General features: G+C 54.8%; 57 protein-coding genes (2 of these 57 running past the window's edge). 32 read left to right on the forward strand and 25 right to left on the reverse strand.

Annotation, left to right across the window (positions count from 1 at the left end; genetic code table 11):
- Positions 1-650 carry the 3' portion of an MFS transporter gene (locus J7395_RS10235; protein ID WP_209221385.1) on the forward strand. The gene continues 955 nt to the left of window position 1, outside the view, so 650 of the gene's 1,605 nt are visible here — the last part of the coding sequence; its start codon lies beyond the left edge, outside the window; it ends in the stop codon at positions 648-650.
- Between the two features lie 158 nt (positions 651-808).
- Complete coding sequence (locus J7395_RS10240) at positions 809-1,510, forward strand: transporter substrate-binding domain-containing protein (RefSeq protein WP_247742148.1); 702 nt, start codon at positions 809-811, stop codon at positions 1,508-1,510.
- Between the two features lie 27 nt (positions 1,511-1,537).
- On the opposite strand, the gene J7395_RS10245 is transcribed toward J7395_RS10240, so the two are convergent.
- The 3 genes from J7395_RS10245 to blaOXA all read right to left on the reverse strand — a co-directional run bounded on the left by J7395_RS10245 (position 1,538) and on the right by blaOXA (position 4,337).
- A complete protein-coding gene (locus tag J7395_RS10245; RefSeq protein WP_209221387.1) occupies positions 1,538-2,575 on the reverse strand; it encodes a sodium:calcium antiporter in 1,038 nt (345 codons plus the stop codon).
- 102 nt (positions 2,576-2,677) lie between these two features.
- Positions 2,678-3,451, reverse strand: a complete 774-nt coding sequence (locus J7395_RS10250) for a PH domain-containing protein (RefSeq protein ID WP_209221388.1) — start codon at positions 3,449-3,451, stop codon at positions 2,678-2,680.
- Between the two features lie 79 nt (positions 3,452-3,530).
- Positions 3,531-4,337 (reverse strand): class D beta-lactamase, encoded by an 807-nt coding sequence (gene blaOXA / locus J7395_RS10255; protein WP_209221389.1) that lies wholly within the window; start codon positions 4,335-4,337, stop codon positions 3,531-3,533.
- Positions 4,338-4,543: 206 nt separating this feature from the next.
- Here blaOXA and J7395_RS10260 point away from each other — a divergent pair, with 206 nt between their 5' ends.
- Complete coding sequence (locus J7395_RS10260) at positions 4,544-5,443, forward strand: DMT family transporter (RefSeq protein WP_097051004.1); 900 nt, start codon at positions 4,544-4,546, stop codon at positions 5,441-5,443.
- On the opposite strand, the gene J7395_RS10265 is transcribed toward J7395_RS10260, so the two are convergent.
- Together J7395_RS10265 and J7395_RS10270 are read right to left on the reverse strand one after the other, a co-directional pair.
- On the reverse strand, positions 5,429-5,959 hold the full coding sequence (locus tag J7395_RS10265) for a hypothetical protein (RefSeq protein WP_142994478.1): 531 nt from the start codon (positions 5,957-5,959) through the stop codon (positions 5,429-5,431). The genes J7395_RS10260 and J7395_RS10265 overlap by 15 nt on opposite strands.
- A gap of 9 nt (positions 5,960-5,968) precedes the next feature.
- A complete protein-coding gene (locus J7395_RS10270) occupies positions 5,969-6,757 on the reverse strand; it encodes a DUF4198 domain-containing protein (RefSeq protein ID WP_209221390.1) in 789 nt (262 codons plus the stop codon).
- 97 nt (positions 6,758-6,854) lie between these two features.
- Between J7395_RS10270 and nikR the strand changes: the two genes are divergently transcribed.
- From nikR to alaS, 7 genes are all read left to right on the forward strand, one after another.
- Positions 6,855-7,334: a nickel-responsive transcriptional regulator NikR gene (gene nikR, locus J7395_RS10275; protein ID WP_209221391.1), complete on the forward strand. Its 480-nt coding sequence runs from the start codon at positions 6,855-6,857 to the stop codon at positions 7,332-7,334.
- A gap of 281 nt (positions 7,335-7,615) precedes the next feature.
- On the forward strand, positions 7,616-8,695 hold the full coding sequence (recA, locus tag J7395_RS10280; RefSeq protein ID WP_062961010.1) for a recombinase RecA: 1,080 nt from the start codon (positions 7,616-7,618) through the stop codon (positions 8,693-8,695).
- A gap of 251 nt (positions 8,696-8,946) precedes the next feature.
- Complete coding sequence (locus J7395_RS10285; protein ID WP_209221392.1) at positions 8,947-9,090, forward strand: entericidin A/B family lipoprotein; 144 nt, start codon at positions 8,947-8,949, stop codon at positions 9,088-9,090.
- A gap of 90 nt (positions 9,091-9,180) precedes the next feature.
- Entirely contained in the window at positions 9,181-9,357 is a 177-nt protein-coding gene (locus J7395_RS10290; RefSeq protein WP_082824831.1) for a DUF1328 domain-containing protein, read from the forward strand.
- Between the two features lie 220 nt (positions 9,358-9,577).
- Positions 9,578-9,721: an entericidin gene (locus tag J7395_RS10295; protein ID WP_062952850.1), complete on the forward strand. Its 144-nt coding sequence runs from the start codon at positions 9,578-9,580 to the stop codon at positions 9,719-9,721.
- Between the two features lie 36 nt (positions 9,722-9,757).
- Positions 9,758-10,063, forward strand: a complete 306-nt coding sequence (locus J7395_RS10300) for an NIPSNAP family protein (RefSeq protein WP_209221393.1) — start codon at positions 9,758-9,760, stop codon at positions 10,061-10,063.
- 180 nt (positions 10,064-10,243) lie between these two features.
- The gene (gene alaS, locus J7395_RS10305) at positions 10,244-12,898 is read left to right on the forward strand and encodes an alanine--tRNA ligase (protein WP_209221394.1); all 2,655 of its coding nucleotides are present in this window, start codon (positions 10,244-10,246) and stop codon (positions 12,896-12,898) included.
- Between the two features lie 66 nt (positions 12,899-12,964).
- On the opposite strand, the gene J7395_RS10310 is transcribed toward alaS, so the two are convergent.
- Together J7395_RS10310 and J7395_RS10315 are read right to left on the reverse strand one after the other, a co-directional pair.
- Positions 12,965-13,369, reverse strand: coding sequence for a hypothetical protein (locus tag J7395_RS10310; RefSeq protein WP_209221395.1), 405 nt, complete (start codon positions 13,367-13,369; stop codon positions 12,965-12,967).
- Between the two features lie 51 nt (positions 13,370-13,420).
- The gene (locus J7395_RS10315) at positions 13,421-14,332 is read right to left on the reverse strand and encodes a DMT family transporter (RefSeq protein WP_209221396.1); all 912 of its coding nucleotides are present in this window, start codon (positions 14,330-14,332) and stop codon (positions 13,421-13,423) included.
- Between the two features lie 137 nt (positions 14,333-14,469).
- Between J7395_RS10315 and J7395_RS10320 the strand changes: the two genes are divergently transcribed.
- Positions 14,470-14,913 (forward strand): Lrp/AsnC family transcriptional regulator, encoded by a 444-nt coding sequence (locus J7395_RS10320; protein WP_114111733.1) that lies wholly within the window; start codon positions 14,470-14,472, stop codon positions 14,911-14,913.
- Positions 14,914-14,923: 10 nt separating this feature from the next.
- Here J7395_RS10320 and J7395_RS10325 read toward each other — a convergent pair whose 3' ends face one another.
- Positions 14,924-15,826, reverse strand: coding sequence for a LysR family transcriptional regulator (locus tag J7395_RS10325; protein ID WP_209221397.1), 903 nt, complete (start codon positions 15,824-15,826; stop codon positions 14,924-14,926).
- Positions 15,827-15,933: 107 nt separating this feature from the next.
- On the opposite strand from J7395_RS10325, the gene J7395_RS10330 reads away from it, so the two are divergent.
- A complete protein-coding gene (locus J7395_RS10330; RefSeq protein WP_062952845.1) occupies positions 15,934-16,179 on the forward strand; it encodes a DUF2798 domain-containing protein in 246 nt (81 codons plus the stop codon).
- On the opposite strand, the gene J7395_RS10335 is transcribed toward J7395_RS10330, so the two are convergent.
- Positions 16,164-17,516: a DUF2254 domain-containing protein gene (locus tag J7395_RS10335; RefSeq protein WP_209221398.1), complete on the reverse strand. Its 1,353-nt coding sequence runs from the start codon at positions 17,514-17,516 to the stop codon at positions 16,164-16,166. The two genes, J7395_RS10330 and J7395_RS10335, sit on opposite strands and share 16 nt — an antisense overlap.
- A 243-nt stretch (positions 17,517-17,759) precedes the next feature.
- On the opposite strand from J7395_RS10335, the gene J7395_RS10340 reads away from it, so the two are divergent.
- Positions 17,760-18,500 (forward strand): TetR/AcrR family transcriptional regulator, encoded by a 741-nt coding sequence (locus J7395_RS10340; protein ID WP_209221399.1) that lies wholly within the window; start codon positions 17,760-17,762, stop codon positions 18,498-18,500.
- A 60-nt stretch (positions 18,501-18,560) separates the two neighbouring features.
- Positions 18,561-19,811, forward strand: coding sequence for an MFS transporter (locus tag J7395_RS10345; protein WP_209221400.1), 1,251 nt, complete (start codon positions 18,561-18,563; stop codon positions 19,809-19,811).
- Between the two features lie 3 nt (positions 19,812-19,814).
- Here J7395_RS10345 and J7395_RS10350 read toward each other — a convergent pair whose 3' ends face one another.
- Both J7395_RS10350 and J7395_RS10355 read right to left on the reverse strand, forming a co-directional pair.
- Complete coding sequence (locus tag J7395_RS10350; RefSeq protein ID WP_209221401.1) at positions 19,815-20,657, reverse strand: tetratricopeptide repeat protein; 843 nt, start codon at positions 20,655-20,657, stop codon at positions 19,815-19,817.
- Positions 20,658-20,805: 148 nt separating this feature from the next.
- Positions 20,806-21,786 carry an AraC family transcriptional regulator gene (locus J7395_RS10355; protein WP_209221402.1) on the reverse strand — a complete coding sequence of 327 codons (981 nt, stop codon included), beginning with the start codon at positions 21,784-21,786 and terminating at the stop codon, positions 20,806-20,808.
- Between the two features lie 229 nt (positions 21,787-22,015).
- Between J7395_RS10355 and J7395_RS10360 the strand changes: the two genes are divergently transcribed.
- Both J7395_RS10360 and J7395_RS10365 read left to right on the forward strand, forming a co-directional pair.
- The gene (locus tag J7395_RS10360) at positions 22,016-22,861 is read left to right on the forward strand and encodes a MoxR family ATPase (RefSeq protein WP_209221403.1); all 846 of its coding nucleotides are present in this window, start codon (positions 22,016-22,018) and stop codon (positions 22,859-22,861) included.
- A gap of 6 nt (positions 22,862-22,867) precedes the next feature.
- Positions 22,868-24,055, forward strand: coding sequence for a VWA domain-containing protein (locus J7395_RS10365; protein WP_209221404.1), 1,188 nt, complete (start codon positions 22,868-22,870; stop codon positions 24,053-24,055).
- Positions 24,056-24,071: 16 nt separating this feature from the next.
- Here the strand turns inward: J7395_RS10365 and J7395_RS10370 are convergent, their stop codons facing one another.
- Positions 24,072-24,488: an Lrp/AsnC family transcriptional regulator gene (locus J7395_RS10370; protein WP_209221405.1), complete on the reverse strand. Its 417-nt coding sequence runs from the start codon at positions 24,486-24,488 to the stop codon at positions 24,072-24,074.
- A 137-nt stretch (positions 24,489-24,625) separates the two neighbouring features.
- Here J7395_RS10370 and J7395_RS10375 point away from each other — a divergent pair, with 137 nt between their 5' ends.
- The 5 genes from J7395_RS10375 to J7395_RS10395 all read left to right on the forward strand — a co-directional run bounded on the left by J7395_RS10375 (position 24,626) and on the right by J7395_RS10395 (position 30,251).
- Positions 24,626-26,299, forward strand: coding sequence for a M20/M25/M40 family metallo-hydrolase (locus J7395_RS10375; protein ID WP_209221406.1), 1,674 nt, complete (start codon positions 24,626-24,628; stop codon positions 26,297-26,299).
- Between the two features lie 144 nt (positions 26,300-26,443).
- A complete protein-coding gene (gene glpQ, locus J7395_RS10380; protein ID WP_209221407.1) occupies positions 26,444-27,496 on the forward strand; it encodes a glycerophosphodiester phosphodiesterase in 1,053 nt (350 codons plus the stop codon).
- A 162-nt stretch (positions 27,497-27,658) separates the two neighbouring features.
- Positions 27,659-28,261 (forward strand): NAD(P)H:quinone oxidoreductase, encoded by a 603-nt coding sequence (wrbA, locus tag J7395_RS10385; RefSeq protein ID WP_062953006.1) that lies wholly within the window; start codon positions 27,659-27,661, stop codon positions 28,259-28,261.
- A 195-nt stretch (positions 28,262-28,456) separates the two neighbouring features.
- Positions 28,457-29,323 (forward strand): pirin family protein, encoded by an 867-nt coding sequence (locus J7395_RS10390; protein WP_209221408.1) that lies wholly within the window; start codon positions 28,457-28,459, stop codon positions 29,321-29,323.
- Positions 29,324-29,501: 178 nt separating this feature from the next.
- Positions 29,502-30,251, forward strand: coding sequence for a transporter substrate-binding domain-containing protein (locus J7395_RS10395; RefSeq protein ID WP_209221409.1), 750 nt, complete (start codon positions 29,502-29,504; stop codon positions 30,249-30,251).
- Between the two features lie 31 nt (positions 30,252-30,282).
- On the opposite strand, the gene J7395_RS10400 is transcribed toward J7395_RS10395, so the two are convergent.
- The 3 genes from J7395_RS10400 to J7395_RS10410 form a co-directional block, all read right to left on the reverse strand.
- Positions 30,283-31,242 (reverse strand): hypothetical protein, encoded by a 960-nt coding sequence (locus J7395_RS10400; protein WP_209221410.1) that lies wholly within the window; start codon positions 31,240-31,242, stop codon positions 30,283-30,285.
- Positions 31,243-31,376: 134 nt separating this feature from the next.
- Entirely contained in the window at positions 31,377-32,144 is a 768-nt protein-coding gene (locus J7395_RS10405) for a hypothetical protein (protein ID WP_209221411.1), read from the reverse strand.
- Positions 32,141-32,641, reverse strand: a complete 501-nt coding sequence (locus J7395_RS10410; RefSeq protein WP_097051489.1) for a sigma-70 family RNA polymerase sigma factor — start codon at positions 32,639-32,641, stop codon at positions 32,141-32,143. Before J7395_RS10410 ends, J7395_RS10405 begins: the two co-directional genes overlap by 4 nt.
- Before the next feature lie 235 nt (positions 32,642-32,876).
- Between J7395_RS10410 and J7395_RS10415 the strand changes: the two genes are divergently transcribed.
- Positions 32,877-33,686, forward strand: coding sequence for a hypothetical protein (locus tag J7395_RS10415; protein ID WP_247742082.1), 810 nt, complete (start codon positions 32,877-32,879; stop codon positions 33,684-33,686).
- A 186-nt stretch (positions 33,687-33,872) separates the two neighbouring features.
- Here J7395_RS10415 and J7395_RS10420 read toward each other — a convergent pair whose 3' ends face one another.
- A complete protein-coding gene (locus J7395_RS10420) occupies positions 33,873-35,087 on the reverse strand; it encodes an NADP-dependent isocitrate dehydrogenase (RefSeq protein ID WP_062960996.1) in 1,215 nt (404 codons plus the stop codon).
- Positions 35,088-35,483: 396 nt separating this feature from the next.
- Between J7395_RS10420 and J7395_RS10425 the strand changes: the two genes are divergently transcribed.
- On the forward strand, positions 35,484-35,666 hold the full coding sequence (locus J7395_RS10425; RefSeq protein WP_062952832.1) for a hypothetical protein: 183 nt from the start codon (positions 35,484-35,486) through the stop codon (positions 35,664-35,666).
- Positions 35,667-35,692: 26 nt separating this feature from the next.
- On the opposite strand, the gene J7395_RS10430 is transcribed toward J7395_RS10425, so the two are convergent.
- A complete protein-coding gene (locus J7395_RS10430) occupies positions 35,693-36,352 on the reverse strand; it encodes a TetR/AcrR family transcriptional regulator (protein ID WP_209221413.1) in 660 nt (219 codons plus the stop codon).
- 94 nt (positions 36,353-36,446) lie between these two features.
- Here J7395_RS10430 and J7395_RS10435 point away from each other — a divergent pair, with 94 nt between their 5' ends.
- Together J7395_RS10435 and J7395_RS10440 are read left to right on the forward strand one after the other, a co-directional pair.
- Positions 36,447-37,550: an HlyD family secretion protein gene (locus J7395_RS10435; protein ID WP_231887038.1), complete on the forward strand. Its 1,104-nt coding sequence runs from the start codon at positions 36,447-36,449 to the stop codon at positions 37,548-37,550.
- Between the two features lies 1 nt (position 37,551).
- On the forward strand, positions 37,552-39,144 hold the full coding sequence (locus J7395_RS10440; protein ID WP_209221414.1) for a DHA2 family efflux MFS transporter permease subunit: 1,593 nt from the start codon (positions 37,552-37,554) through the stop codon (positions 39,142-39,144).
- A 112-nt stretch (positions 39,145-39,256) separates the two neighbouring features.
- Here J7395_RS10440 and J7395_RS10445 read toward each other — a convergent pair whose 3' ends face one another.
- From J7395_RS10445 to J7395_RS10455, 3 genes are all read right to left on the reverse strand, one after another.
- Positions 39,257-40,906 (reverse strand): alkaline phosphatase D family protein, encoded by a 1,650-nt coding sequence (locus J7395_RS10445; protein ID WP_209221415.1) that lies wholly within the window; start codon positions 40,904-40,906, stop codon positions 39,257-39,259.
- Between the two features lie 364 nt (positions 40,907-41,270).
- Positions 41,271-42,233, reverse strand: coding sequence for a DMT family transporter (locus J7395_RS10450; protein ID WP_114111686.1), 963 nt, complete (start codon positions 42,231-42,233; stop codon positions 41,271-41,273).
- 171 nt (positions 42,234-42,404) lie between these two features.
- Positions 42,405-43,394 carry an NAD(P)/FAD-dependent oxidoreductase gene (locus J7395_RS10455; protein WP_209221416.1) on the reverse strand — a complete coding sequence of 330 codons (990 nt, stop codon included), beginning with the start codon at positions 43,392-43,394 and terminating at the stop codon, positions 42,405-42,407.
- Between the two features lie 156 nt (positions 43,395-43,550).
- On the opposite strand from J7395_RS10455, the gene J7395_RS10460 reads away from it, so the two are divergent.
- Positions 43,551-44,045, forward strand: coding sequence for an Rrf2 family transcriptional regulator (locus J7395_RS10460; RefSeq protein ID WP_209221417.1), 495 nt, complete (start codon positions 43,551-43,553; stop codon positions 44,043-44,045).
- A gap of 100 nt (positions 44,046-44,145) precedes the next feature.
- The gene (locus J7395_RS10465) at positions 44,146-45,123 is read left to right on the forward strand and encodes a LysR family transcriptional regulator (RefSeq protein WP_209221418.1); all 978 of its coding nucleotides are present in this window, start codon (positions 44,146-44,148) and stop codon (positions 45,121-45,123) included.
- 105 nt (positions 45,124-45,228) lie between these two features.
- Here the strand turns inward: J7395_RS10465 and J7395_RS10470 are convergent, their stop codons facing one another.
- Positions 45,229-46,308 carry a cytochrome-c peroxidase gene (locus tag J7395_RS10470; RefSeq protein WP_209221419.1) on the reverse strand — a complete coding sequence of 360 codons (1,080 nt, stop codon included), beginning with the start codon at positions 46,306-46,308 and terminating at the stop codon, positions 45,229-45,231.
- A 179-nt stretch (positions 46,309-46,487) separates the two neighbouring features.
- Positions 46,488-47,072, reverse strand: coding sequence for a TIGR00730 family Rossman fold protein (locus J7395_RS10475; protein ID WP_114111682.1), 585 nt, complete (start codon positions 47,070-47,072; stop codon positions 46,488-46,490).
- Positions 47,073-47,435: 363 nt separating this feature from the next.
- Here J7395_RS10475 and J7395_RS10480 point away from each other — a divergent pair, with 363 nt between their 5' ends.
- The 4 genes from J7395_RS10480 to pssA all read left to right on the forward strand — a co-directional run bounded on the left by J7395_RS10480 (position 47,436) and on the right by pssA (position 51,519).
- Positions 47,436-48,422 carry a hypothetical protein gene (locus tag J7395_RS10480; RefSeq protein ID WP_209221420.1) on the forward strand — a complete coding sequence of 329 codons (987 nt, stop codon included), beginning with the start codon at positions 47,436-47,438 and terminating at the stop codon, positions 48,420-48,422.
- 223 nt (positions 48,423-48,645) lie between these two features.
- Positions 48,646-49,806, forward strand: a complete 1,161-nt coding sequence (locus tag J7395_RS10485) for an Ig-like domain-containing protein (protein ID WP_209221421.1) — start codon at positions 48,646-48,648, stop codon at positions 49,804-49,806.
- A gap of 88 nt (positions 49,807-49,894) precedes the next feature.
- Positions 49,895-50,662, forward strand: a complete 768-nt coding sequence (locus tag J7395_RS10490) for a phosphatidylserine decarboxylase (RefSeq protein ID WP_280634650.1) — start codon at positions 49,895-49,897, stop codon at positions 50,660-50,662.
- A complete protein-coding gene (gene pssA / locus J7395_RS10495; RefSeq protein ID WP_062952820.1) occupies positions 50,662-51,519 on the forward strand; it encodes a CDP-diacylglycerol--serine O-phosphatidyltransferase in 858 nt (285 codons plus the stop codon). The genes J7395_RS10490 and pssA overlap by 1 nt, the downstream gene beginning before the upstream one ends.
- 65 nt (positions 51,520-51,584) lie before the next feature.
- Here pssA and J7395_RS10500 read toward each other — a convergent pair whose 3' ends face one another.
- Entirely contained in the window at positions 51,585-52,484 is a 900-nt protein-coding gene (locus J7395_RS10500; RefSeq protein WP_209221422.1) for a hypothetical protein, read from the reverse strand.
- A gap of 298 nt (positions 52,485-52,782) precedes the next feature.
- Positions 52,783-53,706, reverse strand: coding sequence for a transporter substrate-binding domain-containing protein (locus tag J7395_RS10505; RefSeq protein ID WP_247742084.1), 924 nt, complete (start codon positions 53,704-53,706; stop codon positions 52,783-52,785).
- Positions 53,707-54,002: 296 nt separating this feature from the next.
- On the opposite strand from J7395_RS10505, the gene J7395_RS10510 reads away from it, so the two are divergent.
- Entirely contained in the window at positions 54,003-54,818 is an 816-nt protein-coding gene (locus J7395_RS10510) for a transporter substrate-binding domain-containing protein (protein WP_209221424.1), read from the forward strand.
- 153 nt (positions 54,819-54,971) lie between these two features.
- Here the strand turns inward: J7395_RS10510 and J7395_RS10515 are convergent, their stop codons facing one another.
- Positions 54,972-57,054: the 3' portion of an efflux RND transporter permease subunit gene (locus J7395_RS10515; protein ID WP_209221425.1), read on the reverse strand. The gene runs 1,118 nt beyond the window's last position; only the last 2,083 of its 3,201 coding nucleotides appear in the window; the start codon falls outside the window, past its right edge; its stop codon occupies positions 54,972-54,974.

The raw sequence follows: 57,054 nt of genomic DNA on the forward strand, positions 1-57,054 counted from the left end.
AGCCGGTTGTTGCGGTGATCGCATCCTTTATTGCCGGGGCATCGTGGATTGCCGTTCTGTCATCCTTCAATGTTTCCGCACAGACGGCATTGCCTGATTGGGTTCGGGCGCGTGGTTTGTCTGTCTTTCTGACGTTGTTTTTCGGTGCGATGTCGGGTGGCAGTATCCTTTGGGGCTGGGTTGCAGATCAGTTTTCGATTGAAACGGCGCTATTATGTGCGGCAGCCGGGGCGATTGTTCTGATGTTTGCCACCATGCGGTTTGCCCTTAATCAGGGGGCGGACCTTGATCTTGCACCATCGATGCATTGGCCCGAACCGATAATCGGTGAGGATGTCGAACATGATCGCGGCCCTGTCATGATCCGGATTTCCTATCGCATTGCCGATACGGACCGCGAGACTTTTGGTGATCTGATGAAAGCCATGCGCAAGGCGCGCCAGCGTCATGGTGCCTATCATTGGAACCTGTATCAGGACAGCAAGCAGGCTGATCTGTTTACCGAGGTCTGGTCTGAAGGCTCATGGATAGAACATCTGCGCCATCACAAACGGGTAACCGGCACCGATCGCGTCCTTCAGGAACAGGTCAACAAACTGCATCAGGGAGAAGACAAGCCGCTGGTCGAACATCTGATCGCCGCACGGTGAAACCAATGCGATTCGTGCTTGTTTTCGAAATCTTGAATTCCCCCATGCCCCGAATTTGAAGTAAGTATCATGATAACAGGCCGGGCCCTTATTGTTGGGTGCCCGGTCTGTTTGATTTGGACGCCGTTGGCGTCCCGGGGTGCTTTGGGAAAGTGGTGATGACGTTTTGCGGAAAGTTCAGGTCAGGTGCATCCGGCCTGACCATTTTGGTTTTGATTTCGATCCTGAGCTATTCGACATTAGCCGGCGCCACTGAAAAGTGCCTGATTATTGCCATGCCCGAAGTCCGGATGACCGGGGATAGGATCGAACCCTACCGCGATGCCATGCAAAAGGCGGGTGTATGCGTCAAACCGATACGTATGCCGCTCGCACGGGTTGGACAAGCCTTATCGCATGGTGAAATTGATGGTGCGTTCGCCGAACTTGAAGGATTTCAACAACGCGTTGATCGCCCGATCATAAGGGGAAATGTCCGCGTTGGACTGGTTGACGGAATGCTGGTGGTGCGGTCCGGAAAGATATCGGGGATAGACGATCTGACAGATGAGAGTGTTGGTGTCTGGCTTGGTTCCGACTGGTCTGATGTACTATTGGCTGATCATCCCAAAGTCGTGCGTGTTCCGCGCGGGCCCGAAATGATGCAGAAGATGCTGCGATACGGGCGATTGGACGCAATGCTGCTGGATAGCTATTCGTTGTCGGTCACTGGTGGCACCCCGGACGGATTCCAGGCAATTCCCGTTACGAGCCTTTCGGTCTACAGCTGGCTTGCCGTCGACCATGCTGATTTGCTTCCTGCCTTTGATGAAGGCACGTCATTGTTTTTGAAAATGATTATTGAGTGGCGCCAAAAGTAGGGGGATTTGCCCGGTGTTATCTGCGGCCTATCCCGAAAGATAAAATATCGACATGCCATAAAGGCACAGGATTGAAACGCTTTCCCAACCGATATTGGCAAGCCCCCTGCGTTCGCGGTTGAGCATCCCCAACAGAAGGATGCCTGTCATCAGGATGACAAGGGCGATGGTAAACAGGTGCTGCGGACTGAATGCGGCGTAAATCGATCCATCGCGATAGGCGAAGTCCGATGCGGCCAGAAACAGAACATCAAACGCATTGCCACCGATAATATCCCCAACTGCCAGATTGACCGCTCCCATGCGGACAGCTGCAATTGCCGAAACAAGTTCGGGCAGCGATGTCGCAATCGCGGTCAGGAAGGTGCCAACTGCTGTCTCGCTAATGCCGGTTTTATCGACGATGGCCAGTCCGCTTTCGCCAATAGTGTAACCGGCGACGGCTGTTATTGCGGCAAAGGCCAGAAACTCTGCCCACAGACGAAGCGTGCTTTCGGGATGGTAATCTGCGTCATCTTCCTTGGCATCCTCGTCGGTCAGGTCGGTTTTGCGCGGTCGCCACATTGGCTGATGCCTGATTTCGGCGAGCAGTGACAGGCCAAAGCCATACAGAATGAACAACAGGATCGATACCGGATGGATATGCAATATTGTCCAGTCTGGACCAGCATAGGCCAGAAGCGGCAGGGCAAGCATGCTGACCAGCAGGGTTGCCTGCGCCAAGCCGGTTGCGCTGGCCGCGGCATGTTCCAGATTACCCTTGCGATACAGAAAATCGGCAATTGCCAGAAAGGTCGTCTGGGCGGCAATGCCACCAAGCGCATTACCGATGGCGAGATCGGTGTGTCCTTGCCACGCCGTCGTTACCGAAAGCACACTTCCGGGCAGGCTGGTCGAGATGCCGACAAAAACCGCACCGGCTATGATTTGTCCCATGCCGGTCCGTTCGGCGAGTTTGAGGGCAATCGTTGCCAACCGAGTTCCGGCGAAGCCGATCACCACTGCACAGATTGAAAACAGTCCGATAATGGACCAAAGCGGAAGGGTTGCAATTGCAGGCAGCATCAAAACGTCTTTTGTTCGGATCTGGCCGCATTTGCACCGGGGCGGCTTTACCTGCCCTTTATGACGCGTCGGGTGCCGTCATGTTCCCTGATTGTGTAAAAGTTAAAACACTTCCCCTTCCGGACGTGCCAGCGGCTTGTTTTCGTTGTGTTCAATCGCTTCTTCACGGGCGCGATGCGTGATATCGATCGGCTCGCCGTTGCGGTTATCGGGGCGGACACGGCCAAAGAAATCGGAAAGTTCCTTTGCGACGGTTTCCGGACCTGTCACCTGACGCAGCGTAAAGCTGTGACCTAGCCGGTCGGTAATATGCAGATCACCATAATCAAAGATATTGCCGATTACACTTTTGCTGATCTGGGTGCTTTTGATGGACTCAAACCCGCGATCATCCTGATCTTTTCGCAGAACGCCGCTGCGTGTGACGATCCGGTTATTGGTGATGACACGTTCAAAGAAAAACAGATCGCGAATGGCCGTAAGCGGCAAGAGAATGCTGTCGCGTGCAGCGCGCGTTGAAACGCCAAGGGCACGTTTCAAAAGTTTCCAGACAATCGAAATCAGCGCAATGATCACCCCGAACAGGGCAATTGAAAACACGAATTCATATTCTTCCCATACCCGGTCAAGTGCGGCAAAGGCTTCGGGACCGGTCAGAAGGGCGCGTGCCTCCGGCATCAGGAAATCGTAAATTGCCCGCCAGTGATAGGATGCGTAAATCAGTACCGCAATCCAAATGATCTTGATGATACCGGGGATCAGAATTGAAACCGGGGAAATTGGCAAATCCATGATGACCACCTCGCCGTCATGCAGATGGCGGCGGATGCCCTTGAAGGGTTTGCTTTCCGCATTGGTGTCGTTTTTCCGGCTCATGCAGTCTGTCCTGTTTTATGCAATCGGTCCAACATAGGCTGCGATCCGAAATTGGCAAGATACAGACGGATTTACCCGGTCAAAAGGCACCGTCTGTTGCAAAATATTCGGCCAAAAACGTATCGCGTGCAGCAAAACCGGGCGATTTTGCCGGGCGTGTGCTGTCATGGGTCAGTCTGGCAAATGTGATGGTTTGCTCGCCGCGGGTTGCCCAACCCACAAACCAGCCCCACGGTTGCCCCTTGATCGTGCGGCCATCGGCATTTTGCGACAGGCCAGCACCGGTTTTGCCAAATACATGCCAGCCATTTGCCTGAACACCCATGTCAAACAGCCCCATTGCCATTTCGCGGGCCTGTTTGCCGATGGGCAACTCGCCCCGGATCATTTTTGAAATGAATTCGATCTGTTCGGCAGGCGAGATTTGCAAGGACGAGCTTAGCCATGATCGCGTCAGGCCGTTCTGTTTTCCGGCATCCCCGGATACATCGGCATTTCCGTAATCAAAGGATGTGACATAGTTGCGAAACCTTGCCTCTCCCAGTCTGATATTGATCTGTTGCGAATACCAGACGACGGATTGTTCGATCCAGTATTGCGGATCCGTATCCTTGCGCCATGCGTCGCGCCAGTCTGGATAGCCTTCCTTGAACGACCATACGGGATGATGCGCATCGGTCAGGATGCCACTATCAAATCCCATCAGACTGATGGCGATCTTGAAGGTCGAGGCCGCCGTTGCGCGGGTTTTACATTCGCCCTCCTCAACAATGGTCTTGCCGGTTTTGGTATCCGAAATCAGGGTGCAAACCGTTTTGGTTTTCGCCGTGGCATTGAAGGGGGCGAACATTACGCCAAGAAGAAAAATCAGGCTGGTACGTTGCAAAACGCGATCCTTGTGGATGGGTAAAGGTCGAAGGGTAGGGACGAATGCTGAAGGTTCATTTAATCGTTTAACCCATGTTGTCCTGGCCTTTATCTACGGGCGGAAATTCAGATTGCCAAAATGCGGCAAAGCGGGTTTATGTTCCCGGTCCGGTTGCGCCACAATCCGGCAGCCAAAAAACAACAACGTCCAAGCAAGAGCCCCGCATGATCCCGTTCTTCGGTGAAGCCGCCGCCTTTACTGCCGCTATGGCTTGGGCGACGTCGAGCATGATTTTCTCCAACATTGGCGGCAAGGTCGGTGCGCAGACAGTCAATCGCGGGCGTCTTGCCTGCTCGATTACGTGTCTTACATTGCTGCATTGGCTGCTTGAAGGGCAGCCATGGCCGAATGCCGTGACATGGGAACAGCTTGGCTGGCTGTCACTGTCTTCGGTTCTGGGCCTTGTGATCGGCGATGCCATGCTGTTTCAGGCCTTTGTGACCCTGGGGGCGCGGCTATCGATGCTGATGATGTCGACCGTGCCGATCATGGGGGCGGTGTTGGGCTGGGTTCTGTTTGACGAAGTTCTCAGCCTTCAGGAAATGTCGGGTATTGCACTTGGCATTGGTGGCATCCTTTTGGTCATCATGATGAAAAAGGGGCGTCCTGTCGGGCTGGAGGGACGCAATTATCTGGTCGGTATTCTGTTTGGACTTGGTGGCGCCATTGGACAGGTCGCCAATCTGGTGACGGCGAAATATGCACTGATCGGCGGCTATTCCGCACTGTCGGCAACATGGATCAGAACTTTTGTCGCGGTTGTGATCATGTGGGGAATTGCGATTGCCATGGGGCGTGCCCGACGCACGATCGTGGCGTGTAGTGCGCCGGATGTCGGGCGTTGGCTGTTTCTTGGTGCCTTTATCGGTCCTGCTTTGGGGGTATGGCTTTCGATGGTGGCGGTTCAGAATGCCAATGTCGGGATTGCCTCGACCCTGATGGCGTTGCCGCCGGTTCTGCTGATTGTTTACGAAGGTCTGATTTTGCGCCGCCCGGTCGGCCCGCAGGCCATCATCGGGACCTGCATGGCCTTTGGCGGGGTTGCCCTTTTATTCTTGCATTGACCGTTGTTTTTGCCGCTGCCTGAACCAGATCGGGATGAATGCCAGATTGGAAATCAGGCTCACGCCGAACAGGATTGCTGCCCATAGCGGAAGGTCAAGCAAGGCACCTGTGCCGCGAAGGCCGGGTGCGGCCGGTTCGGATGATTTTGATGCGTCTATTGTGTTTGGCGTATCTGTCATATCTGACGAATGGGTTAGGGTGACTTGATGCCCCATGCCGTCCGACACCAGGATTTTCCAATGCGAACCGGTTTGCCCGTCACGTGGCTGGGATGGCGTTGCAAGGGCAAAACGACCTGCACGATCCGTCCGGCCCTTTTGCCAAACCTTGCCATCCGGACCGGTTATCGTGACTTCGGCAAACATCATTGCCGTGCCATCGGTATATCCGAACTGATAGACGGTGGCGGACTGGCTTTGGTCGATTTGCCATCCGGCACCGTGGGCAAACGCAGGCAAGGGCCCCGCCAACAGCAGGGCCAAAGCCAGAATTCTGGGGCGAATAAATGCCATCATGACGGAATGTTATTGCGCAATGTCAAAGGTCATCGTGGCACGCAGATTGTGCACGCCCACACCTTCCTCGACATCGGGAAGATCAGCGGCAACACGGACCACCCATAGACCCGGCGCACTGATGCGGATTTTGGCAATGCCGCTGCCGCGATCGTCGCTCATGGTTTCGGTATAATAAGCATAGGAAGACGGTATTTCGGTAAATCCGGCATAGGTTGCCAGAACGCTGGTCGAATAGGGCTGCCCGTTCAGCAGGACCTGAACATCGATATCATCCCCGATGCCTGTCGCGCGCGGATCGCTTAGGGGCACGATTTCAAGCGTGTGGCCGAGTGGTGTTGAAACAAACGCTGCATTTCCGTCACCGCCGGTCAGGTTTTTGGAAAACTTTTCAAAGCGCGAGGATGCAATGGCATCCGGGTTCACATCCGACCCGCCTTCTTTCCAGCCATCGGGTGTCTGTGACCAGATCACCGGAAGGCGATGTCCGACAAGCCATGCCGGTTCGTCGGAAAGGGTAAAGGTACCGGTCAGATTGGGGGCATCCGCATTTTCGCTAACATCAAGATCGGTGGCGGCCGAGGGAGTGATTAATTGTGCGGCTACATGCTTTGGGGCTTCGGCTTCTTCGGCGGAGCCGAAAACATGGGTCGAATCGAGGATGAATACAGCAGTGTTTTTGTCATTTGCGGGGTCGGTTTTGCTGCTGGCGATGAATTCGTGGGCCGTTGCACCATAACCAATCAGGCACCCCAGCGCGGCAATTGCAAGCGGGGTTGTGAACTTTGATTGAAACATCTGCTATCCTTTGGGAGATTAAGGGAGTTGAAAGGCTGTGTGAACTTTTCAAAATTGTTCATACGAGTCAAGCTGATGATTCTGAAAGGGAATTCGTATGACCCGCGTGACCGTATCGATCGAAGACGATTTGATGGAGGCATTCGATGCCTTCCTTGAACATCGCGGCTATACCAACCGTTCCGAAGGTTTTCGTGACCTGATTCGGGAAAAGCTTCAGAACATCAAGCTTGACGAAGACACTGGCGGCGTTGGCATTGCGGTTCTGAATTACGTGTATGATCATGAAGAACGCATGCTGGCGTCACGCTTGATGAGCGCGCAGCACGAACATCATGACCTGACGGTCTCGACCGTGCATTTCCACATCGATCATGATACCTGCCTTGAGAGTGTTACCCTGCGCGGCAAGCTTGCCGATATCCGCAGATTTGCCGATCAGGTTCTGGCACAGCCGGGGGTTCGCCATGGGCAGCTTTATTCCGTTCCGGGCGAACTGCATGTCGAAGCCCATCACCATGGCGATGACGATCATGGTCACGCCCATCGTCACGAACACCTGAAAATAACCACGTGAAACAGGATTTCGGCTGAATTGTTTTCTGAGGTGCTGCGCGGCTGTCGTGATCGTTCCTGTTCGCTGTGTGTGAATTCTCTATCGCTGAAATGAGAACAAACTTGCAACATCCATTTTTTTATGAGATTGTTCGCATTATGTTCTCAATGCGTTTGCCGGAAAATGGTTGGCGTGATGCCAGTTATCCGGCGGGGCACCTAGCGGTGGCGTTCCGCATTTAGGACCGGGGAACCGCCTGCGTTGCATCCTACCCGGCCCTGTGGAATAAGAGAGTTCGGAAAATGATTCAGACCGCGCTGCATTTGGTGGATAAAGATACGATGGATAAGCAGAAGGCACTCGAAGCCGCCCTTGGGCAGATCGAACGCGCATTTGGCAAGGGCTCGATCATGAAGCTCGGCCAGCGCGATAGTGCGGTGGATATTTCAGCCATTTCGACCGGATCACTTGGCCTTGATATCGGGTTGGGGATTGGCGGTCTGCCGCGTGGCCGCATCGTCGAAATTTACGGTCCGGAAAGTTCGGGTAAAACCACACTGGCCCTGCACACCATTGCTGAGGCACAGAAACTTGGCGGGACCTGCGCCTTTGTCGATGCCGAACACGCGCTTGACCCGGGTTACGCCCGCAAGCTTGGTGTGAATACCGACGAACTTTTGATTTCGCAGCCCGATGCGGGTGAACAGGCGCTTGAAATCGCCGATACTCTGGTGCGTTCCGGTGCGATTGATGTTCTGGTCGTCGATTCGGTTGCTGCCCTTGTGCCGCGTGCCGAACTTGAAGGCGAAATGGGCGATACCCATGTCGGTCTGCAGGCTCGTCTGATGAGCCAGGCCTTGCGTAAACTGACCAGCTCGGTCTCGCGTTCGAACTGCATGGTCATCTTCATCAACCAGATCCGTATGAAGATCGGTGTGATGTTTGGCAGCCCGGAAACCACCACGGGTGGTAACGCGCTTAAATTCTATGCGTCGGTTCGTCTTGATATCCGCCGTATCGGTCAGATCAAGGACCGTGACGAGGTCGTCGGCAACCAGACCCGTGTGAAGGTTGTCAAAAACAAGATGGCGCCGCCGTTCAAGCAGGTCGAGTTTGACATCATGTATGGTGAAGGCGTTTCCAAGATGGGTGAAATCCTTGATCTTGGCGTCAAGGCCGGGATCGTTGAGAAATCCGGTTCGTGGTTCTCTTACAACTCGACCCGGATCGGTCAGGGCCGCGAGAATGCCAAAACCTTCCTGCGTGAAAATCCGGAAATGACCGCCGAAATAGAACGCAGCATCCGCGAAAGTGCTGGCCTGATCGCCGAAGCAATGACCAGCATGAGCGATGATGAACCGTCAAATGACGATGATGCGTGATTGCTGACTAACGATTGTCGCTAAATACATCAAACGGGCCCTTCGGGGCCCGTTTTTTGTCGTGAGGCGGGCAAATCCGCAATTGCCCCAAAATGATCAATATTGGCCGGAACCTGCAAAAAACAAAGGCATTCAGGCTGCCTTAATTGTACCAAATCAGGGGTTTGGCAACGTGTGAGGGAACTTTGTCTTTTCGGCTCCGTTATGGATGGTGTGAACAAAATCACGTCGAGCAAACAGGAGAAACCGAAATGTCCGACTTTTGGAAAAAGATTTTCGCCGTTGCTATGATTTCCGCCATGGGCCTTGGCCTTGCCGCTTGTGAAACCGCCGAAGGGTTTGGCCAAGATATGGAAAATGCTGGTGAAGCCATTCAGGATGAAGCCAGCGAGTAAGGCATCATCGCGGATTTTCGCTCGCTGACGGGACTTTTGGATCAACTCCATCACCCGCAAGCAGCCAAAGCCTAAAAAGGAGATAACATCATGTTGGGTTGGGCAGTCTTTTGTCTCATTCTGGCGCTTGTCGCCGCCGTCCTTGGTTTTGGCGGCTTGGCAGGTACATTTGTCGGGATCGCGAAGATCCTGTTCTTCGTCTTCCTCGTACTGTTCGTTGTTTCGCTTTTGGTCAACGCACTGCGTGGTCGTCGTCCACCGATCTGATCGCGGTATAGACAATAATACGAGCAAACGGAAACGGGCGTGCTGCGGCACGCCCGTTTTTCTGCGTGACTTTTAAATCGTCGATGCAGGAAAGAGTTGCCAGCCGGACGTGACCCCGACAAGATAGCAACCGATTTCGGAAGCCATATGCCTTGCGTCAGAAGCAGGCCGCGGCCGCCTTCAAAATCAACATGTCGTTAAAGGCAGGAGCATTCAAACGATGACTATTTTTGTGAAACGTATTCTGGCATTGGCCCTGATTGCGGGTTTTGGCATGTCGCTTGCCGCGTGTGAAACCGCCGCCGGATTTGGCCGCGATGTTGAAAAACTTGGCGAACAGATTCAGGAAGGCGTCGACAAATAACCATCACGCGTTTCGGAATTTACGAAAGCTCCCACCGTGATCACCTGTTATCTCAAATATATTGTCGACATGCATAAAATCCCCGAGTTCGAGGATTATGCCCGTCGCTGGATTCCCATCGTCAACCGGATGGGCGGGACGCATCACGGCTATTTCCTGCCCCATGAGGGTGCCAGCAACATTGCATATGCCCTGTTCAGCTTCCCGAGCCTTGCGGCATACGAAGATTACCGAAACCGCATGGCCGATGATGACGAGTGTGTTGCGACACTCGAACTTGAAAAACTTAACCGCAGCATCATCAGTTACGAGCGCAGTTTCATGCGCCCGGTTCTTGATTAGGCAGGCATACCCGATCATGCCGTTGTGGTGTTCCGGTGCAATGCCGGATGCAGAAATCGTCACTTACAACACCGCAAAGCCTTTCCCCGACTGGACAGCACAGAGCCGAGCCGCTAAATAGGGCAGTCGCGCCGTAGGTTTGCGGCAGCGATTGTTCCGCGTTTTCCGGGTTGGAGAGAGATGCAGACCGTTAACGATATCCGCACCACGTTTCTGGAATTCTTCCGCAAGAACGGCCACGAGGTCGTGTCTTCCAGCCCGCTGGTACCGCGTAATGACCCGACCCTGATGTTCACCAACGCAGGGATGGTCCAGTTCAAGAATGTTTTCACAGGTCAGGAACAACGCGATTATTCACGCGCGACCACCTCGCAGAAATGCGTGCGTGCCGGTGGCAAGCATAACGATCTTGAAAATGTCGGTCATACCGCCCGTCACCACACCTTCTTTGAAATGCTAGGCAACTTTTCGTTCGGCGACTATTTCAAGGAAAACGCGATTGAATTCGCCTGGAACCTGATCACCAGGGAATACGGCCTCCCGGCAGACAAGCTGCTGGTTACCGTCTATCACACCGATGACGAGGCCCATGGTCTATGGAAAAAGATCGCCGGTCTTACTGATGACCGCATCATTCGCATTCCGACGTCTGATAACTTCTGGTCGATGGGCGATACTGGTCCTTGTGGTCCGTGTTCGGAAATCTTCTTTGACCATGGTGATAAAATCTGGGGCGGTCCCCCCGGCAGCCCTGAAGAAGACGGCGACCGTTTCATCGAAATCTGGAACCTCGTCTTCATGCAGTACGAGCAGATGGCTAATGGCGAACGCGTCAATCTGCCAAAGCCGTCGATTGATACCGGCATGGGCCTTGAACGTATTGCCGCCGTCCTTCAGGGCAAGCACGATAACTATGACATCGACCTGATGCGGGCCCTGATCGAGGCATCGGCGGATGCCACCAGCACCGATCCCGATGGTCCGCATAATGTGTCGCACCGCGTGGTTGCCGACCATCTGCGTTCGACCAGCTTCCTGATTGCCGATGGTGTTCTGCCGTCCAATGCGGGCCGTGGTAACGTTCTGCGTCGTATCATGCGTCGCGCCATGCGCCATCTGCACATGATCGGGACGCAAGACCCCGTGATGTATAAACTGGTCCCGGCACTGGTGCGCAAAATGGGCGGTGCCTTCCCGGAACTGGTTCGGGCGCAGGCACTGATCGAAGAAACCCTGAAGCTTGAAGAGCAGGGCTTTAAAACCATGCTTGACCGCGGTCTCAAGATGCTTGATGACGCGACCGATGGCATGACCGAGGGCGCGACCCTTTCGGGCGATGTGGCGTTTAAGCTTTATGATACTTACGGCTTCCCGCTTGATCTGACGGCTGATGCGCTTAAACCGCGCAAGATCGGCATTGATGAAAGCGGCTTTACCTCGGCGATGGAAGAACAGAAAGCCAAGGCCCGTGCCGCATGGTCGGGTTCGGGCGAAGCTGCAACCGAGGAAGTCTGGTTTGACATCAATGACCGTGATGGCGCGACCGAATTCTTGGGCTATGAAACCGAAAATGCCGAGGGCGTTGTCACGGCCCTGATCAAGGATGGTGCGGAAACCAAAACCGCGACCAAGGGCGATGAGGTTGCCATCGTTGCCAACCAAACCCCGTTCTTCGGGGAATCCGGTGGTCAGCAGGGCGATGCCGGCGTGATCAAAACCGAGAAGGGTGCCGTGATTGAAATCACCGACACCCAGAAGAAACTCGGTGCGCTTCATGTGCATCTGGGCAAGGTTGTCGAAGGTGATGTTTCGGTTGGCGATGCCGCCGAATTCCGCGTCGATCATACCCGCCGTTCGTCCTTGCGTGCGAACCATTCGGCGACCCATCTTCTGCACGCGGTCATGCGCAAGCATCTGGGTGATCACGTCACCCAGAAAGGATCGCTGGTTGCCAAGGATCGTCTGCGTTTCGACGTATCGCACCCCAAACCGATCACCGCCGAAGAAGCCGCTATAATCGAATTCGACGTCAACCGTCTGATCCGCGAAAACAGTGAAGTCACCACCCGTCTGATGACCCCGGACGAGGCGATTGAACTGGGCGCGATGGCGCTGTTTGGCGAAAAATACGGTGATGAAGTCCGCGTTGTTTCGATGGGCCTGCCCGAAGCGAACGAACATGCCTATTCGCTTGAACTTTGCGGTGGTACGCATGTCAAACGGACCGGCGATATCGGTATGTTCAAGATCGTATCCGAAGGTGCGGTTTCAAGCGGTGTCCGCCGTATCGAAGCCCTGACCGGCTCGGATGCCGCAAGCTATATGGCGGCCCGCGATCAGCTTCTACAAACCATTTCGGCCGATCTCAAAGCCGTACCCGAAGATGTTCCGGCACGTGTCAAAGCCTTGCAGGATGAACGCCGGAAGCTTGAACGCGAAGTTTCCGACCTGCGCAAGAAGCTGGCAACAGCCGGTTCGGGCGGGGCATCGGGTGCTGACGCGTTCAAGGAAGTCAATGGTGTCAAACTGGCTCTGCGTGTTCTGGACGGTATTCCGGCCAAGGAACTCAAGGGCATGGTTGATGAATTGCGCGATCAGATGGGATCGGGGATTGTTGCCCTTATCTCGACCGATGGCGGCAAGGCATCAATCGTTGTCGGCCTGACCGAAGACCTCGCCGGTAAATTCAGCGCGGTCGATCTGGTCCGTGTCGGTGTCGAAAAGCTTGGCGGCAAGGGGGGCGGTGGCCGCCCGGATATGGCACAGGGCGGTGGCCCCGACGCCGATCAGGCCGACGCGGCACTTGCCGCGATTGAGGCAACGGTTGCTGGCTGAGCAGTTGCAGTGCGAATTAAAAAAGGGCCCCACAAGGGGCCCTTTTTACTGGCGCTGTGATGAGTTTCAGCCTTGCAGTATATGCTTATTGAGTTGCGCAAGCTTCTGCTGCTTTTCCTCGTCCGTCATTTCTTCATCTTCGTTTACTGTCAGAAGCTCCTCTGCCGATGTTGGCAGCGTGGATTTGGAGGCTTCATCCTGCTGGCCGATCAGTTGGGCTTCGGTTCGTGACTTGGCACCTGCATTTGCCGCAAGCGGGTCAAAAGGCAAAGTATCCGATAGTGGTGCGGCTTTGCCTGAGCTGGCATCGTCTCCCTGCCGTTGGCGCATGAAGGCGATGGTTTCTTCGGGGACCTGTTTGTTCGCAACGTTGATCCCCAGCTTTTGAAACGATGCAACATTGAACTGGGACGGATTAATGCTGGTCATGCAGTGTTTTCCAAAAGTTTTACCCTGAAAAGTTGCAAGCAATAATCAGACCACCCGTTCATCTATGTGCCGTTGGATTTAACTGTCGTATGATCATTTCTGGATAGCGGCATTTCTTGCCGGGTTGCGTTTTCCACTACGCCAGAGCTGCCAGCCGAGGTTCATGCCGGTTGCGGCAATCACAATCGCCACTGCCCCGATGATCTGGGCGGTATCCGGGCGATAGCTAAACGCAATCAGGTCGACCAGGATCGCAACGACCGGATAGATGAAGCTGAGCGATCCTTGCAGATGGGTGGGCAGTTTCTGAACCGCGCCATACATCAGCACATACATGATCCCGGTATGAACCACGCCAACCGTGACAAGCGCGCCCCAGCTTGATGGCGTATCGGGCAGGTTATCAAGATTGGCAAAGGGGGCGAGCAGCAGAATGCCGACACAAACCTGAATGAGCGCGATCAGATGCGGCGGGGTACCTTTCAGCTTTTTGGTAATGATGGCAGCCACCGCCCAGAAAAAGGCCGCGACCAATGCCATCGCGATACCGCCTGCATAATTGGTGCCGGTAAAGCCGCCATCGGGCTTGCCCGATATGATCAACAGCAATCCGCCAAATGCAATCGCAAGCCATGCAAATTTATTGGCTGTCAGTTTTTCACCAAACAGCAATGCACCGAACATTACCAGCATGAAGGGCTGGGTATTGTAAACGGCTGTTGAAATGGAAATCGATGCCATCGAATAGGACTGGAATAACAGGAACCAGTTTGTCACGATGGCAACACCACCAAGCGCGGCCCAACCCAATATCCGCAGGTTCAAAAGTCCGCGTAAAAACCCCATGCCAGTGCAAACGACAAGCAGGGCCCCAGCCCCAAATACGCACCGCCAGAAAACAACATCAAGAGCGGATTGCCCTGACATCACAACGAACCAGCCAATTGTGCCCAGAATCGTCATGGCCGCGGTCATTTCGACCGTGCCGCGCAGTTTTTCATCCATCGGAATGCTCCGTTAAACTGATTTTATGGATGAAATTTGCGCCTTTTTTCGGCTTTGTTCCATGGTCTGAGATTGAAAATGTCGGTTCTTTACTTAATTATATAAAGTTTATGTCGAATATTTATAGGAAAAGTAAAGTGATCGACGAAATCGACCAGAAGATACTGAAAATCCTGATTGGTGATTCGCGTATCTCGCAAAAGGAACTGGCAGCCCGTGTCGGGCTATCATCCCCCGGCGTGGCGGAACGGGTCCGGCGTCTGGAGGAACGCGGCGTTATTCGGGGCTTTACCATTGATGTAAATCCCGAAGCACTTGGCTATCCGCTGCAGGCGATCGTACGCATTCGTCCGCTGCCGGGCAAGTTGCATATCGTTCAGCAGATGATCGAAGAAATTCCAGAATTCGGGGAATGCGACAAGGTCACGGGCGATGATTGTTATATCGCGCGTCTGTATGTTCGCTCGATGGGGGAACTTGATACATTGTTGGACCGCATTGTCGACAAAGCGGAAACCAACACATCAATCGTGAAAGCGAAGTCGGTTGAACGGCGCATGCCACCGCCGGTCATGCGTTGATGGTTTCCGGTTATCGGTCTGCCGGGTTTTGCGTGGCAAAGGCCACCAGTTCATCTATGAAAACACGTTGGCGTTTGGGCATGAAATCGGTTTCGGGCCAAACAGCAAAGATATCGCGCTGTTCGGTTTCCCAGTCAGGCAAAAGCGGTACAAGTCGTCCAGCCCGCAGGCTATTGCCGATAATGCTGTGTGGTACAAGGCCGATGCCGTGGCCTTCTTCTATCATAAGTGACGCCAGTTCGATCTCGTCGACGTCAAACCGGCCATCAACGCTGAATACCTCGTTGCGTCCTGTTTTGCGGTGGGTCAACCGCCAGGTTCGAAGCGGACTTGCGACAATCATCGCATGATAACGCAGTTCTTCGGGCGATGTCGGTGTGCCGAATTTCGCCAGATATTCCGGGGCGGCACAGGCAACCAGATAGGTGTCACACAGCTTTCGCAGGACGAGAGATTGCTGGGTTTGCTTGCCGACACGGATGGCGACATCAAAATTGAATTCGCCAAGCGGCAATACACGATTGGACAGGGTCAGCCGCAGATCAATATGGGGATGATTACGAAGAAAAGTGCTGAAAAATGGGGCGAGCCAGCTTCGGGCGAGATTGACAGGCAAGGCGACCTTCAAAATCCCGGCAGGCTCGTTATGGCGTGTGTCGATACTTTCAAGCGTTCTGTTCATTTCGGTGACCAGCGGGCGTAACTGGTCGAAATAGGTATGCCCGGCATCAGTCAGGGCGAACCGTCCGCTGCCGCGTAGCAGCAGTTTGCAGCCCAGCTTTTCCTCCAGCTTTTGGAGGCGTCGGCTAAGTGTCGCCATCGGAACCTCCAGGGCAATTGATGCCTGCCGGAGGCTGCCAAGTTCGGCTATGCGAATGAAAAGGGCGAAATCGTCCAGTTGCGCATGTTCCATATATGGAAACTTAAATCCCGAAAATATCCACTATTCCCGAAAATGAGATTATCGCATTGTCCGCTCCATGCCCACCGTAAACGGGAACCAAATCAAAGGAGCCTCACATGCTTCCGGCACGTTTTTATCGTTTTGTGTTTTCCGGTCTGATGTCGATCTGGCTGTCGACCCTGATGACCGGGCTGGTGACACTGATCAATACTGGTATCGACCCCGAATTTCTGCTGCGCTGGGGGCGGGCATTTGTCATTGCCTGGCCTATTGCCTTTTCGCTGGTTCTGATCAGTGGCGGCACGGTGACGCGCATCGCAAATAACCTGACCCGCCATTCACGTGTTCAGGCCGCTGAATAATCGTCTTTGGCCTGTTGCTGTCGCAGGACACGGTTGACGGCACGTTCAACCGCCCTGCGATCAGCCGCCTCGGCAATGTTTCGCGCGGCCGTCCGTCCGATAAGGCGCGCATGATCGCGCAGGGTGTCCTGCTGTTTGGCTGTTTTGGCCTGTCCGATCAGACTTTCAAGAACTTCTGCCATTGGCAACAATACATAGGGTTTGGTGCTTGCCGATTGTCGGATCTGGTTAAATGCCGCGTCCAGCATCTCGCCGAAATCCGAAAGATGGGCACATATCCGTTCCTGTCCTTGCTCGTCCCGCCAAAGGCCCAACGGGGAATGAAAATTCATCGCCTGCGGCATGGCCCGGCCCAGACGATAAATCACCGCAATTGCGGTAAACGGGTCATTGATGCCCGGTGACAATGCGCGCAGGGCGACCTCGACCAGCTGGCGCAGGGCGAACTCGATATCAAGCATCGCGGTGCGCTGATTGCCAATCAGTATCTGTTCGGTAATGAAATTCCGGTATTCGCCGATGTCGTCTGTTGCATTGGCGGCATTTATGCTGATTTCTCCGATAATGTCTTCGGCAATCACATGCTGTCCGGCGTGGATTGTCAGGGCGATATGAATGTCTGCCTTGGTCGCAACCTCCAGCAAACCTTCATAATCGATGCCCTGTACATAACCAGATTTTGCGGCTTTGATGGCTCTGTTGGGGTTGATTGTTCCCGCATCAGGCAGGGTGCATCCGGCTTCTGCTGCATGGTCGATTGGTCGTGAAAGCGTTTCCAGCGACGATGCAATCGTTTCTTCCAGATTTCCGCCGACTTTCTGGATGACCTGATCCGCTACAATGGATCGACCCAGATGGTGCACAAACAGAATCAGGACAAACAGGCTTACGACAAAAAGGATAATCCCGGTTATGGCGGCAATTTGCGGGACCTGATCCTCCTTGCCCTGGCCCCCCATGATGACAAGGGCCGTGATCAGAAACAGAATGGATCCGACAAAGCTGCCCAGTGCATTTTGTGTTTTGGGATCACCCATAAAATTGCGAATGGTGCGAGGGCCCAGTGATCCGGCGGCAAGTGTCAGAACCACCATGGTTACGGACAGGGCAAAGGTGGTCATGGTCACAAGAGTGGCAAGAAGGGTTGATGTCAGGTCCTGTACCGTTTGAACCGTTCCGAAACGCGGCCAGAAATCCGGCAGGCTGGCAATCATGTCCTCGCCCGGGAGGCGAATTGCCAGCAAGGCAACAGCGGCACCGCCAATCGCATAAAGCAGCGGAATAAACCACAAGCTGTGACCAAGAAACTCCCATATCCGGATAAATCGGTGAAACATTTACTGCGGTCCTGTTCTTGCCGTGTGCTTTGCGTGGCGACAAATGCCGCCCGTTGGCAGAGCCGAAACCGGGACAGCGATCCAGTGTTAAACGTATGAGGTTAAAGCCGGTTCCCTTTTTTCTGCGTTTGGGTGCATCCGTTGAGTGTTCGGATGAATGCCACCCATGCAAAATTCGCGATTGTTTGGTGTTAAAAAATGAACCAAATTCGATTTTACGTCATTTATTGAAAAGGCAGGGATATGGCAGCCCCGAACGACCCGGAAAAGCAACCGCTGAGACAGCGGCCAAACCGCATTGAAAAACGTCAGCAGCGCGAGGAACTGATCCTTGAACGCGCGGGCGAGCTGATTGCGGAATACGGGTTTTTCGAACTGAAGATGTCTGATCTGGCCCGCGCCTGCGATATTTCGGTTGGCACACTTTATGCCCATTTCGCCAGCAAGGAGGACTTGCTGCTTGGGCTTGCGATTCTGGCGGGGCAAAAACGCGCCGGGTTTTTCGATTATGCCCGTGCTCATGACGGCAGTGCGATGGAAAAGTTCATTGTCGCAAGCCTGCTTGATATCCGCTTTTCCATTGATCACCCGCAATGGTTTGAGGCCGAATATCTCGCTCTGGCCCCTTCGATCTGGCAGCGCGCAACCCCGTCGCACCATCAAAGCCAGCTCGCCGGGATCGGACGTATCACCGAAATGTTCCAAAGCTTCCTGTCCGATGCTGCCAATGAACTGGGGGTATCGGGCGATGTGATCGCGCAGACCCGCAACCTCAATCTTGGCAGTTGGGGGCTTTCATTTGGCATGAATGCCCTGGCCCTTTCAGAAATAACCGACCGCCATTACGGCACTGAATTGCGCAGCAATGCGATTGACATCTTCTGCGACAGTCTGGCCGATCTTTTGGCCGGGGCGGGATGGCATGTCGGTGACGCCCGCCAGATCGTGCGCGACCTTGCCGCCCGCTATGCCGATCTGAAATAGCCACTGGCGACGCTATCAATTAACCACCGCCACCAAAATGCCCCACGGAGTATTCGCCCCATGTCCCAGGAAACCAAAACCATGTCCGCGGTCTTTTTGACCGTGCTGTTCGGTTTTGCCGGGTTCAGCCTGCCTTATCCTGTTTTCAGCCCGATGTTTCTGAAACCCGAACTGGGTTTTCTTGATCCCTCGGTGCCCACAGAATACCGCACGATACTTTTGGGTGTCGCCATGGCGCTTTATCCCATCGGGCAGTTTATCGGTGCACCGTGGCTGGGGCGGGTATCGGACAAGCTTGGCCGCCGTCCAGTTCTGATGGCGTCGCTGACCGGTGCGGCCCTTGGCTATCTGGTGACCGCCTATGGGGTGGCGACTGCAAATTTGCCGTTGGTTTTGATTGGACGTTTTGTGTCGGGCCTGTGCGAGGGCAATATGGCGATTGCCCAATCGATTGCATCGGATATCAGCCGTCCGGAAACCAAGGTGCGCAATTTTGGTCTGATCACGGTCGCGATCAATGTCGGCTGGATCATCGGCCCGCTGATGGGCGGCTTTTTCTCCGACCCGACCATTCATCCGTCCTTTAACGTTTCCTGGCCGTTCTATTTTGCCGCTGGTATGTATGCCTTTAACCTGCTGGTGGTATTCGTAATCCTGCGCATTCCTGAATATGCGCGCCGTCGCGGCACGCCAAAGGGCATGACGCCACCCGCTACCCGCACGGTCTGGGCGACGATCAAGGACCCCGACCTTTTGCCGGGTTATGTGATTTCGTTCTTCAGCTATATCGCGGTTTATATCTTCTTTGCCTTTTTCGGGGTCTATCTGGTGCAGAATTACGACGTCACCAGCAGCTTCCTTGGCATGTGTTCGGCAATCATTTCGATCCCGCTGATCCTTGCCGGATTGACGGTTGATCGTGCGCAGAAGATTTGCGGCCTGATCGGTGTCGGAACTCTTGGCCATCTGTTTTTGGGGATCGGCCTGATCACGTTCCTGATCCCCGATGGGCTGGTGTGGATATTTGTGCCGATGTGTCTGGCGGCATTCGGTATTGCCTGGTGCGAGGTGACGACCAGCCTGTTTATTTCCAACGCAGCCGGATCACATGAACAGGGGCAGGCGCTTGGCGTTTACCGTTCGGCCCATGTTCTCGCCGAAGCCGCTGCCGTTCTGATTGGCGGTGTGCTGGCCGGGATCGCCAGTTACGCGCCCTTCTTCCTTGGCTTTATCGCCGCAATGCTATGCGTGATCGGCATTCTGGGATGGCTGCGCATTCGGCAGGCAACCGCAGACGTTCCGGCAGCATAAGTTTCAGATATCAATCGGTGTATGGGCGGCACGTGCAATCAGTTTTGCCGCCTTTTCACTGGCTTTCCGGTCTTTGCCGGGTAGTTTTGCAAGGTCATCGGCCAGTGCTCGGGTATCGTCGATTCCGTCAAGGTCGGCACTGATCTCCATCACCCGGTCCCAGATTGCCTTGTCGTCCATATCCCCCATCACGGTCAAGGTGATAGCGCGGTTAAGGGCGGCTTCTGCATTTTCGGGATCATGGCTCAGGATCAGTTCGAACGCTTCAAAGGCTGCAATCAGATGCCCTTCGCGCAGGTTGATAACGCCCAGATCGTTCGATGCGACCATTGATGCCGGATCGATCCGCAAAAGCTGCTCGATCGCGCGGCGTTCGCTTTCGATATCGTCATTGGCGCGATGTGCTGTTGCGATCAGCCGGTGGATGTTGGCATTGCCCGGCTGGTGATGGGCGGCGTTCTGAAAGGCGCTTAACGCATATTCGGGCTGTTCAAGTTCCAGAAGGGCCTGCCCGCGTAAAATCAGCAAATCGGGGTCGGTCGGATGATGACGCAAAACGACATCGACATGGTTAAGTGCCGAACGGGCATCCCCGTTTTCAAGCAGCGCGCGTGCAATGTGATGCAGGCATTCCTCGTGGCCTCCATCAGATTGCAGCACAGTACGATATTCGCCGAGTGCTTCGGTCAGCGAACCTTTTTCATGAAGGGCGCGGGCCAGCCCGAACCGTGCTTCAAGATTATCCTCATCCTCGCCAAGTGCCTGGCGCAACATATTGATCGCGGCGTCATATTGGCGGCGTTTAAGCGCGGCAAGCCCCATATCCGCAAAGGACATAGTGGTCATGCAAATTCTCCCAACCTTGGTGTCATTCCGTTGCCCGGAACATCAAATTTATCGAATTTCGATGGGATTATAGGCGGTGGTGCGATCATTTCCACCCCCGATCTGCAGAAAGTCAAACCTACCCGGGACGGCAGGTCGCGATCACAAATTATTGTCGCTTGCGCAGGGTTTCAGACGGTAGAACACCGAACTGCCTTGCATAGCTTTGCGAAAAGCGTCCGGCATGGGCAAAGCCCCATTTCATCGCGATTTCGGCAACGCTTGCCCCATCCTCGCTGTCAAGAAGGTCTTTATAGGCATGGCTTAGGCGCACCGATTTTAGATACGCCATCGGCGATATGCCATAGGCGGCATTAAACGCCGTTTGTAACGTCCGATAACCGCAATCCGCATGCTGTACCAGCGTTTCAAGTGTGATCGGTGTATGGGCGTGGGCGTGGATGTAATCGCGTGCCCGTTTCACATAATGCGGAACCGCGTTGGATTTCGTTTGCCCATGCAGAAGTTCTGAACAGGAATTCGGAAGCATCATCAGGATATTTGTCAAAAGCAAATCCTGAAGACCGCTCAGAACAATGGAATTGTCGGAATTGAGTAGAGGACCATCAAGGGCCTGTGCTATGTAATTCAGGGTATTGCATACATGCCGACCCGGTGCGGAGGCCAGATCAAGGCTGATTTCAAAGCCTGGATCCGTGGCTGAGCCATCATTGCCCAAAAGCATCCGGCAATGTTTGGAGAGAATATCTTTTGGCAACCGGACGCCAAAGCAGGCAAACCGGTCTTCGTTCGCGAAAAGGGGCATGCGCATGTCGCGGATCAGTCCGCGTCTGGTCGAAATCGTGTAATCCCGCCCCTGATGCTGGACCGTGCCGCCGCCTTCGGTCGGGATGATCATGAACAGTGCATCATTATCGCTTTCTGGTGTCCGAAGCTGGATGCGGCAATCGCCAAAGGATGAATGCAAAACCTGCAAATCGCCCAAGGCAGTCCCCCGAACCGCGACATCGAAAAATGCAGGTCGTTCGATCAGGTCCAGTGAATCAATGGAATTCAGATCAGCCAAAAGGGCACGTGTCTCGTTCAGATCACGTGATGATAAAACCTGATGATTCTCAAGATATGTCACACAAGCATCCCCGTGACGCATTGCAAAATTGCAATGGCGCAAGCTTTGTAACTCCCCCGGGCACCAGAACTTTATAACAGTTTGGAATTTTTATGATTTTCAATGATGGTAAGCTATTGGCTTTAACGGCACAAGCTCGTTGAACCGGGCGGCTCGTGAACTCGTCCCTTGCCCTGCGAGCGGCAACATCCTAGGTTAACGTAAACGTCAACTTATGTTGCAGGGCAAAATGAAGTTTCAGGGTACGGAAAATTACGTCGCGACCGAGGATCTGATGGTGGCGGTCAATGCCGCGATCACGTTGCAGCGGCCGCTTCTGGTCAAGGGCGAACCGGGGACCGGCAAGACCGTTCTGGCCGAGGAAATTGCAAAATCGCTTGGCAAGAAGCTGATTACCTGGTCGATCAAATCGACCACGCGTGCGCAGCAGGGGCTGTATGAATATGACGCGGTTTCGCGCCTGCGCGATAGCCAGCTTGGTGACGCGCGCGTGCACGACATTGCCAATTACATCGTCAAGGGCAAGCTTTGGGAAGCGTTTGAGGATGAAAGCGCGCCGGTTCTGCTGATTGACGAAATCGACAAGGCCGATATCGAGTTCCCCAATGACTTGCTTCAGGAACTCGACCGGATGGAATTCTTTGTTTACGAGACACAGGAAACCATCAAGGCCGCCAATCGTCCGATCGTGATCATCACATCGAATAATGAAAAGGAACTGCCCGACGCGTTCCTGCGCCGGTGTTTCTTCCATTACATCCGCTTCCCGGATACGGAAACCATGGCCGAAATCGTTGCTGTCCATTTCCCCGATATCCAGAAACGTCTGGTGTCGGAGGCATTGAACCTGTTTTACGACATGCGCGAAGTTGGTGGGCTTAAGAAAAAACCGTCAACCTCCGAACTACTTGATTGGCTTAAACTTCTGATGGCCGAGGACCTGCCACCCGAAGCATTGCGTGCCAAGGATGCCAAAACTGCCGTGCCGCCACTGCATGGGGCATTGCTGAAGAACGAGCAGGATGTTCACCTGTTCGAACGGTTGGCCTTCATGGCGCGGCGCGAAGGGCGTTAGAGCATCATGTTCACCGGCTTTTTCTTTAAGCTGAAAGAGGCCCGCGTTCCGGTCAGTTTACGGGAATATCTGACGCTGCTGGAGGCCGTCGAAAAGGGCCTTGCGAACTATGCGGTCGAGGATTTCTATTATCTGGCACGCGCAGCACTGGTGAAGGATGAACGCCATCTTGACCGGTTCGATCAGGTCTTTGGTGCCCATTTCAAGGGCGTGATTGATCTGATGGACGGCATGGATGAAGTCGCCGAGGCCGATATTCCCGAAGAATGGCTGCACAAGCTTGCCGAAAAATTCCTGACCGACGAGGAAAAGGCCGAGATCGAGGCGCTGGGCGGTTGGGAAAAGCTGATGGAAACCCTCAAACAGCGGCTTGAGGAACAGAAAGGCCGCCATCAGGGCGGCAATAAATGGATCGGCACCGCCGGGACATCGCCCTTTGGGGCCTATGGCTATAACCCCGAAGGGGTGCGGATCGGGCAGGATAAATCCCGCCATCGCCGTGCGGTCAAGGTCTGGGACAAACGCGAGTTCAAGAACCTTGATGACAGTGTCGAAATCGGCACACGCAATATCAAGGTGGCCCTGCGGCGTTTGCGCAAATGGGCCCGGACCGGGGCAGCCGATGAACTTGATCTGCCCGGCACCATTACATCAACCGCCCGACAGGGATGGCTTGATGTGCAGATGCGGCCTGAACGGCATAATGCGGTCAAGGTCCTAATGCTGTTTGATATCGGCGGGTCGATGGATGACCATATCAAGGTCTGCGAGGAACTGTTTTCTGCGGTCAAAACCGAATTCAAGCATCTTGAATATTATTACTTCCACAATTGCCCCTATGAAGGGCTGTGGAAGGACAATGCGCGCCGCCGTACCGATCAGGTTTCAACATGGGATGTGATCCGGACCTATGGTGCGGATTACAAGCTGGTGATTGTCGGTGATGCCACCATGAGCCCCTATGAAATCACCTATCCCGGTGGTTCGGTCGAACACTGGAATCAGGAAGCCGGGGCGGTCTGGATGCAACGTTTGCTGGATCATTTCGAACATGCCGCCTGGATCAATCCGCAGGCGGAAAACTGGTGGCAGTATCACGGCTCGATCCAGATCATGCACAAGCTGATGGACGGGCGGATGTATCCGCTGACGCTTGAGGGGCTTGATCGGATGACGGGAGAACTGAACCGCTAGGCACCCGTCTGATAGATCAGGCAGGTCCGAGAAACAGATAGCTTTCAGTTTTGGCGATGCCTTCCATGGCGCGCACGGTCGTGACCACCTGATGAAAATCCGAAAGGGCAGGGACCTGAATTTCCGCGATCAGGTCCCATTCGCCATTGGTGGTGTGAAGGGCGGCAAAGCCAAGATTTTTCCGCAGGCTTGCGACCAGCGTTTTCACATTCTTGCCCGATAGCTCGATCATCATCACGCCCCGGATGGTACCATCGGCGGCATCGTCGCGCAGGCGCACGGTAAATCCGGCAATCATGCCCTGATCGATCAGGCGGTCCATACGGGTTTTAACCGTCCCGGCCGCCACCCCCAGAAGTTGTGCCAGTTTCGGGACGGAAGCACGCGCATTGACGCGAAGTTCGGCAAGGAGGCGACGGTCAAGATCATCCATGATTTCATCCTGATTTGACGATTTCGTCAATTATCCAGACGGAAACATCAATTTCCAATCGAAAATTGTATCAAACTGGGATTTTAACTGATTTCGGCAAAGCTTATCCTGCTGCCAAATCATCAGGGAGCAAATAAATGACCATGCCGGAAGATCGATGGGCCCCTTATGCCCGCACCGCTGAAATCGCCGACCGTCTGACCCGTTTTGGCAGTGTCACCGGCAGTGCCGGGGAAGCCGATATCACCGGCCTGATCGTCGATATCCTGCGCGAAATTCCCTATTTTCAGGACAATCCCGACAATATCGCGGTGATCGACAGCCACCTTGTCGCGGGTGGCAGTCGCATGGCCAAAAGCGTTGTCGCACTGGTGCGGGGAACCGGGCGCAAGACAATGGCAATGGCCGGGCATTTTGATGTGGTTTCGATTGAAAATTATCACGACCTGAAACATCTGGCCTTTGCCCCGGATACGCTTTGTGAGGCCCTGATTGCCGATCTTTCGAGCCGGGAAAATCTTAGCGATGCCGAGGCACTTGCCTTGCGCGATTTTCAGACCGGCGATTTCATTCCTGGGCGCGGGTTGCTTGATATGAAAAGCGGTGATGCGGCGGGCATCGCGTTTCTGGAACATTTCAGCCAGCAGTCGGACCGGCAGGGCAATGTCGTCCTGTTCCTGACCCCTGATGAAGAACGCAATTCATGCGGCATGCGCAGCCTGCGTAACGCGTTGCCCGACCTGATCACACGCTGGGGCCTTACCATTGTCGGTGGGGTCAATCTGGATGCCAGCAGCGATACCGGCAATGGCGAGATCGGGCGCGCAATTTTCCATGGCTCGGTCGGAAAGCTTTTGCCCTTTGCCCTTGTTGCCGGTTTGCCAACCCATGTCGGTTATCCGTTTGACGGCATTTCGGCCCATGCCATCGCATCGGAAATCATGCAGGCGATCGAAGCCAACAGCGAACTGTGTGATCGTGGTCTGCGTGAAACCGCACCACCCCCGGTCTGTCTTGAGGCCCGCGATGTGCGCGACATTTACGAAGTCACCACGCCTGAACATGTCTGGATGGCGTTTAACTGGCTGGTGATGGGGAAAAGCTGCGCTGAACTGATGGGCGACTTCACCAACATCGTAGAGGATGCCGGAAACCGCGCACTTGAACAGTTCACAGGCAATGCTGCGCGTTATGCCAAAGCCAACGGGCAAGCCGCCCCGGCAGCTTTGCCTCCCTTGCGCATGGTAACGGTTGCCCAATTGCGTGACATGGCGTTTGCATCCGGGGGCAGCGATGCGCTTGACCGGATCGACGCGGTGGCCCTTGAAACCGCACGGGATAACAATCCCCTGAACCGCACGCGCATTCTGGTCCGTGCGATGCTGGCCGAGGCGCATCTGCGCGGCCCCGCGGTGATAACCGGAATGGCCGGTCTGCATTATCCGGCCGTGCATGTCGATATGGCAAAGGATATGGACCGGGAGTTTTTGGATGCGATTGGCCGGGCCCGCACCACGATAGAGGGTCGTCACGAAACGCAAATTTGTGACCGTGGTTATTTCATGGGTATATCGGATATGAGCTTTTTCGGCCATGCAACCGATGCGGGCGATACCGAAATCATCGCTGCCAGCACCCCGATAGCTGAACTGGTGGATCGTCCGGTTGACAATGCCCTGACCTATCCGGTGGTCAATATCGGCCCGTGGGGCAGGGAATATCATCAACGTCATGAACGGCTTTATGCGCCCTATGCCTATTGTGTGCTGCCCGATTTTCTGGCCGAAATCGCGGGCGAGCTTTTGGGCTGAACAATCCGTTTCAAAGCAATCCATGGAAGGCGATCAGGCGTAACAGTTTCAAGAAACTTTGCGCTCTCGCCTTCTGCCTTGTTCCTGCCGCATCGTTTCGTCACTATGCTGGGCAAAACTTATGCGGAAATAAGGAGTTATGGGATGCTGATGAAATCTGCCCGTGCGGCCATTCTGGGAGCGGCGCTTGCCATTCTGCCTTTGTCGATCACACCGGCAATAGCACAGGACAGTACCCTTGAACGGGTTGTGATCGCCCATCGCGGGGCATCGGGCTACCTGCCCGAACATACCCTTCCGGCAAAGGCGCTTGCCTATGGCATGGGGGCGGATTTCATCGAGCAGGACGTGGTAATGTCCAAGGACGGTGTGCCGGTTGTCCTGCATGACATCCATATCGATACCACGACCGACGTTGCCAAGAAATTCCCCGACCGCAAACGTGAAGATGGCCGGTACTACGCCATCGACTTCACGCTTGAAGAACTCAAAAGCCTGAATGTTACCGAACGGTTCAAAGCCGATACCGGCGAGCAGGTATATCCGGATCGCTTCCCCGGCGAATATGCGATTTTTAAAATTCCCACACTGGAAGAAGAAATCGCCATGATCCGGGGGCTTAACAAATCAACCGGGCGCGATGTTGGCATTTATCCTGAAATCAAGGACCCGGCCTGGCACAAGGCCGAGGGGCAGGATGTGACCGCTGCGGTCATCAAGATCATGGAGCATTGGGGATATGGCACTCCGGAATCCAATTCCTTTGTCCAGTGCTTTGACTGGGCTGAAACCAAGCGTATTCGGAATGATCTGAAATATCAGGGCAAGCTGGTTCAGTTGCTGGGTGAAAACAAATGGGGTGCGCCCGAAGGCACGGATTATGATTATCTGAAAACCGATGACGGTGTCGCGGAAATGGCAAGCGTCGTCGATGGTATCGGCCCGTGGCTGCCGCAGGTCATCGAAGGTCTTAGTGCGGATGGCAAGGCGATCATGACGCCAACCCTGATCGCAGCCCAGCGCGCGCAGTTGAAAGTCCATCCCTATACCCTGCGCGCGGATCAGTTGCCGAAATGGGCGGGTGATATGGATATCGCGCTTAAGGCGATTTTTGATGATGCCGGGATTGATGGCATCTTTACCGACTTCCCCGATCAGGTTGTCGAATATCTGGCGGCAAGGCCGCAACAGGACTGACCGGAAGGATCAAATACCTCTGCCCCGGAACAGTTTCGGGGCAGTATGCGTTCTGACCCGGACAGACGGGGCGAAATAGACTGTTTCCAATGTGATCGTTTTCGTAAGGCGGCAATTGTCGCATGCTGGAGGCGACAGTTTTTTTTAATCAAGGAGGCAAAATTGGCCAAGGTTCTGGTTCTTTATTATTCAATGTACGGGCATATCGAAACCATGGCGAACGCGGTGGCCGAAGGTGCGCGTGGTGTGGCGGGTACACATGTCGATGTCAAACGTGTGCCCGAAATCATGCCCGAAGATGTCGCCAAGGCTGCGGGTGCGAAGCTCGATCAGGTTGCGCCGGTTGCTGCGGTTTCGGATCTTCCAGAATATGATGCGATCATCTTTGGCGTGCCGACACGCTTTGGCAATATGTCGGCCCAGATGCGCAACTTCCTTGATCAGACCGGCGGCCTTTGGGCCAAGGGCGCATTGATCGGCAAGATCGGTTCGGTCTTTGCCTCGACCGGAACCCAGCACGGCGGTCAGGAAACCACCATCACCTCGACCCATACTACGCTTCTGCATCATGGCATGGTCATCGTTGGCGTACCATACAGCTGTGCGGGATTGACCAATATGGACGAAATCACCGGCGGTTCGCCCTATGGTGCAACAACACTGGCCGGTGCCGACGGTTCGCGTCAGCCATCGCAGAATGAGCTTGATATCGCCAAATTCCAGGGAAAACACGTCGCAGAGCTGGCTGCCAAGCTGGCCGTTTGACGGATTACAGTATTGATGAAAGGCCGCGCAGATAGGTCTGCGTGGCCTTTTTGTTGACCAGATTGGGGGGGGATACGGAAACAATCAGATGCCTGATTGATCATTGTTTCGCGACAGTTTTCTGCCAGATTGAGGGGTATGAAAGTTTCACGGATCGCAGCCGAACGCATTTCCGGTTGCTGACAGGAGGACCCGATGTCTGAACAGGGTAAAACCCCGCGTGGCGTTGCCCGCGTACTTCGCGCGATGGATACATCCGATGGGGCTGGTGTGTCGCTTAAACGATCGGTTGGATCGCCGCAGCTCGATATGCTTGATCCGTTTTTGATGCTCGATTCAATTTCGACCGATAATGCCGACGAATATATTGCCGGTTTCCCCGAGCATCCGCATCGTGGCTTTGAAACCGTGACCTACATGGTCGAAGGTGCCATGCGCCACAAGGACAACATGGGCAATGAAGGTGTCCTGCGTTCGGGTGGTGTGCAATGGATGACCGCAGGCAGCGGGATTTTGCATTCCGAAAGTCCGGAACAGGAAAACGGTCTTTTGCAGGGTTTCCAGCTTTGGATCAATCTTCCGGCCAAGGATAAAATGGTCACCCCGCGTTACCAGAATATCGAAGGTAGCGACGTCGCCGAATTCAGCTCCGAAGACGGTGTTGATCTGCGGCTTGTTGCGGGTGAATTCATGGGTAAAACCGGCCCGGTTAATGGCATTGCTACCAAGCCGGTCTTTATCGATGCCAAACTGGCGGCTGGTCGCGAGGTAACCCTGCCGGTGCCCAAAGGCCATGCCGCGATGGTTTATGTCTTTATCGGGGACGCAATTGTCGCCGATCAGGCTGTCGCCACGCATCATCTGGCCGTGCTGGAAGATGGTGAAAGCATCACGCTTAAAGGCGGTCCCGAAGGCGGGCGGATGCTTTTGATCGCGGCCCGTCCGTTGCACGAACCGGTTGTTCGCTATGGCCCGTTCGTCATGAGCAGCAAACAGGAACTGATGCAGGCCTTTGACGATTACCAGCGTGGCCGGTTTGTCCGTGCGGCGGCTGTTTCCTGAAAATATCTTCATGAAATTCTCAAAACCCCGTCAAACTTTTGGCGGGGTTTTTCTTTTGCGAACATCCGTCGATACTGTGGGATGGGCATTTCAATAGCTTACGTGGCTTGAAAGAAATACCTGCGCCCCTAACCTATAAGATGCATGGGGCAGTAATGCCCTGCGGAGTGGGTCGGGAATGAAAAAACAATGGGTCATGATGCTGGTGTTGACCGCGTCGCTGATGATGGCGACGCAGGCAAAAGCCGATCATGTCCGGATCGTGACCGGGGATTACTTTGCCCCCTTTACCGGTCGTGATCTGCCCGATGGCGGTATCATGACCGAGATTGTCCGCCGCGCATTCGAGATTGCCGGATATGATCATGCTGAAATTATCTGGCGGTCCTGGCGTCAGGGCTATGACATGACGGTAAGGGGTGAGGTTGAAGGCACTTTCCCTTATGCTTATACCCCGTTCCGGGCACGCTCGGTCCTGTTCTCCGAACCGGTTGCCAGCCTGTCAGCGTTTGGCTGGTATGCGAAATCTCGCCAGAATTTTGAAACCATCGATGATTTGAATGGTGCGGCACTTTGCCTGCCGCTGGGGTATGCCGAACTGGGCAGGACAAGCCAGATGCTTGCAACCGGGCGGGCAACCCGCCATGCACCGCCCGATATGCGCACCTGTTTCAAACTTCTGGGAGCCGGGCGGGTTGATATTGTCGTGGCCCCGCGCTCGGAAGCACGCGATTCCATGCGGGCCGCCGGGTTGGAACTGGGTCATTTCGGCCATATCGACGAGCCGCTGTCGACCATGCCATTGCATTTCGTGGTCGGCCTGAACCATCCCAGGGCAGGCAAAATCATGCAGGATTTCAATACAGCCCTCAGGGAACTGGACGAAAGCGGCGAACTGGCTCGGTTGCTGAGCCGCGCGCAATACTGATCACCTGAACGGATCGAAAGATCCGCCAGCGTCATGATTTTCCGGCAACATCATCCTCGACAATCCAGCCTTTTTCAGTGCGGCATGCGGTTTTTATCTGGCTGCTGGTGCGGTTGTGCGCGCTCAGGGATTGGCTATAGGTGCGGCACCAAGCGCCCTTGTCGGTTTGCACCGTTTTAAGCGGGGTAACTGCAATCGTAATGTTACCCTTGCTGATCATGGTTTTACCTGAAAGCGTATCTTCCAGTGTTGTCTGAACCAATGCTGTAAGGCGTTTGCGATCCGCTGCCGGGATTTTGGTCGGTGCCGGGCCAAAGGTAATCAGTTCCTCACTATGGTCCTGACCCGATTTCCAGTTGCGTTCGCGTTTGACGTAATAACCGATTTCGGGCGCGTACCACCATTTCGTGGTTTGCATCCACCATTGCTGCCAGTAACGTGCACATTCAACGATATAGGTATCAAAGGTCCCGGCTTCGACCGTCACGGTTTCCGTTGCGGGCACGCTGCAGCTCAGCCATTGTTGATACTGATCGGGCTTGCCGGTTTCAGGATCGATGTTTTCCGACGTGGTATAAATCCGGACCTGCTTGTCAAATGACAGCGGCCAAATGCTTTCTGATCCGTCGCGAAGGGATGCCGTGCCGGATCGTTTTTGACCTTCCTTATCGGTATAGGACCATTCAAGATTAGGCAGGGTAAAATCGTCCGTCGTGACGAAACTGTAATCGCCTCCGCCATTCCAGAAGATTTTTTCCCCCGACGTTTTGGTCACGTACACCGCCCGGCCACTGTCAAAGACAAAAGCATCCCCGGTTCCGAATTTCGGCAAATTCGCCGATCCCATATCCGGACCATCATTGGTCCGTTTTGTTGCATAGGCGGACATGCCGTCATTGAGTTCATTCAGGGATTGGGAAAAACTGTCGAGTGTATTGGTCACCTGACAGCCAGCGGTTGCGGCCATCGCCAGAAAAGGAAAAATCGCCATCGCATATCGCGAAGCGGTCAAGCAGCACATCGATCCTGATCCTCGTGTTCTTTTTTTCAAGCGTTCTTTTGATTTGGGCTTGTTGACCATAAGGGCGTTGCGACTTGAAAAGTGGTCGCAACGCACATTGTTGATTAGAGCTTCTGTTTTGGTGCCTTGGACAGGTTTTCCATATCCATAGCGCCCGGTATCAGCCGATAAACCGTTTCCCAAATGCCGGAACCGGTTCGGCAGGCACGGCCGAAGAAGGCATTGGCTTCGGTGGCGGCTGACGGGAATGTCACCTGATATTCACGGCAATACAAGCCATTCTGCTGGAAGGTTCGCAACGGTTCGATCAGGGTTTCGCTTTCACCAATATCGGTTTTGTGAAGTGATACCTTGCGGATCGTACCGCTTAGCGTGTTTTCCAGCGTTTCACTGATCTGAGCATCCAGAACCGGGTTATTGACCGGTGAATATTCCGCAAACTGCGCATTGGTGCCAGACATTACGCCATTCGGCGCAATATTTTGTGAAAACCAGCTACCCCCAACAAAGGCCAGAAGGACTGCAGCCGCCGCACCGATGCCGGTAAAAATGGCCTTGCGCGTATTGGAGTTTGCCGCTTTCGGGATCGCAACAGACGGCGCGTCATTGGTTATCGATGGTGCCGTTGCGGATTGCCCGTCAAGGATATCGGCGATCCGTTTTGACAGGTCGGGATATACCGTATCGCTCAAAAGGCGTTCGGACTGGCTGCGCAACATAACCGACTGTCCGGCAATGATTTCGAATTGCCGTCGCATCCTCGGGCAATTGCCGATCCGGTCTTCCACCTTACGGCAATCCGTCGGACCAAGCTCACCATCGACATATGCAGACAGCAAGGCATAATCCTGTTCTGACAAACTATTACTCATGATGATCCTCGCTGAATGTCTTCATCGTCATTTTCGGTGCCATCCTCGTCATGAAGACGGGCCAGATAGGTGCGCGCACGGGCCACTCGGCTCATCACCGTTCCGTGCGGAATATCCAGAATGCCGCCAGCCTCGCGATAGGTGTAACCCTCAAACAAAACCAGTGTCAGGGCAGCGCGCTGTTCTTCGGGCAGGCTGCCAAGCGCCTTTTGGAGGAACATGCGGTCTGTGCCACCATGCCCATGCGAGGGCATGGTGATCTCACGCGCGTCCTCAAACGAAATCACGACACCACGGCGTTGCTCGCGCCGTTTTTCGTCAATCCAGCTGGTCTGGACAATCCGGAACATCCAGCTGTCCAGGCGTGTGCCGCGTTCATACTGATCAATCCGCTCGACCGCTTTAATATAGGCGGTCTGAACGAGATCCTCTGCTGCGGCGGCATCACGGGTCAGCGATCTTGCAAATCGCAGGATGCGGGGCAGCAATTCTGTCATTTCTGCGCGTATTGCCGGTTCCAAACCGAACTCCCGACCGTGATCATCTTTTTTAAATCTGGTGTCTTGTTATGCAGATAACGCGCGCGAGCGTCTGTTTCTTCCATCACAGTTCAAAAAATCTGAAAAAAAAAGTTCAATCGGCGGGATGAAAATGGAAAGCCTGCGCGTTGTCCTTGTAAATCAGCGGATGAAATCATCCACAAGGTTGGACCTCATAGGTGGGGACGAAAAAATGAAAAGCGGAAAAAAAACAATCATGCGTAACCGCATCTGCACGGCCGTCCTTTTAGGTGTTGGCACCTTTGCCGTGATCGGCGCGCCGGTATCGATTGATTTCGGCAAGCTGGACTTCTCGGCCAAAACCGCAATTGCCCAGGGAAATGGTAATGGCGGCGGCAACGGGAATGGTGGTGGAAACGGTGGCGGAAACGGAAACGGCGGGGGGAATGGTGGTGGAAACGGAAATGGCAATGGTGCTGGCGGCGATGGCGGGCCTGGTGGTCCCGATGGCCCGGGCAACAGTAGCAATGCCGGTGGAAACGGAAACGGCAATGGTAAAAATGCTGATGCTTCCGATGGCCCGGGCAATAGTGCCGCCGCAAAATCAAAAGCACAGGACCTCGGCCTGCAGTCGAAAGGTAAAGCCTTCGGACGCAGCGGGCTAGGCCCGGCGGGAGTAGAGGGTGCGGATGTAGAACGCGGCATGCCGCCGGGTATCGGGCGTGCTCCCGGGCTGGCTGGCGCGCTTCCGCCGGGAATTCAACGGGTCTTTGGGGCGCCGACCGGGCCGGATATCGACCCGGACATTGAACAGGACATTATCGTTCATGGCTGGAAAGAACTGACCCGCCCGGATGACGATGTCGATACTCCGGACGATGGTGAACCTGATCCGGGTGACACCGGGGATGCTGGCGACACTGGCGATACCGGAGATTCGGGAGACGATACAGGTGACACCGGTGACAGTGGCGGCGATACGGACGATACCACTGATACCGGTGATACAGGTGGCGGCGATACAACAACCGACGCAACCTGACCTCAAAAGCATCTGATCCTGCTTTCTGCTGTACGTTCTTTGGTTGGGACACGCAGCAAACTTATCCCCGCTGGTCCCCTCCGGCGGGGCTTTTTTTGTCATCCCAACCGTGCTGCTCTCGGGCAAAACAAAACCCCGCCAGTTCGCACCGGCGGGGTTTCATCATTCTGGCAAAATGCCGGGTAATCAGCCCATGGCAACTTTCAAGCCTTCGTCAAGTTTGTCGAGGAACTGCGTGGTGGTCAGCCATTTCTGGTTCGGACCGATCAGCAGTGCCAGATCCTTGGTCATGAAGCCGGCTTCGACGGTGTCGACGCAGACTTTTTCAAGGGTTTCGGCAAATTTCACGACTTCCGGCGTATCATCGAACTCGCCACGGTATTTCAGGCCCTGCGTCCAGGCAAAGATCGACGCAATCGGGTTGGTCGAGGTTTCTTTGCCCTGCTGGTGCTGGCGATAGTGGCGGGTAACGGTGCCGTGTGCTGCTTCTGCTTCAACGGTCTGCCCATCCGGCGTCATCAGAACCGAGGTCATTAGACCGAGCGAGCCAAAGCCCTGTGCGACGGTGTCGGACTGAACGTCGCCGTCATAGTTTTTACAAGCCCAGACGAAACCACCATTCCACTTCATCGCGCATGCAACCATGTCGTCGATCAGGCGGTGTTCATAAGTGATGCCGGCTGCTTTGAACTTATCGGCAAATTCGTTCTGGAAGACTTCCTCGAACAGATCCTTGAAGCGGCCGTCATAGGCTTTCATGATCGTGTTCTTTGTCGACAGGTAAACCGGCCAGCCAAGAGCAAGGCCATAGTTCATGCAGGCGCGTGCAAACCCGATGATGCTTTCATCAAGGTTGTACATCGACATGGCAACGCCCGAAGACGGGAAGTCGAAAACTTCGTGTTCGATCGGCTCGCCACCGTCTGCCGGCTGGAACTTGATGGTCAGCTTACCTGCACCCGGAACCTTGAAGTCGGTCGCGCGGTACTGGTCACCAAAGGCATGACGACCGATAACGATCGGCTGCGTCCAACCCGGAACCAGACGCGGAACGTTCGAGCAGATGATCGGCTGGCGGAAAACGGTACCGCCAATGATGTTGCGGATGGTGCCGTTCGGCGACTTCCACATTTTCTTCAGGCCGAATTCCTCGACGCGCTGCTCGTCCGGGGTGATGGTCGCGCATTTTACGCCAACGCGATGTTCCTTGATGGCATTTGCCGCATCAATGGTGATCTGGTCGTTGGTCTCGTCACGTTTCTGAACCGACAGATCGTAATATTTAAGATCAATGTCGAGATACGGCAGGATCAGCTTGGTTTTAATGAAGTCCCAGATGATCCGGGTCATTTCGTCGCCGTCGAGCTCGACGACGGGATTCTTCACTTGAATCTTGCTCATGGAATACTCCCTTTCTGGCCGCGGCCAGGATACAGCGCGGCTGCCATTTGACATGTCATCCGGCGCGCGAGGGAGCGCCCTGGCCGCGTCGGGAGCCCGCAACATACAGGATGAAATCAGAAAATCAAAGAGGGCGGCGCAACATCGTTGTTAAGACTTTCGCGCAAGGCGGAAACTGGCGGGTTTTTGCACTTTGACCGGTTGCGAGATGACCCGGAAAAACGTTGGTTTGTCCGATATTTACACCATTGCCTGAATTAATATGCAAAACACGGGCAAGGGGTATGTCATGTAAGGCGGCATGATCCTGATCAAAGAAAACGGTTATGGAATGGGTCAAACTCGCATTTGTCGGGTTCAAGGGGGAAGACTCCGGCATCGCCAAACCGGAAGCGCATGGGGGATACCATGAACCTGCCTTATGAAACCAATATCATCATCGCGTTGTGTATTGTCGGCTTTTGCCTTTTGGGCGTTGGATACAGCTTCCGCGACCGGGGATGGGGGCTTGCCCTTGTCTGGATCGGGGTGATCACGATGATGGGACCGATTGCCTATCGTCTGCTGATCATGTTCTGAGCTGGGGAACCTCCGGTGCGGCAGACTTATGCCTGCACCGGGGCTTTCTGGTCGACGGTTGCCGGATCAATGCCATATCCGCGTAGGAACATATCGACCGCGGCAATCACATGGCTATGCAAATCCTTTGCATGCGGTTCCCAGCCGACATAGGTCATCTGCCGGAAATCGTAATCGGCCTTAAGCAGGCTTGTGAAAAACACGGCCGCCTGTTTTGGGTCGCTCCTCGGGAAATTGCCTTCTTCCATCTGGCGTTCAAAATAGGATGTAATGATCCGGCGTCCGGTCATCAGGCCGCTTTCATAAAACACCTTGCCCAGATGCGGAAAACGCGGAACCTCGGACAGAAACAATCGCATATAGCGGATGGTTTCCGGTGTCGTCAGAAGTGTCATCAGTGTTTCGCCAAAGCGGATCAGGGCGGCGCGCAACGGCATCTGTGACAATTCCAGATCGGCCATGACCGCAACCACACGTCCCGTGCAATCGCGAATCACCGCTTCGAAAACGCCATCCTTATTGCCAAACAGCTCGTAAATTGTCCGGCGGGACCCGCCTGCCTCGGCCGTGATCATTTCAAGTGTCGTGCCCGAAAGGCCGTGCTCACAGAAAAGTTCACGGGCCGCATCGATAAGCGCTTCGCGGCGTTTCAGGGTTCTTGGGTCGATATTTCGCGTCTCGGACAAGCAACTGTTCCAATTCTGCACTTGACGTTTGGTACTGATTGGTACCATAAGGGATCAAATGGTACTGATCAATACCAAAAGGATCAAACGGACGATGAGTGTGAAAAAAGTCATACTGCCCCTGATCGCCGCAGCGATTATCGGTGGCGGCGGTTATTACGGGTTCTATTGGGTGACCGAAGGTCAGTTCCACGAATCCACCGACAATGCCTATCTGCAGGCCGATGAAGTCGCGATTTCGCCCAAGGTTTCGGGCTATGTCGGCGATCTTCGGGTTGCGGAAAACCAGCCCGTCCGCAAGGGCGAACTGATGTTGTCCATCAAGGACGAAGATTATCGTGCCGAACTGAAACAGGCAGAGGCAGCACTTGAGGCGCGCCGTGCCGCGGTTCAGACCATGGACGAACAGATCACCTTGCAGATGGCGGCCATCGATCAGGCTAAAGCTAACCTGCGCATCGCCAAAGTCGAACTTGATCGCACCTCCGAGGATTACGCGCGTTACGAGGATCTGGTGAAAAAGGGTGCGGCCAGCCGCCAGAAATTCGATTACGCCAAGGCCGACCGTCAGACTGCACAGGCACAGGTTGCCGCCGCCAATGCGACGCTTGCAGTCGAGCAGGGCCGGATCGGTGTTCTGCGTGCCCAAAAGGTCGAAGCCGAACGTGCTGTGTCGCAGGCCGAAGCATCGCGCGATATCGCCCAGCAGGCTCTTGACGATACTCGTATCTATGCCCCCTTTGATGGCGTGATCGGTAACCGGTCGGTTCAGACCGGCGCACTGGTCCAGCCGGGTGAACAGCTGCTGGTGCTTGTACCGTTGCCCGGCGTTTATGTTGTGGCAAACTTCAAGGAAACCCAGATCGGCCATATGGCACCGGGCCAGAAGGTCAATATTGAAGTTGATGCCTTTCCTGATGCCGATATCACCGGCCGGGTTGAAAGCTTTGCCCCGGCAACCGGCGCGCAGTTCAGTTTGTTGCCGCCTGAAAATGCCACCGGCAACTTCACCAAAATCACCCAGCGCGTCCCGGTCCGTATCGCCCTTGATAACAGCGACCTTGCCAAAGCCCTGCGTCCCGGCCTGTCGGTTGTTGTCAATGTCGACGTCCGCGATGACGATGGGGCAGAACATGCCTCGGGTACAGGCCTTGCGAGTGTCGTAACACCGGCACCGGAACTGTCGGAGCGTAACTGAAATGAGCAGTGCCGCCACCAGCCCCGGTTCCATAGTCCGGCCCGATAACCCGGTGCAGCATGTCGATACCACCAAGTTTATCGGTTGGGTCGCGATGGTGGTCGGCATGTTTCTGGCGATCCTTGATATCCAGATCGTCGCAAGCTCGCTAGAAAACATTCAGGCGGGTCTTTCGGCAAGTCCGGATGAAATCGGCTGGGTTCAGACCAGTTATCTGATTGCCGAAGTTGTAATGATCCCGCTTTCGGGCTTTCTGTCACGCCTGATCTCGACACGCTGGCTATTTGTCGCATCCGCCATCGGCTTTACGATTTTCAGCATCGCCTCTGCCTTTGCCTGGTCGATCGAAAGCATGATCTGGTTTCGTGCCGCGCAGGGGTTCCTTGGCGGGGCGATGATCCCGACCGTCTTTGCCACGACCTATATCATTTTCCCGGCGGATAAACGTAATACTGCATCGGTCATGATTGGTCTGATTGCCACCATGGCACCGACCGTTGGGCCGACCTTGGGTGGGTATCTGACGCAGTCGTTTTCGTGGCATTGGCTGTTTCTGATCAACGTTTTGCCGGGGATGCTGATTGCGCTTGTCGTGGCAGTCACGCTGGACGTGGATCGTGGCGACCGTTCGCTGCTAAGGGGCTTTGATCTGCGCGGATTGCTTGCGATGGCGGCATTCCTCGGCAGTCTGGAATATGTTCTGGACGAAGGGCCGAAAGATGACTGGTTTGATGAACGCGCCATTGTTTATGGCGCCGTTATCTGCGTGATTTCGGGGCTTTATTTCTTCCGGCGCATGTTTACCTATGATCATCCGATTGTCGATCTGCGTTCGTTCAGGGATCGCAACTTTGCCATGGGCTGCATCTTTAGCTTCACACTTGGCATCGGGCTTTATGGTAGCGTCTATATCCTGCCACTGCTGCTGAGCCGTGTGCGCGGCTATGACAGTCTGGAAATCGGTACCATCATGGCGGTAACCGGCATTTGCCAGTTCATATCGGCCCCGATTGCCGGGAAACTGACGGCGAAACTGCCCGCACGCGTCGTTCTTGGCTTTGGCCTGGCGCTGTTTGCGGTCGGGGTTGCGCTGAACGGTTTTCAGAACAGTCAGGTATCGTTCCACGAACTGATCCTGCCACAGGCGGTTCGTGGTTTTGCCCTGATGTTCTGTATGCTGCCGATCACTAATCTGGCGCTTGGCACCTTGCCGCCTGAAAAGATCAAAAACGCCAGTGGCCTTTATAATCTGATGCGTAACCTTGGCGGGGCGATTGGCTTGGCTGCGATCAACACGATGCTCGATAAACGGACTGACCTGCATTTCGCGCATCTGGCCGAGCATATCAACACGGCCAGCACTGGCTTCCAGAATTATCTGGCGACGATGACAGCACGATACAGCGCCATGGGGCTGCCCGATCCGCAGGCAAGTGCCATGAAATCCATCGTCAATATCGTTACCCGCGAGGCCAGCATGATTTCATTTAACGATGTGCAGCTTGCTATGGCGGGCATCTTCATTCTGGCTTTGCTGCTTTTGCCACTGGCGCGCCCGGCAAGATCGGGCAAACCATCCGCCGACGCACACTAAAAACAGGATACAGCGCAATCAGACAGAAAAGGCCGCACATGTTCCCCCGACCCCGCAAGCGAAAGCTTGAGTGCGGCCCGGCCGGTCCCCGTTCCAACGGGGACCGGCTTCTTTAACTGACCAGCTTGATCACCTGTTGCGTGACACTTTCCGATCCGGGTTCGGCCCAGTAAAGGGTGGCCGTCAGTTTCAAATCATTATCCTGGCAATCGGCATTGATGATGGCAAAGTTATTTTCCCCGGCAAAGCGGAACATCTGTTCAAATCGCCCACCGTCAAATCCGTCTATTTCGGCTGATTTCTGCATGGCAGCCGTGGCAATGCCCGGTGCCGGTTTGCGCGAAATCGCACTTGAGGTCACATTGAACAACCGCGCCTTGGGATAGGTCGTGCAATGGGTGATCTGAAACGCGCTGGCGCAATGGACGTCGCCGCTCAGGATCACGATCGGGATGTTGCTTTCAGCCGATCGGGCCAGCAGCAATTCAAGCATCGCATTGCGTTCCTTATGGTTGGTTTCATGGCCCCATTCATCCATGAAATCATCCTTCTGCCCACCAAAGTCGAGGGTGTTGACCGCACTTTCCGTCCAGTGAACGACGGGAACCGGCGAACAGATAAAGATCGCCTTTTTCTTTTTAATTGAGGCTGAATTGATCCACTTTTTGAAACGCCTGAACTGTTCCGCACCAAGCAATCGCTGCCCGTCAGGCAATTCACAATCATGATGGCCGCGCACATCAAGCATGTAAAAGCCATAAGCTCCCTGATCGAAATGATAATCCCATTCACTGGCATCGGGATCGTCATTGATGATCTTGCTGTCAGGATTGTGGGCGTGCTGATATTCCAGATAGGCCTGTGCTGCGGCCTTGAACATCAGCATGACAAGTTCGTAATTGGCGTCTTCGTCGTCATCCTGAAAGAAATTGCAAATCTTGGCCTTGCGTTCCTTGGCGGTTAACGATCCCCAGCCATCCATGATCTCGTGATCGTCCCAGATCATGTATTGCGGGAACCGGCGATAGACATATCGCAGATGTTCGAACTGCCAGTAAATCCGGTAATAGGTGCGGTAAAGCTTGGTGAAATAGTCGATGATGGCGGGTTCATTGAGGCTTCCGTCGGGTTTGCGATAGGTCGCGAGCAACGCGTTTTTGTTATTCTTAAGCCACACCCAGACATCCTGGATTTGCGATTTATGGTTGGTGTCGCAATAAACCTGATCGCCGCCGCCAATCACGAAATCGGCCCTTCGTTCGTTCAGCACGTCATAAAACTTGTCCCATGCGCCTTCGCTGTTGGGTTTGACGCTGAACGGGTCGTGGCAGGAATAAAACCCGAATTGCAGGGATTGCGGGTTTTTGGCAAGGGTCCTGAACGAGTATGCGTGATCGCCGCCCATCTCGATGCAGCGATCAAGACCAAGCTTATCAGACGCCAGATAATAGTAATAGCGCGTATCGGGTTTAAGGCCGCTGACCTCGAATGTCGTGGTCAGGTCGGTCTGATGGGTGAAATTGCGTTCGGCCATGAAGACGATATCAGTGTTTTCATCCTTCATTGCAGCAAGGCTTTTGCCCGACAGGTCATAGGCATCCTCGGGCAGCTTTTGCGCACTGACAATCAATGTCCATAGGCCGTCCCTGTATGCCCGAACCCAGATTTTCGCGGTGCTGTCGGTGGTGTGACCGACAATGGCAGCCGTGCTGATCTTGGCTTTGAGTGTTTCGTAATTGTCTGGCTGTTGCAGACTTGTCATGGATAATCCCCGCGCGTTTTGCGGCCCGTTTTCAGGCGCTTGTTGTCCCTCTTGCCCCTTTTCGGGGTGCAGGCAGTTTAGGCGAATTTGTGCGCGTATCAATTTCAAGTTTCAGATGCGATGGTTTGGCAATTTTATCGGGAATAATGCCGCATCCTGAAACAGAAAACGCCCGGTCGGGGAAACCGGGCGTTTCGGTCCATCCGGAAGGGAGACTAACCGGATGGAAACAGGGTCGAACGGCCAATTTTTTGGGAGGCTGGCCGTTTGGGATATGCCCTTACGAGAGGGGGCTCGTTGGGGGCGTTGGCGACCCTGCATTGGTGGCGCGAGGGGACGCGTCTTGTTCGGTCATCTATCTGTCTCAGGCCGGGGCCGGATCGGTTGTGCCAGATGTCTTGAGCCGCTTGGCATGGCGGCGTTTCGAATAGGTGATCTGCATGATGCCCAGCATCACCAGAAGGGCCGAAATCCAGAAAACACTGTCATGTGTCGGCGCTGGCGTCAGGTCAAACCGTGCGGCAAGCATTTCGAGCCCCAGCAGGATAAAGGGCAGGATACTTGTCGCCAGGATGTATTTCTCCATCCCGGCTGTCTTGATCGACCGCAATGTCAGGACCATGGCAGGTCCGCGCAACAGCGTTCCAAGGATCAGACCGGCCAATATGGTTTCGATCCCGAAGAACCCGTCAAGCGAGGTGTAGGGAATCGGAACCGGGCTGATGGCGCCGATCAGCGGTGGGAAGATCAGAAACACCGAGGCGGTAATCAGCAGCAAAACCCCGGTAAAACGTAAATGCGACCATGCATCCCTGATCTGGTTGTCGGGGTGTTTTTCCGCCAGAACCGATGATGAAATCGCCGTAACCTCGGATGCCAGCATCAGCCACACCGCCGGATTGGCAAAGCCGTCGGGCAGATGCCATGCAAGGAAGCCAGCCCCGGCAAGCAGGATTGCATGGCCGAACCATTCCGATTTGCCCGGTGCGCGGCCAAGGATAAAGGCCGCGGCAAGGGCTGCCATCGGCATGCCGGTTTGCGATAAGATCCCGCTTTCAGGCGCGCTGATATAAACCAGTGCCGCGGTCCAACTGACCCCGGTCAGGACGCGCAAAATTCCATAGGCCCAGTTGATCCGCAACGTGAATTGTCGCCACGGAATGGTCCGACCGGGGGCAAGCAACACCAGCGCCAGCCCGCCAAAGACGAGTTGCCAGCACGTCATGGCATAGACATCGACATCAAACGCCGTCAATGCGATCCGGTTGCATACCAGAAGCATCGCCCAGACGACAGTCGTGCTGACAAGCAGGATCAGAACTGGCATATGAAAAAACTTTAAAAGTTATGAACAATGACAGTCTCTTGGATTCAGGAATGAATAGCCATGCCCGATATTTAAGGGGTGCTATTCATATTTGTATCGTGGGGCAGGCTGCCGCCAACCATGCGGACTTCCACAGGCGGCGGCGTTAACCCGTGACACCAGGCCGTATGATCAGCTAAAAATCAGCGACTGATGCGCACCCACCCCGGCCAGAACACCGGCTGCGGATGCCAGCGTCGCATTATGCCGTGCGGTGGCAGCATCGCCTGCGGCAAAGACGCCAGGGATACTGGTTTCCTGTGATGCATCGACTTTGATGAATGGCCCGGCAATTCCTTCTTCGAACGCGCAGCCGAGCATTTCGGAAAGTGGATTGGTCATGGAAACGGTGGGTCCGGCAAACAATGCCTGAATGGGCATGCTGCGCCCGTCAGCCAGTTTAACGGCCTCTAGGTCGGGGGCTGCGCCGATCAGTCCGACAATCGGGCTTTGTTCAATCGTGATTCCGCGCGCATCCATCTGGGCACGGATTTCGGGTTCCGGTTCGTATTTCCCCTGCGTAAAAAAGATCGTGGGACCCCAGTCGGGGATCATCATGGCCTGATGGATGGACATCGGCCCGGTTGCCAGCACGCCCAGGGTGCGGTCGCGCACTTCATAGCCATGGCAATAGGGACAATGCAGCACCGTTTTACCCCAGCGCGGCATCAGGCCGGGGATATCGGGCAGGGTATCGACGACCCCGGTGGCAAGGATCAGGCGACGGGCCTGAAAGCGGCGGCCGTCATCAAGCGACACTTTGAAACGGTTGTTGTCTTCGTTCACGGTTCCGGCGGCATCCGGTTCAAGTCGGCTCGCTGCTTTTGCCATACCGTGCACAATGCTGACGGTGGGATAGGCCCTGATCTGGGCCATCGCAAGACACGAAATTTCATCCGGGCTTTGGCCATCAAGACCGAAAAATCCGTGTGAGGCCGCGGCAAACCGGTTGCGCGGTAGTCCTGCATCAATGATGCATATCTGTTTTCGGGCGCGCGCCAGTTGCATCGCGGCGGACAGGCCTGCGAAACCGGCACCAATGATGATCACGTCATAAAGTTTTTCGGAATCAGGCATCGAAACCGGTTGGGTTGCGGACGGGGTGGGGATGGCGTCAGACATGATCGGAACTCCTGTGATACCTTAAAATCAATCATGTAACTTTATAAGTGTCGTAACTTTCTGGAGTCAAGCATCTTGAAACTTTTGGTGTTGCGAATATGCGCCAAAGCCCGATAGTCTGGGATATGATGAATGCCAGCCCCAAGGAAACCGTTGATGCGCCGTGACAGTCGCCTTTCCCGCATGTTGCATGTCCTGATCCACATGGACCGGTTTGGCGGGGCGATGACATCCGATATGATTGCCCGGATGCTTGACACCAATCCGGTGGTGGTTCGCCGAACGATGGCAGGGCTGCGCGATGCCGGTTATGTGTGGTCCGAAAAGGGGCATGGCGGCGGATGGGTGATCATTCGTCCGCTATCGGAAATCACGTTTCTTGATATCCATAACGCGCTTGGCAATCCGTCGATCTTTGCCATGGGGGTTGCGGTCGAACATCCCGAATGTCTGGTCGAGCAGGCGGTGAATGCCGCCCTTGGCAGTTCGTTTGACGCGGCCGAGCAACTTCTGCTTGAACGGTTCGCATCGGTCACGCTGGCGGATCTTGCATCCGATGTCGATCAACGCTGGCCGACTGAACCCGATGGTAAATGGACCGGACCGGGCAACATTTTTGAACATCTGCCCAAGTCCAAAGATTCCGAATAGTCATACTTTACAGGTGCTTGCGGTTTTATGGAGGTACCCGTGCAACCATGACTTGCGATGCGGGTAGTGATCCAATAATGAATAACGATAGGGTTGTTTGATGATCCGTTATTCAATCCTGTATCGCGCCCCACCATCAGCCGAGGCCCCGATGACGACCAAAAAACCCGATTGGGATCATATTCGCGTGTTTCTGGCGCTTGCGCGTACCGGCAGTCTCAGGGCGGCCTCGCAGGAGCTTGGCGTCAGCCAGCCGACATTGGGGCGACATTTATCCGCTCTTGAAGACGTTGTCGGTGTCGTGCTGTTTGATCGCCTGCCCGAGGGATTGCGCATGACAGAGGCCGGGCGCGATTTGCGCCCGCGCGCCGAGGCGATGGAAGAAGCCGCCTTTGCCTTTCACCGGCAGGGTGACGCGATATCGGGCATTCGAGACCGGCAGGTCCGCCTGACCGCCAGTGCGTGGTCGGCACTGTTTCTTGCTGGCCAGATCAATAGCAAACCCGACGGTCTTTACCTTGAAATCCGGCAATCCGACGATACGCAGTTGCTGACCAAGCGCGAGGCGGATTTTGCCGTCCGGCATGGTTTGCCCCTGACCGGGGATTTTATCACCAAGCGGCTTGGAACGATTTCCTGTGCGATCTATGCGACCGAGAGATTGGCGTATGATATGCGTGGTATGGGACCAGGTGGGGTGTTTTCTGATGCGCCGTGGATCTGTTTTTCCGAGGAATTTGACCTTTATGAAAGCCAGCGCTGGTTGCTGGCCCATATTGACGGTAACAAGCCGCTGTTTCGCGCGGGCAATACCGCGATGCTGCAAAATGCGTTGCGCACCGGGATCGGGGCCGGGATTTTGCCGTGCTTTCTGGGGGACCGCGATCCTGCATTGGCCCGGGTTTCGCGCCCGATCGAGACGCTGGATTCCGATATCTGGCTGATTGTTCATCGCGATCTACGGGCGGCCGAAGGTATCAAGCAGGCGACCAACTGGGTTGCTGATATTTATAAACGCCGGGTGATGCAGTTATCAGGTGCACGGGCCTCTGGCGGTGAGGGAATGGAACTGAAATAGGTAAAAGAAATGCCGCCCGGGTTGTGTCGGGCGGCAGGTTCGCAAAGGGCGTGTCGGGGTTCGCACCTTTGCGGGTACTTTCTGCTTTTCCACACCCCTGTGGGATCAGTTTGCGACCATTGCGGCCGGTTTGGGTGTGGTTTTACTGCTGACCGGCAGGATCGGGTATTCCACGCGCGGTGCTTCCCCGGTCAGGGTCATGAGGAAGGCGGTAATCGCCTTGATCTGACTGTCATCAAGTTCGGCACCAAGCTGGCTGGAACTCATGATCGCGACGGCCTGTTCCAGATTCCAGACCTTGCCAGAATGGAAATAGGGAGCCGTCAGCGCGATATTGCGAAGCGGCCCCGCACGGAAGACATAGTCATCCGTCGCGGTCTGGGTGACGGCAAAACGGCCCTTGTCATCGGGTGGCAGGATTTCGGCACCCGGCTGTTCAACAACGCCGAACGGATAATAACCGGTCCCGCCGACATTCACCCCGTTATGACAGGATGCACAACCGGTATCGATGAACAGTTCAAGTCCGGCCATTTCTGTTTTGTTCAGGATGGCATCGTTGCCTTCCAGGAATTGGTCAAACCGTGATGCCGGGGTAATCAGGGTTGCTTCAAACGCCTCGATTGCTCTGGCCATGTTATCAAACGTTACCGGATCTGCTTCCCCCGGGAAGGCGTGGGCGAATTTCTGTACGTAATCGCCCATGCTTTTCAGCACTTCGACAACACGTTCGGGGGTGCTGGCCATTTCGACCCCGGCCTGAACCGGGCCTTTGGCCTGTGCTTTGAGATCCTCGGCGCGGCCATCCCAGAACTGCGCTTCGTTGAACACGGCATTCAGCACGGTCGGGGCGTTACGGGGTCCTTTCTGCCAGCCGTGGCCGATGGATGTTTCAAGGTTGTCATCCCCGCCCATGCCCAGATTGTGGCAGGTATTACACGAAATCAGCGCACTGGATGACAGGCGCGGATCAAAAAACAGCATCTTGCCCAGTTCGACTTTTTCCCGGGTAACGGCATTGCCCGAAACGGCCGGTACCATTGACGGGATGACTTCGAAATGTTCAAGGGCGGCTTCGCGCAGATCGGCAGGCGATGGCGTTTCTGCTGCAAGAACGTTCCCGACGATCCCCAGCATGGCAGTAACCGAAACAAGGCAGCCCGCTAAACCACGATATGATTTCATTTGCTCTCTCCCAAATGATGGTGGTTCGCGAAGTAAAGCAGGAGGTATATGCAGCGACGCTGATATATATCAAAGTTCTAAAATAAACGTGATATCAGTATGTTGATTGGAATTTGACAAAGAAAAATCCGCAAGACGCGATATCTTGCGGATTTGATGGATTGGCCGGAAAAGCGGGCTTAGAGAAGCTTTTCGCGCGGGTCGAATTTCGGGGCGGGTTCGGCTTCAAGCTGTTCGAAGACCTGATCAAGGGTTTCGGCAACCGTAAACAGGTTGCGGTTGCTCTCACGCGCAAAGCCGTCCTCGATGATTCCATCAATCATATCAAGGCATTTGTCCCAGTATCCCAGCGCATTGAGGAATACCAGCGGCTTGTCATGTATGCCAAGCTGGCGAAGGGTCAGTGCCTCGAACGCTTCGTCAAGGCTGCCAAGGCCGCCAGCAAGCGTGACAAAGGCGTCCGAACGCTTGAACATCTCGACCTTGCGCTCATACATCGATTTGCAGACGATCAGTTCGGTCAGGCCTTTATGGCCGACCTCGATATCGTCAAGATGAGCGGGGATGATGCCGATGACCTTGCCGCCGTTTTTCATCACCGCGTCGGCAACCGCCCCCATAAGGCCGATGCGCCCGCCGCCGTAAACCAGCGCAATACCGCGTTCGGCCATCATTTTGCCAAATGCAATCGCGTTTTCCATGTGCTCGGGGTTTTTGCCGTTCGAAGCGCCGCAAAAAACACAGATCGATTTTACTCTTGTCATGGCAACCTGCCTCTTTGTTGTTATCTCGCAGGTAACTTTCGCCCGGTCACGACGTATGCAACGCGCCGTACCGACCGGCGATGTGGCCCGTCTAGGGGCCAAGCATAGCCTATTGCGCCATTGTCGGGTCAATAGTTTCCTTTGCGAAGATCCTGTGACAGCCCGTATTGATACCATGTGAACCCTGCCGCATTTTTGCCTTGGCAATCGGCATGATCGGGCGCGATAAGCCGGGGCGAATTTTTCGCCGATGGTTAACAGGTTCTGAACCTGATTGTGGGATGGATATCAGCGCCTGCGTGCTCAATGCCGTTCCGTTCGCAGGTTTGAAAACGAAACAACAAGAAGGCAGGATCGCCCAACGTGTTTGTCGACAGTCCCTTTTGGCTCGCCATTCTGGTGTCCGGTGTTATCGCCACGGTTTTGATGCTCGCCCTTTGGTTGGGGCTTGAGCGGGCAATGGCCCGGCGTATGGTGCTGGCCGCTGTCATCCCGGCGGTGGCGGTGGCTGTTCCGACGGCCATCGGTTTGCCGGAAACCGCGCGTGGCGGTGTGGGTGCCGCACTTCTTATGCTGGTGCTGGGCGGGGTTTGTGGTGCAATCCTTGATTTTGCACATCTGCGTGCGCGGCCTTGCGCGATTGTTGCGGCCATTCTGATGTTGCTGGGTGGTTGGCTGGTTCTGGCGGCTCCTGTTACCGGGCTTCTATATCATCCGGGTGGGTTGGTGACGCTGGTATGGGGTGCCTATATCCTGATCGGGGCGTCCTTCCTGTGGGTCACACGCCCGAATTTTGACGAGGACGAAGACCCGGACACGGCCAAGGGCAGGGGTAAAAAGAACGGCAAATCTGCAAAAACCGCCAAAACATCGACAAAATCCAATGTCACAAGCGACGAGGATGTCGCACGACCGGCACCGGTCGCGACCTTTGTGGCACTTGCGGTCGGGCAGGGGATTATTGCCGCCCAGTTCGGCCTGCGCGATCAGGTGGTTTTTCAGGCTGGTCTTTCGGTCGCCCTTATGGTGGCGCTGGTTTCCGAAAAGGCCGCCCCGCAATATCGTGCAGCGTTGTGGCTGGCGATCAGTACCGCGCTGATGGCAAGTGCATCGGGCGTGATGCTGGCAGCACCGGCGTCAGCATTTGCCATGGCGGTTCTGGTTCTGGTGGTGTTTGCCGGATCGGGTGCAGCGCGGATTGCAGCACTTTTGCCAGCCGATATCGGTGCGAATGCCGGGCCGGGTGGTGCGGTTCTGGCGATGCTGGTGCGGGTATCGGTTCTGGCATTGCCGGTGTTGGTGGCGGCACTTGTGGCCTATATCGGGGCGACAATGCAGTCAATTCCTTAAGGAATGCGGGACAAGGCTTGACCAAAAGCGCTGATTCTATTCATCTTTGCCTAACTGTTGCACTGTAATCTCGGTTTGTTACGTTATGGAAACTGTGTGCCGAAAGTAGTACAAGTTTCGAATTAACGCGTCGGGTGGGGCGTTTGGGGGACTTAATGACTGCCAGTTACAAGGTTTCGACGCCACCCGTAATAATCATAACCACCGTTCAAGGATATTACCGGTGAAAAGACCTTATATCCTCGTCATCATTGGCGTTTTGCTGATTGTTGCCGCGATCTCGTTGAATTACATACTGACACAGTCGGTAGACGAAACCGATACGCCGGCACGAACAACAGCTCCGCCCGCCGTGACACCGGATGTCGGAAACACGCAGCAGGCCGCGCCGGAACAAACCGACGCCGCACCCGAAGTTCGTACGCCGAGCTTTGACGTCGTGCGCATCGGCCCGGATGGCAATGCCGTGATTGCTGGCCGCGCTGCCCCGAACAGCACTGTGCGCATCCGCGAGGGTGACGAAGTTATCGGACAGGCAACCGCCGATGAACGCGGTGAATGGGTGGTTTTGCCTGAGAAACCGCTGGCAAGCGGTGATCGGGAACTGTCACTTGAATCCGAAGACAGCACCGGTGAAATTCACAAGGGCGATGATAATGTCGTGGTTCTGATCCCGGAAAAACCGGCTGTCGGTGACACCGCAACTGCCGATCAGACATCGGGCGATGATGCCGCCAAAAACGATGATGCGGCAGAACAGCCGATTATCGCCATGCGCGTGCCCAAGGAAGGCGGCGCTGCCACCGTCCTGCAGGGACCTGCCCCCGAAGATATGAGCAAGGAAACTGCCCGCGAACTGGCCGAAGCCATGCCGCAGGGATCGGAAATGCCTACCGCGACCGCCGAACAACCTGCAGTCGCCATGCCACGCCTGTCGATTGATGTTGTCGATTATGACGAAGAAGGTCGTGTTGCCATGTCTGGCAAGGCCGATGATGACACCAGCGTCCGTGTTTACCTTGATAATAAATTTGTCGGCAGTGCAACGACCGGGGAAGATGGCAACTGGGCTCTGACAATTGGTGAGCCGATCGAGCCGGGCCAGTATCAGTTACGCGCCGATCAGCTCGATCCGTCTGACAAGGTGACCGCACGCGTCGAATTGCCGTTTGAACGTGCCCGTCCAGATCAGATTCTGGAACCGGGTTCGCGTTATGTTGTGCAGCCGGGTAACAGCTTGTGGCGGATTGCGCGCCGGACCTATGGCGATGGCCTGCAATACTGGGTGATTTACAACCAGAATCGCAAACAGATCCGTGATCCGGACCTGATTTATCCGGGGCAGATTTTTTCGCTTCCGGAAAATGGGACCGCACAGCAGTAACTGCATTTCTTTTCCGGGGGCAAAACACATGATAATGGTGTTTTGCCCCTTTTTATTTGCAGGTTGCGTTGCCCTTTGTCATCACTAGATGGTAGTAACGCGGCCGACCGGTAATCATTGCCGGAATTGTTATGCCCGTACCCATGGCAACCAGGGAATAAAGACTTTGAAATCCGTTCTTGTGCCGATCAATCCCGAAGGCTGGAAATTCGTGGCGATTTTCGCGGCGATCACCGTGGTTCTGTTTCTGATTGCCGAACCGCTGGGCTGGATCGGTGTGATCCTGACACTCTGGTGTGCCTATTTCTTCCGCGATCCGGACCGTATCACCCCGGTTGACGAGAGCCTCGTCATTTCGCCAGCGGATGGCCGTGTTTGCATGATTTCCAAGGCACCACTGCCCAAGGAACTCGAACTGGACGATAAAACGCCGCGTACGCGTGTTTCGATCTTCATGAATGTGTTCAACGTTCATGTGAACCGTTGTCCGGTCAATGGCGAAGTCGTTGGCGAGGCCTATGTGCCTGGCAAATTCGTTAATGCCGAGCTCGACAAGGCATCGGAAAACAACGAACGCCAGATTCTTCTGGTGCGTGACAAGGAGGGCCGCGAATTTGGCGTTGTCCAGATTGCGGGTCTTGTGGCGCGTCGTATCCTTTGTGATGTCGGCCGTGGTTCGCAGCTGAAAGCTGGCGAACGTTTCGGCCTGATCCGTTTCGGATCGCGTGTTGACGTCTACCTTCCCGAAGGTGTCGAACCCAAAGTCATCGTTGGTCAGACCACGATTGCCGGTGAAACCATCCTTGCCGATATTGCGGCCAAGGGGGCAGAAGCCGCAGTCGGGGAGATCCGCTAATGGCAGGCGGCATCCGACAGAGCCGCCCCCGGCGGTTCAAGGCATTGTCACTAAGCCGTCTGGCGCCGAATGTGGCGACCCTGATGGGGATGTGTGCTGGTTTGACATCAATCCGCTTTGCGATGCAGGATCGATGGGAAGCTGCGGTTGCCGCCATCCTGATCGCCGGGATCATCGATGGCCTTGATGGCCGTCTGGCGCGGATGCTGAACGCATCCAGCCGCTTTGGTGCCGAGCTTGACAGTCTTTCGGATTTTGTCTGCTTTGGTGTCGCACCGGCGATGATGCTGTATTTCTGGTCGCTGCATGAATTCGGCCCGATCGGCTGGGCCTTGTCGCTGCTGTTTGCGGTGTGCATGGCGCTGCGTCTGGCGCGGTTCAATACCCAGATGCTGGGCGAACCGGAATTGCCGACTTGGGCCTATCGTTTCTTTACCGGGGTTCCTGCCCCGGCGGCAGCCGCGCTTGCGATGTGGCCGATTGTGCTGACTTTCCAGTTCGGGCGTGGCGTGTTTGACAGCCCCTACATCGTTGCACCTTACGGTGTGTTGATTGCCGGTCTGATGGTGTCGCGGATGCCGACCTATTCATTCAAGAAGGTCAAGGTGCCGCGCGCATGGGTTCTGCCGCTGATGCTGGCATTCGGGGCTTCCGTCGCGTTTCTGGTGTCCTCGCCGTGGCTGACGCTTTCGGTGATTGCCGCGGTCTATTTTGCGACCTTCCCGCTGTCATATCGTTCGTATCGCCGCATGGGGGTCGAACATCAGCAGGACGAAGTTCGTGCCGAGGAAGAAGATGATGACGGCGAACCCGATGACGATCCCGAAGAAGGGCTGAACCGGGTTCATCAGAATTGATGCTATCCGACCGAAATTCTTTGGCAGGCACCGTTTTGGCGGTGCCTGTTTCATTTGGGGCGATGTTATTGTCCGACCGGAAGATCTCGTGACTGTCTGAATTCTTTCAGGGCGTCAAGGAAACGGGCGCGGTCCTCGTGGCCAAGATAATCGATATAATATTCAAGCCACGGCATAGCGGGATGGCTGGCAAGGATGGCGTTGATCTCGCTGACAGCCCCGATACCGTTTTCCGACCGACTGCAGGCCACGCTGATATTCATCAGACGGGGTAGCCCCTGAATGGGCAACGACAATGTGTCGGATGCATCCTTTGCCTGACGGCGATGGAACTCGATTTCAACCGGATAGGCCAGCATCCAGTCAATGCGACCTATTTCCAGCATCATCGGAAAGCTTGACTGGTTATCAGTGCGCAAAACATTTGACGCATTAATCGCAGTTGCCAGAATGCTGTCAACTTCCGGTCCATAAGACCGGGCCTTTGCCAGTGCTGTATAGCGCGATGTATCGCCAAGCAGCGCGGCCAGATCGATCGTTCCGTTTGCCAGCATGTATGGCCGAAAGGAGTGGCGGGTGCTGCTTAGAACGACAACCGAAAGCGGCAGCAATGGTGCGACGGTGCCACTCATGGCGAAATCTTTTGCGCGTTCCGGGGTATGTTGGGTTCCGGGGATACAGATGGTTTTACCGCTTTCTCCCGCCGCGCGCATGGCATCATAGGCACTGCGCCGCGGCAGGATCTGCACCAGATGGTTATATTTGGGCATACGCGCGATAAACCAGTCCAGCATTTGCGCACCATAGCCGTTCAACCGACCCTCGACCTTTATGAAGCCCGGCGTGATGGCGTCTACGGCCCAGACAATATCCGTTCTGGTTTCCGCTGTTGATGGGGTCACGGGGGTAACACGCAGCGGCAAAGTTTCCTGCGCTATTGCCGCAGGTATTTGCGAAACCAGCATTGCCGAAATTCCGGCAATTATGAGGGAACTGAAATAGCGACTGCACATACCAATATACCCGGTCGCCAAGATGCGCGGGTCCGTGTTTTCATCCATGCTTATCCAAAAGTGGTGGGTCATCAGCATAGATCAATAGTCATACAATGGAAAATCGTGTTGCAGTCCGATTTAACCGAGGCAAAGGGGCTTGCATGTTGGATATGAGAAAGCGGATAGGTTTGGAAAACGGCCCGCAACACCCGGGCAGGCTTAGTCACTTTAGGATAGGGTGTTGTTTGGCGAGACATTGGGACGTGGTTTATTTTCTTGGCGTCAGAAGTGCCTCAAACTGTTTGGGGTCGATATAATGTGCCCGTGCCGCCACAAACCATTCGCGATCCTGAGGGGAAAGCCAGGCAGCATAAAAGTTGGTCCATGGCATGTCGGGATTGGTATCGACAATCTGGTTGATCCGGGAAATCGCTTGTTGGCCAGCCGGTGTTTTTGCACAGCCGATGGTCGCTTCAAGCAGGTTGGTATTGCCACGGATCGGCAATGATTTGATCATCTGGTTGGGCGCGATTTCCCGCCGGTAAAATTCCGCTTCGGACGGGAAATAGAATGTCCAGTCGATCCGGCCCAGTTCAAGAAGTTTCAATAGCTTGCTATCGTCGGCCACCGGCATGATTTGCGGGGCGTTGCGATATCTTTCGACATAATTGTCAATCAGTGTCCCGTAAGATCGCCCGATCCGAAGGGCGGTGGTCATATCCCCGTTCGCCATCAATTGGCCAAGCTGGATATGTCCTTCTTCGTCAAGGAAGGGTTTGAAATTTGCCTCGTCCTCCGCGCGGATGACGACGGAAATCGGCAGATGCAGCAGAATGGTCTTGGCAAAGCTGATATATTCGCGCCGTTCTTCGGTCGGGATCAGGGTCGTACTGCAACGGATATGACCGGGATGGTCATCGGCCGCCCCGTTGCGCATTTCCGCCAGAAGCCGCGCCAGAGGAACTTCCATGATTTCGTGCTGATAATCGTCAAGCCGCGCGGCAAACCAGTTCTGGGTATCGGAGGCATAACCGGTAAGTTTTCCATCTTCGGAAATGAAGGCCGGTGCAAAAGGCGGGACGGCCCAGGTCAGGATGCCCGGGGCATCAGCGTTAGCGACCGCTGCCATGAAGGGCAGGGCGACAAGTCCGATCAGACCGGATACGGCGCGATATTTGCGCCAACGCATCATCCGCAATCCCATGTTTTATTCCCGAATATACAAGGATCGTTATTGTTTTGTGATCAGGGTAGCGCCGAATTTATTAGCAAATTATGTAGGCTCTGCTATCCGAACGAAGGATTTCCCCTATCACTAGGTTTGGTCTTGAAATAGAAATTGCACTACCTCATGTGCAATAAGACCATTAGACTTTCGATAAGGGAATCTGAGCGGAATTGCTGTTTGGTGATCTGCATGTTCCTCGCTACGATGCTGCTGACGGGGATAACGAAAAACAAGACGGCTTTCATTGCTATGAGGCGGTAATGACCTTTGACAGACGTCCGCCATGGCTCGTTGCCATTTTATCCGTTCCGGCCGTTCGTCTTGCGGCGATGGTGTTTGTCTTGTGCGGGCTTTCGGCATGGAAGCAAAGCCCCGCTCATGCACAAACTGTCGATATCGTGACAACGCCTTTCCCACCCTATGTTGTTGTCAGTGAAGACAGCAATTATGTATCTGGCCCTGCGGTCGATGTTGTACACCAGATCTGCAATGACGCGAATATAGAATGCCGGATTACTGCGCAACCTTGGGCACGCGCCTTTGCCGCAGCACAGGCCCAGCCCGATACCCTGATTTTCAGTATCGCCCGTCGTTCCGATCGGGAAGGCCTGTTTCGATGGGTTGGTACGGTTTCTCCCTATCATGTAAGACTATTTTCACTGCGCGGTAGTGACGTGCCGGTGGGAACCAATTGGGACGCCTTGAAAACCTTCCGGATTGCTGGTCAGCTTAAGGACGTCAAGGCCGAGTTCCTGCAAAATCAGGGTTTTGATGTTGATTTCGTCCCTTCGGCCGAGGCAACCCTGCGGCTTCTTTATGCCGGTCGGGCTGATCTGGTGGCGGGGGATGCGCTTTCGCTGCCTTATCGGGCTGGAAGCCTTCAATACAATGTCGATCTTTTACAGGTCTCAGCCGAAATACCCGAACTTTCCAGCGAGCTTTATCTTGCCGCCAGCCGGTCAACCGATCCGAACATCGTTACCCGATTGGAAAATGCTTTGGGTGAGTTGAAAAAAAGCGGTGTTTATCAAAAGATATGGGCGCAATCCCTGCCCGAAGGTGTTCCTTCGAACTGATACATTCCGCCTTGTTGTGGCTTATGATCTTCCCTGTCTGTTCCCCCAAAAAGTGACCGGCCCCCAATGCGTAGCTGGGGGCCGGTCAAACCGCGCGGCGGGGTCGGGGGGAATGTCGCGCGGTTTTTCTGTTCTGCCAGAGGTCGCCGGGTTTTACGCCCCGTGATCGGCCGATTGCGGTGTACTATCCCGGCCAAATTTTTCTGCCAATCGTGCTTTCAGTTTCCGCCAGCCGATCCCCGCCTTGTGACGCATCATCAGCGCACAGGGGGTAAAGACCAGGGTCAGGACGGTGGCAAATGCCAGACCAAACGCAATGGATGTCGAAAGCTGGACCCACCATTGAGTAGAGGGCGCACCGATCGACATTGAACGTTCGGCAAAGTCGATATTGATCTGCAACACCATCGGTACCAGACCAAGGATCGTGGTAACAGTGGTCAGCATCACAGGACGCAAACGCTGTGCTCCGGTTTGCAGGATCGCGGTTTCGATACTGTCGGCACTGTGTTTGAGCCGATCAAACGTATCGATCAGAACGATGTTGTTGTTTACCACAATGCCGGCTAGTGCCACGACCCCGATCCCGTTCATGACAATTGAAAACGCCTGTCCGGTGATCATCAAGCCAAGGAACACACCGGCTGTTGACATCACAATCGCGATCATGATCAGAAGCGAACTGGATATGCTGTTGAACTGGGTTACCAGAATGACGAACATGATGAACAGAGCGACCGAAAAAGCGTTTTTCAGGAAGTCTGCAGATTTTTGCTGTTCTTCGTCCTGCCCCTTGAATTCGACCGAAACCCGCGGATCGATATCAAGGGTTTTCATCCATTCCTTGACCTCCTGGACCTTGGTGTCGACCAGAATGCCTTCGGCAACGTCGGCCTTCACCGTCAGGGCACGGCGGCTGTCAACGCGTGACAATGTCCCGGTTTTGGGCTTCGCCGTACGTTTGACGAAATTCGCCAGTGGTACCAGACCCTTGTCGGTCACGATCTGAAGACTTTGCAGTTCTTCAAGCGATCTGTGTTCAGCCGGATAACGCCCGACAATGTCAATTTCCTCGGTCGAATCATCCGGACGATAGGTCGAAAAATTGATCCCGTTGGTGACCAGTTTGATCACATTGCCGATCTGGGTGATATCCGCCCCAAATTTCAAGGCCTGTGCACGGTCGACAGTATATTCCCAGTCAATGCCCGGGGGCGATTTGCCGTCTTCGAAATTGTAAAGACCGCCCATTTCCTGCAATCCGGTCATCAGCATGGTTGCGGTTTCATCCAGCGCGTCGGGATAAAGCGAGCGCAACTGGATCTGGACATCCTTGCCTTGTGGCGGGCCTGCTTCGGCGGCGCGAATCTCGATCTGCAATCCGGCGAGATCGGCCGTTTCTTCAAGGATGCGATGTTCGATCTCGGTCGCTTTCGGGCGTGATTGCCAGTCGGCATATTCAAGCTGGATGACACCGATCACGTCTTCGGGGGTATCATTGCCGCCGCTGCTTGCACTGCGGCCCGAGCGGGCATAGACCGTATCAAACCAGTGTTCGCCTTCGTGCTTGGCATCAAGGCCCAGAATGCGGTCCTCGACTTCTTTGAGCAACGTATCCTGTTCATAGTAGGACATATTGCCGCGTGCACGTACCTGAACGGCGGCGACTTCGGGCTCGACCGCAGGGAAAAACTCCACCCCGCGACCAAATACCCCAAATGCCGCCCACACACCGATCAGGATGACAAATGCCATCGGCACAACCAGCCAATGCAACCGCAATGAACCTTTAAGCAGCCGGACATAAAAACCTGTCCCGCCCTTAAGGTCGCGCAAACGATCCATCCGGCCTGCGGCAACCGCGTCCAGTGCCTCGCTTGATGCCGAACCGGGCTTGCCAAACCATGCGCCCACCGTCGGCACAAAGATCAGGGCCATAACCAGCGATGCCGACAGGGTAAACAGAACCGTGATCGGCAGGAATTTCATGAACTCGCCGACGATATCGGGCCAGAATGCCAGCGGCAGGAAGGCCGCAAGCGTCGTTGCTGTGGATGCAATGATCGGCATCGCCATGCGTTTGGCCGCCAACGGATAGGCTTGCTTGCGCGGCAATCCGTCCAGCATCTTGCGATCAGCATATTCGGTTACAACAATTGCACCATCCACCAGCATCCCGACCGCAAGGATCAGACTGAACAGAACGACGATATTGACCGTCATGCCCAGAGCCCAA

Origin of the sequence: Thalassospira sp. A3_1 (assembly GCF_017744215.1) — a bacterium.
Taxonomy (GTDB): Bacteria; Pseudomonadota; Alphaproteobacteria; order Rhodospirillales; family Thalassospiraceae; genus Thalassospira; species Thalassospira lucentensis_A.

What these genes read in the sequence shown, in the direction of transcription:
- J7395_RS10240 (WP_247742148.1), top strand. Translation starts at nt 809, where the DNA reads ATGACGTTTTGCGGAAAGTTCAGGTCAGGTGCATCCGGCCTGACCATT.
- J7395_RS10245 (WP_209221387.1), bottom strand. Translation starts at nt 2,575, where the DNA reads ATGCTGCCTGCAATTGCAACCCTTCCGCTTTGGTCCATTATCGGACTG.
- J7395_RS10250 (WP_209221388.1), bottom strand. Translation starts at nt 3,451, where the DNA reads ATGAGCCGGAAAAACGACACCAATGCGGAAAGCAAACCCTTCAAGGGC.
- J7395_RS10260 (WP_097051004.1), top strand. Translation starts at nt 4,544, where the DNA reads ATGATCCCGTTCTTCGGTGAAGCCGCCGCCTTTACTGCCGCTATGGCT.
- J7395_RS10265 (WP_142994478.1), bottom strand. Translation starts at nt 5,959, where the DNA reads ATGATGGCATTTATTCGCCCCAGAATTCTGGCTTTGGCCCTGCTGTTG.
- J7395_RS10270 (WP_209221390.1), bottom strand. Translation starts at nt 6,757, where the DNA reads ATGTTTCAATCAAAGTTCACAACCCCGCTTGCAATTGCCGCGCTGGGG.
- nikR (WP_209221391.1), top strand. Translation starts at nt 6,855, where the DNA reads ATGACCCGCGTGACCGTATCGATCGAAGACGATTTGATGGAGGCATTC.
- recA (WP_062961010.1), top strand. Translation starts at nt 7,616, where the DNA reads ATGATTCAGACCGCGCTGCATTTGGTGGATAAAGATACGATGGATAAG.
- J7395_RS10285 (WP_209221392.1), top strand. Translation starts at nt 8,947, where the DNA reads ATGTCCGACTTTTGGAAAAAGATTTTCGCCGTTGCTATGATTTCCGCC.
- J7395_RS10290 (WP_082824831.1), top strand. Translation starts at nt 9,181, where the DNA reads ATGTTGGGTTGGGCAGTCTTTTGTCTCATTCTGGCGCTTGTCGCCGCC.
- J7395_RS10295 (WP_062952850.1), top strand. Translation starts at nt 9,578, where the DNA reads ATGACTATTTTTGTGAAACGTATTCTGGCATTGGCCCTGATTGCGGGT.
- alaS (WP_209221394.1), top strand. Translation starts at nt 10,244, where the DNA reads ATGCAGACCGTTAACGATATCCGCACCACGTTTCTGGAATTCTTCCGC.
- J7395_RS10315 (WP_209221396.1), bottom strand. Translation starts at nt 14,332, where the DNA reads ATGGATGAAAAACTGCGCGGCACGGTCGAAATGACCGCGGCCATGACG.
- J7395_RS10325 (WP_209221397.1), bottom strand. Translation starts at nt 15,826, where the DNA reads ATGGAACATGCGCAACTGGACGATTTCGCCCTTTTCATTCGCATAGCC.
- J7395_RS10330 (WP_062952845.1), top strand. Translation starts at nt 15,934, where the DNA reads ATGCTTCCGGCACGTTTTTATCGTTTTGTGTTTTCCGGTCTGATGTCG.
- J7395_RS10335 (WP_209221398.1), bottom strand. Translation starts at nt 17,516, where the DNA reads ATGTTTCACCGATTTATCCGGATATGGGAGTTTCTTGGTCACAGCTTG.
- J7395_RS10340 (WP_209221399.1), top strand. Translation starts at nt 17,760, where the DNA reads ATGGCAGCCCCGAACGACCCGGAAAAGCAACCGCTGAGACAGCGGCCA.
- J7395_RS10345 (WP_209221400.1), top strand. Translation starts at nt 18,561, where the DNA reads ATGTCCCAGGAAACCAAAACCATGTCCGCGGTCTTTTTGACCGTGCTG.
- J7395_RS10350 (WP_209221401.1), bottom strand. Translation starts at nt 20,657, where the DNA reads ATGACCACTATGTCCTTTGCGGATATGGGGCTTGCCGCGCTTAAACGC.
- J7395_RS10360 (WP_209221403.1), top strand. Translation starts at nt 22,016, where the DNA reads ATGAAGTTTCAGGGTACGGAAAATTACGTCGCGACCGAGGATCTGATG.
- J7395_RS10365 (WP_209221404.1), top strand. Translation starts at nt 22,868, where the DNA reads ATGTTCACCGGCTTTTTCTTTAAGCTGAAAGAGGCCCGCGTTCCGGTC.
- J7395_RS10370 (WP_209221405.1), bottom strand. Translation starts at nt 24,488, where the DNA reads ATGGATGATCTTGACCGTCGCCTCCTTGCCGAACTTCGCGTCAATGCG.
- J7395_RS10375 (WP_209221406.1), top strand. Translation starts at nt 24,626, where the DNA reads ATGACCATGCCGGAAGATCGATGGGCCCCTTATGCCCGCACCGCTGAA.
- glpQ (WP_209221407.1), top strand. Translation starts at nt 26,444, where the DNA reads ATGCTGATGAAATCTGCCCGTGCGGCCATTCTGGGAGCGGCGCTTGCC.
- J7395_RS10390 (WP_209221408.1), top strand. Translation starts at nt 28,457, where the DNA reads ATGTCTGAACAGGGTAAAACCCCGCGTGGCGTTGCCCGCGTACTTCGC.
- J7395_RS10395 (WP_209221409.1), top strand. Translation starts at nt 29,502, where the DNA reads ATGAAAAAACAATGGGTCATGATGCTGGTGTTGACCGCGTCGCTGATG.
- J7395_RS10400 (WP_209221410.1), bottom strand. Translation starts at nt 31,242, where the DNA reads ATGGCGATTTTTCCTTTTCTGGCGATGGCCGCAACCGCTGGCTGTCAG.
- J7395_RS10405 (WP_209221411.1), bottom strand. Translation starts at nt 32,144, where the DNA reads ATGAGTAATAGTTTGTCAGAACAGGATTATGCCTTGCTGTCTGCATAT.
- J7395_RS10410 (WP_097051489.1), bottom strand. Translation starts at nt 32,641, where the DNA reads ATGACAGAATTGCTGCCCCGCATCCTGCGATTTGCAAGATCGCTGACC.
- J7395_RS10415 (WP_247742082.1), top strand. Translation starts at nt 32,877, where the DNA reads ATGAAAAGCGGAAAAAAAACAATCATGCGTAACCGCATCTGCACGGCC.
- J7395_RS10420 (WP_062960996.1), bottom strand. Translation starts at nt 35,087, where the DNA reads ATGAGCAAGATTCAAGTGAAGAATCCCGTCGTCGAGCTCGACGGCGAC.
- J7395_RS10425 (WP_062952832.1), top strand. Translation starts at nt 35,484, where the DNA reads ATGGGGGATACCATGAACCTGCCTTATGAAACCAATATCATCATCGCG.
- J7395_RS10435 (WP_231887038.1), top strand. Translation starts at nt 36,447, where the DNA reads ATGAGTGTGAAAAAAGTCATACTGCCCCTGATCGCCGCAGCGATTATC.
- J7395_RS10440 (WP_209221414.1), top strand. Translation starts at nt 37,552, where the DNA reads ATGAGCAGTGCCGCCACCAGCCCCGGTTCCATAGTCCGGCCCGATAAC.
- J7395_RS10445 (WP_209221415.1), bottom strand. Translation starts at nt 40,906, where the DNA reads ATGACAAGTCTGCAACAGCCAGACAATTACGAAACACTCAAAGCCAAG.
- J7395_RS10450 (WP_114111686.1), bottom strand. Translation starts at nt 42,233, where the DNA reads ATGCCAGTTCTGATCCTGCTTGTCAGCACGACTGTCGTCTGGGCGATG.
- J7395_RS10455 (WP_209221416.1), bottom strand. Translation starts at nt 43,394, where the DNA reads ATGTCTGACGCCATCCCCACCCCGTCCGCAACCCAACCGGTTTCGATG.
- J7395_RS10460 (WP_209221417.1), top strand. Translation starts at nt 43,551, where the DNA reads ATGCGCCGTGACAGTCGCCTTTCCCGCATGTTGCATGTCCTGATCCAC.
- J7395_RS10465 (WP_209221418.1), top strand. Translation starts at nt 44,146, where the DNA reads ATGATCCGTTATTCAATCCTGTATCGCGCCCCACCATCAGCCGAGGCC.
- J7395_RS10470 (WP_209221419.1), bottom strand. Translation starts at nt 46,308, where the DNA reads ATGAAATCATATCGTGGTTTAGCGGGCTGCCTTGTTTCGGTTACTGCC.
- J7395_RS10475 (WP_114111682.1), bottom strand. Translation starts at nt 47,072, where the DNA reads ATGACAAGAGTAAAATCGATCTGTGTTTTTTGCGGCGCTTCGAACGGC.
- J7395_RS10490 (WP_280634650.1), top strand. Translation starts at nt 49,895, where the DNA reads ATGGTAGTAACGCGGCCGACCGGTAATCATTGCCGGAATTGTTATGCC.
- pssA (WP_062952820.1), top strand. Translation starts at nt 50,662, where the DNA reads ATGGCAGGCGGCATCCGACAGAGCCGCCCCCGGCGGTTCAAGGCATTG.
- J7395_RS10500 (WP_209221422.1), bottom strand. Translation starts at nt 52,484, where the DNA reads ATGCTGGTTTCGCAAATACCTGCGGCAATAGCGCAGGAAACTTTGCCG.
- J7395_RS10505 (WP_247742084.1), bottom strand. Translation starts at nt 53,706, where the DNA reads ATGATGCGTTGGCGCAAATATCGCGCCGTATCCGGTCTGATCGGACTT.
- J7395_RS10510 (WP_209221424.1), top strand. Translation starts at nt 54,003, where the DNA reads ATGACCTTTGACAGACGTCCGCCATGGCTCGTTGCCATTTTATCCGTT.